This window comes from Aestuarium zhoushanense (assembly GCF_056431045.1).
Genome location: NZ_JBWKMA010000001.1, coordinates 114,924 through 172,594, shown reverse-complemented (window position 1 = coordinate 172,594; position 57,671 = coordinate 114,924). Strand labels below are relative to the sequence as shown.

Here is a 57,671-nt window from a genome sequence, read left to right as displayed (position 1 = left end):
TTGCTCTTTGCGCAGCCCATCGTAGTCGACCGCCTTCAGCGCCTTATCCCATGCGGTGTGATAGTCGCCCGAGTCATATTCCCAGCCGAGAGCCGACTGATACGGGAACTGGTCTTTCTTGATAAAGTTGATGCGACGCAGCTCTGCCGCATCCATGTTCAACTCAATCGCAAGGACTTCGATCATCCGCTCGATGAAATAGACCGCTTCGGTCACACGGAACGAACAACGGTAAGACACGCCACCCGGTGCTTTGTTCGTGTAGACACCATCAACCGCGAGGTAAGCGGTCGGGATGTCATAGGACCCCGTGCAGATGTTCATAAAGCCGGCGGGGAACTTGGTCGGGTCCGCACAAGCGTCGAACGCGCCGTGGTCAGCGGTCACGTGGCAATGAAGGCCAGTGATTTTGCCGTCCTTGGTTGCAGCGATTTTACCCGTCATCCAGTAATCGCGAGCAAACGCGGTGGACATGAGGTTTTCCATACGGTCCTCGATCCACTTCACGGGCTTACCCGTGACGATGGATGCAACGATCGAACAGACGTAGCCCGGATAAACGCCCACTTTGTTACCAAAGCCGCCGCCGATGTCGGGGGAAATCACACGGATGTTGTGCTCTTCGATACCCGACAGAAGGGACGCCACGGTCCGCACGACGTGCGGTGCTTGGAACGTGCCCCAAACGGTGAGCTTGCCGTTCACCTTGTCCATCGACGCGACCGAGCCACAGGTTTCCAGCGGGCACGGGTGCGTGCGGTGGTAATACATGGTTTCGGTCGCGACGACTTCGGCGTTGTCGATCACGTCGTTGGTTGCAGCCTCTTCGCCAGCTTCCCACGTAAAGATGTGGTTGTGATGCTTACGCGGACCATGCGCGCCTTCCTTCTGGTCGGCGATGTCCTCGCGCAGAACCACATCGGATTGCAGCGCCTCGAACGGGTTCACAATCACGGGCAGTTCTTCGTAATCGACCTCGACCAGTTCGACCGCGTCAGCCGCGATAAAGCGGTCTTTGGCGACGACAAAGGCAACCTCTTGCCCTTGGAACAGAACTTTACCGTCGGCCAGAACCATCTGTTTGTCGCCCGCAAGGGTCGGCATCCAGTGAAGGTTCAGAGGCGCAAGGTCAGCCGCTGTCAGAACAGCAATCACACCGTCTACCGCCATCGCCTTGGACGTATCAATGGATTTGATCCGCGCGTGGGCATAGGGCGAACGGACGAAATCGCCGTGCAGCATGCCGGGCAGTTTCACGTCATCGACGTAGTTGCCTTTGCCTTGGGTAAAACGTGCGTCCTCAACCCGCTTGCGCGAGCAACCCATGCCCTTGAGATTGGCGGAACGCTCTACTTGATCTTCGTTCAGGTCTTTCATTCTGCGGCCTCCTTCGCGGCGTTCAGCTCGCTTGCAGCGGCAAGGATGGATTTCACGATGTTCTGGTAGCCCGTGCAGCGGCAAATGTTCCCTGCCATGCCAAAGCGGACTTCCTCTTCGGTCGGGTTCGGGTTTTCTTCGAGCAGTTTGGACGCCCGTGTGATCATGCCCGGTGTGCAGTATCCGCACTGAAGCCCGTGGTGTTCACGAAAAGCTTCTTGCAGGACGTGCATGTTATCGGGGCCGCCCAGACCTTCGATGGTGGTTATGTCCGCGCCGTCAGCTTGGGCGACGAACATGGTGCAGGCTTTGACCGACTTACCGTTGATGGTGACGGTGCAAGCGCCACAGTGGGACGTTTCGCAGCCGATGTGCGGGCCCGTGATGTTCAGGCGTTCGCGCAGTGTATAGATCAACAGTTCGCGCGGTTCGGCCAGAAACTCGTGGCCCTCGCCGTTCACGTTGAGTTTGATGTGCATCTTGTTTGACATGGGTCTCTCCTTACGCGCGGTCCCAAGCGCGGGTGATCGCGCGAGTGAGGATGATGCCGGCCACATGGCGTTTGAACGCAACGGGCCCGCGGTTGTCTTCGGTCGGGTCGATGTCATCGAGCATCGCGTTAACAGCAGCCTTCACCGCGTCAGCATCGCATACCGTTCCGATGATCGCGTTGGCAGCGGCTTCGGACCACACAGGCACGTCGCTGAGGTTCGTCATCGCGATAGACGCGCTCGACACTTTGCCACCTTCGGTTTGGATGGTGACGGCAGCAGCAGCGGTGGCGTAGTCGCCGATTTTGCGCTTCTGCTTTTCGTAGGAATACCCACCCGTCGGCGCATCAAAGCTGATCGCAGTGAGAACTTCGTCCTCCTCGCGCGCGGTGACATATGCCGCCTCGTAGTAGTCACGCGCAGCAACGTCGCGGGTCCCGTCTGGGCCCACCAAATGCAGTGTCGCATCGAGGCACTGCATCAAACCCGGCATGTCGTTGCCTGGGTCGCCGTTCGCAACGTTGCCACCGACAGTGCCCATGTAGCGCACCTGCGGGTCCGCGATCTGCAACGAGGTTTCGCGCATGATCGGCGCGACTTTCGCCAGTTCTGCGTGGTTGATGATATCATGCTGCGTGACCATTGCACCGATGGTGACGCGTGACCCGTTGATGGAAATCCCGCGCAGACTTTCGATCGACTGAAGGTCGATGAGGTGCGGCACCTCTGCCATGCGGAGTTTCATCATCGGAATGAGGCTATGCCCACCGGCCAATACACGAGCGTCGTCTCCGTGCTCTTTCAAGAGCGCGATGACCCCGTCCATATCGGATGGTCGATGGTAATCGAATGAGGCTGGAATCATTAGTGGCCCTCCCTGCCGGCAATGATCAGATGAGAGGAGACTGCATACCAAAGCACACCGCCGTCAGCGGTTCGTCAGCGAAAAACGAGGGAATTTTCACGAAATGCGAATAGGCCCGCACGAAATGCGAAAGCGCTAAACGCCCAAAACGTCGCGCACGGGTTTGAGCTGTGAACGGCTCACGGGAACTTTGGGCAGCTCGGGCAAATTGAAGTAACAGACGCCTGTGTCCTTTAGCCGTTCGAAACCAGTGACCATCGCGGGGTTCACCAGATAGCTACGGTGGGTCTTAATAAAGTTCGATTTCGCGAGGCGTTTTGTAGCATCCGCAATCGACCACGCACAAAAGAACTGGCCGGATTTGGTATAGATGTAAGTGTAGTGCCCTTCGGCCCGGATAGCCGCCACATTCGACGCATCAATGAACTGCGTGCGGCCCTCTTGTTCGTAAGGGATCTGGCGGGTTGCGATCGGTGCGGGCGTTGGCGCTTCTTCAACTTGCGGCGCCTCGACAGGCTCTGCAACCGCCACGTTTTCCGACGGCAAAAACGTCGTCGTCGATAACAAGAACGCTCCACAAAGAGCAAAGCTCGTCAAAACAACGCCAATCGCCAATGTCTCGTTCCCTATCATCGGCCCGACCTGCGATGGCACCAACATCTGAACAAAGTTTGTCCCCGCAATCGCAACGAAGTGCACGCCACAGACTGCAAATCCAAATACTACAGTGCCCAGCAAGATGTTCCGCCGATTGCGCCGACCGTAGGCAATACCAAAGGCGATCACACTCAGCACACAGGACGCCACGATCGAAATCCCGATCCCAAGGGGCGTATAGACCGCACGACACAATTCGAGCGCAGCCATGCCAATGTAATGCATCGCCCCGATCCCGACGCCAACGATCACACCTGAAAGCAACAGCTTCGCCCGTGTGCGCTTCCCAAAATGCAGGATCAAAAGCGCCGTGCCCACCACAAGGATCGCAACCAAGGCCGAGGTCAGCGTAACTGCGGCATCATAGTAAAACACAAACGGCAACTGCAGCCCGAGCATCGCAACAAAGTGCATCGACCAAATACCGCCCCCCAGCGCAATCGACGCAAATGAAATCGCGATTTTGCGCTGTGTGTAGGAATAGGTAGACAACCCGTTGGTCAGGCTCAGGCCCGTAAAGCCCGCCATTAGCGCCACCGCGAACGATGCAACTATCAGCCATAGGTTATGAGAAAACTCTACGAACTCCATACGAACGACAGTCAGCCTCCCTTCCAACTGGTTCTATTGTAGCCCCATGACGGCGGGGTGACCGAACAGGCGTCAACCTAAGGCAATTTTCAGATTTGTCCCGTTATTTATTGAAACTGCAAATTAGCCCTTGTCCCACAGCAGTTTGCGCTTTTCTGCCATACGTTCACGCTGATCACGGTCGTGGCCCAAACGAAACGACGTCTCGACGAAATCAATATGGGCGCGAGCCGCGGCCTCTGCGGCGATGGGATCGCTGCCAAAAATCGCCTCCGCAATGGCCTTGTGTTGTTCGAGCAGCCGATCGCCCGCAGTATCAATCGTACGCAGGAAATTGCGGTTATAGAACACCCCTCTACGGGTCAAATCATAGATCGACGCCATCATATGGATGAGCGTGGAATTGTTGCTCGCATCCGCTACAGCAGAGTGGAAACTGATATCCGCAACCTTTGACGCTTCTAAGTCTTGATCCTCATGCGCTTTCACCATGCGATCCAAGATCGACGCGATAATGTCTTTATCAGTCTGGGTCGCCCGCTGCGCTGCCAACCGGGCGGCAAAGGCTTCCTGTTCGCGGCGATACTCTAGATAATCATAAAACGCCGCAGGGTGCCGCGCATATAGATCGAGGAACGCAGGCGTCATCGCAGTACCCGTGAGCTGCGCGATAAACGACCCTTCGCCATGGCGAACAATCAGCAACCCTTCGTCTTCAAGCTGCTTCAGAGCTTCACGCAATTTAGGCCGCGACACCTCTAGCCGTTCAGCCATTTCGCGTTCAGACGGCAGCCGAGCACCCTCTTTGAGGATGCCATTCACGATCATCGTTTCGATCTGATGGACCACCGCGTCAGCTACCGAATCGTGAGAAATCGGTTCGAATAATGCGCTCTGCTTCACCATTGAACGGCCCCTCCTCAGCTTCAGAGCTAAAGTAGAGAGGTAAGTTAAATTTTCCAGCCTAAAATTCAAGCAGCCTCCGCAGGCACTCCTAACCCGCCGTCCTTTGCCGTTGTAATTTCGTGAGAAATTCAACGCTCGCAGGTCGTCAGACATCCGAACAGAACACACTTTTATGGAATTTTACTGACCTATATTTCCCTCCAATTACCATCAGTGGTAAATTTTATTGTTGACTGTAGGCAGAGGTATATTGTCTTTACCACTCTATCCCATTCGGCGCCAACGGCCCGAGTGTCGACAGTTTAAATGGAGGAGAGACAATGAATAAATTCACCGCACTCGCTGTAACCGCTTTGGTACTCGCAGCGCCCGCCGCAATGGCAGAAGACGATCCAATCCTGCTCAAAACCCCTGTTGCGTTTAACACCGCCCTTCCGGGTCTCGGCTCGCCGATCCCGCGCGTTGCTGAACAGCTGGAACTGATGTCGGGCGGTAGCCTGCGGATGCGCGTTTACGAGCCGGGTGAACTGGTTCCGCCGTTCGAAATCCTCGAAGCTGTCTCGACAGGCAAAATCAACTCTGGCTACACCACTGCTGGTTACTGGGCTGGCTCGATCCCAGCCGCACCGCTGTTCTCGGCTGTTCCGTTCGGCCCCGAAGCTGGCGAATACATGGCGTGGCTCTACTACGGCAACGGCATGACCCTGTACCAGCAGATGTATGATGATGCTGGCTACAACGTGCACGTTCTGCCTTGCGCAATCACCGCGCCTGAAACCTCGGGCTGGTTCGCAAACGAAGTCAATTCCCCCGAAGACCTGCAAGGTCTGAAAATGCGCTTCTTCGGCCTCGGCGGTGAAGTCATGCAGAAACTCGGCGTTGCGACCTCTCTCCTGCCGGGTGGTGAAATCTTCTCGGCTCTGGAAAACGGTGCAATCGACGCAACCGAATTCTCGCTGCCTGCAGTTGATACCCGCCTCGGCTTCTACAAACTGGTGAAGTTCAACTACTTCCCGGGTTGGCACCAGCAGGCGACCGTCTTTGAACTTCTGATCAACGGCGACACCTGGAACGAAGCATCCGACACCCAGCGTGCAATCATCGAAAACGCGTGTAAGGCATCGATGGCTGACTCCTTCGCAGAAGGCGAAGCGATGCAGTTCTCGGTGATGATGGACAACGTTGAAAACAACGGCGTTGAAATCCGTCAGTGGAACCAAGAGATGCTCGACACCTTCAAAGCTGGTTGGGAAGAAGTTGCTGCTGAACAAGCTGCAAACGACGAATTCTTCGCAGCAGTTCTGGCTGACATGAACGAGTTCCGCGAAGGCTACCAGATCTGGAAAGAAAACGCGTTCTTGCCGCGGTAAGTCGCAATCGTGGGAGGGTCGAGGAGGCCCTCCCACACCACATCTCCGAACAATTCTACGGGGTCACTGACCCTTTTCCGCACGTTTCCAAGGAGGAGGAACCATGTCGAATACTATCCATTCGTCCGAAGACCCCGTTGAGGTTTATGAAACCCTTCAAGAGCACCCCGACCGCGACATTCAGCCGATTGCAAACGCGCTAGACAGCGTTGTGAAAAGCGTCGGTTTGGTCGTGATGTGGACCAACGTTCTGCTGGTCCTTGCGATCGTAACGCAGGTTGCCTTCCGCTACGTGCTAAACCAGAACTTCCCACAACTCGATGAAATCCAATGGCATTTCTACGGGTTGGTAACGATGATCGGCATTTCCTTTGCGCTTGTGACCGATAGCCACGTGCGTGTGGACGTTCTGCACATGCAGGTGTCCCGCCGCGGTCAGCGCGTGATCGAAGTCATCGGCATCATCTGCCTTTTGTTCCCGTTCATCTATCTGATGATCGACCAAGGCTACGACTATTTCTACGAGAGCTTCCGCGTTGACGAACGGTCCTCTAGCCCATTGGGTCTGCCGTATCGTTGGGCGTTCAAAGCGATCATCCCGATCAGCTTCTGCCTTCTGGCGCTGGCTGCGGTCGCGCGTTTGATCCACGACGTTCACGCGCTTTGGATGAACTACGCAGACGAACGCGAAGGCGGCAGCCTCCGGACGATCCTCGTCACCCTCGTTATCTTTATCGCGGTCACTGTCGCGCTGACGTTCCTCGTTAAATACACCGAGGAAAAGCTCGTTATCGCGATGTTCCTGACCTTTATCATGCTGTTGTTCACGGGCTTCCCCGTTGCGTGGACGCTGGCGGGTGTCGGCGTGATGTATTGCGGTATCGCTTACCTGTTCGACAACAATTTCATGGCGTGGACAGGGCTCAAGCGGACACTCACGGGCCTCGACTATCTGACCTTGGGCGCGACTGTGAACCGTGTCTATTCCACGATGTCGAACCCGATCCTTGTGGCGCTGCCGATGTTCATCTTCATGGGCCTGATGCTGGACGAAAGCGGCGTGGCTGAAAAACTCATGCGGTCTATGCAGCGTTTGTTCGGCACCGTGCGCGGTGGCCTAGCAATCACTGTGACGCTGATCGGTATCATCCTCGCGGCCTCCACTGGTATCATCGGTGCATCGGTCGTCCTTTTGGGCGTCCTGTCCCTGCCTACGATGATGGAGCAGAAATACAGCCCGCGCTTGGCCGCTGGTGTGGTCTCCGCCTCTGGCACGTTGGGTATTCTGATCCCGCCGTCGATCATGCTGGTGATCATGGCTGACCAAATGGCACTGTCGGTTGGTGATCTCTTTATGGCTGCCGTATTCCCGGGTGTGATCATTGGTGGTCTGTATCTGGTGTACATTTTTGTCGTCGCCTTGATCAATCGCGACCTCGCCCCCGTTCCCGAAGGCGCTGTTCGCCCTGACTGGGCCGCCGTGAAGGATGTTCTGATCGCCGTTATCCCGACGCTTCTACTGATCCTGTCGGTTCTGGGTTCGATCTTTGCGGGCCTCACCACCCCGACCGAAGCCTCTGGCGTTGGTGCATTGGGTGCGACCCTTCTCGCGATGCTCTACCGCAAGCTCACCCTGCGCAAACTGGTCAACGTGCTGAAGTCCACCTTCAACACCACGGCCTATATCTTTGCGATCTTCCTTGGTGCGACGGTGTTCTCTTACGTGCTGCGTGAACTCGGCGGCGACGAACTGATCGAAGGCATTATTCGTGGCGCGGGCTTTGGCCCCGAAGGCACGATCTTTATGATCCTGTTCCTCGTCTTCCTCTTGGGCTTCGTCCTCGACTGGATCGAGATCACGCTGATCGTTCTGCCGCTGATGCGCCCGATCGTGAATGGCCTCGGCCTCGATATTCCGGGCTTTGGGGAAATTGATGAACCCGCGCTTCTGTGGTTCGTGATCATGGTGGCTGTGACCTTGCAGACCAGCTTCCTCACACCTCCCGTTGGCTTTGCGCTCTTCTACCTCAAGGGTGTCTGCCCGCCAGAAATCCGCCTGGTCGACATCTACAAAGGCATCATCCCCTTCGTGTTGCTTCAGCTGACTGGTCTGATGCTGGTCTACCTCTGGCCACAGCTTGCCACGTGGCTGCCCTCTGTCGCTTATTAACGGAGCTTGAAAATGCGTCTGGCCCATTGCCACAATTTCCACGACTTCCGCGAACTTGCCCGCCGTCGTCTGCCCGGTCCGATCTTCAACTATATCGACGGGGCTGCCGATGACGAGGTGACCTATCGCCAAAACACAGCTGCCTTTGATCGCTGTGACCTGCTGCCTTCGGTTCTGACCGGCGTGCAGGACGTGGATATGTCTGTCACGGTGATGGGCCAGAAGCTCGACATGCCGATCTACTGTTCGCCGACCGCGCTCCAGCGTCTGTTCCATCACGACGGGGAACGCGCTGTCGCAGCAGCGGCAGAGAAATACGGCACGATGTTTGGCGTGTCCTCTCTGGGCACCGTCAGCATCGAGGAAATGCGGGCCAAACATAAAAACCCGCAGTGCTATCAGTTCTATTTCCACAAAGATCGTGGGCTGAACCGCGCCATGATGCAAAGCGCCAAGGAAAGCGGAGTGAACGTCATGATGCTGACCGTGGACAGCATCACCGGCGGCAACCGCGAACGAGACTTGCGCACCGGATTTTCCATCCCCTTCCGCCTGACACTTGGCGGGATGATGCAATTCGCAATGAAGCCAATGTGGGGCATCAACTATGTCACCCACGAAAAATTCGCGATGCCGCAGCTGGATAAATTCGTGAACATGGGCGGTGGCGCCTCGTCGATCGGCAACTACTTCTCGAACATGCTTGACCCGTCAATGAACTGGGACGACGTGGCGGAAATGGTGCAAGAATGGGACGGCCAATTCTGCCTCAAGGGCATCATGACTGCCAAGGACGCCCGCCGCGCCGTGGACATCGGTTGCACTGGCATCGTTCTGTCGAACCACGGTGGCCGCCAGCTGGACGGATCGCGCACGCCCTTCGACCAGCTCAAGGAAATCGTGGACGAGGTCGGGGACGAAATCGACGTTATCATGGACAGCGGCATCCAGCGCGGCACCCATGTGCTCAAGGCGTTGTCGCTGGGCGCCAAGGCTGTCGGCGGCGGGCGGTTCTACCTTTACCCTCTGGCCGCAGCTGGACAGGCGGGTGTCGAACGCGCGCTTGGCCTGATGAAGGCTGAAATCGAACGCGGGATGAAACTGATGGGCGTGACCTCGGTCAGCCAACTGTCCCGCGAAAATTTACGGTTCCGCTGACCGGAGTTGAAAATGGACAACCGCGCGCTTCTCGCTGAACTACGTCAGATCGTTGGACGTCGTCATATTTTCACCTCTCCCCGCGCAACCCAGCGGTTTCGCAAAGGGTTTCGGTCGGGTGAAGGCGAGGTTCTAGCCGTTGTCCAACCCGCGACCCTGCTTGAGCAATGGAACATCCTCAAAGCCTGCGTGGCCGCCGATAAGATCGTCATCATGCAGGCCGCGAATACGGGCCTGACCGAAGGGTCCACCCCGAACGGCACCTATGACCGTGACGTGGTTTTGGTGAACACCCGCCGCATGGATGGCCTGCGCCTGATCCGCGACGGCAAACAGGTAATCAGCTTTCCAGGGGCAACTCTCTTTGCGCTCGAGAAACTCCTCGACCCGCTGAACCGCCAACCCCATTCGGTGATTGGCTCGTCCTGCATCGGCGCATCTGTCGTCGGTGGCGTCTGCAACAACTCTGGCGGCTCACTGGTCGAACGCGGTCCGTCTTATACTGAAATGGCGCTCTACGCGCAGATCACGGCGGATGGCACGCTTGAACTTGTGAACCACCTCGGGATCAATCTCGGCGAAACAGCCCAAGAAATCCTGACGCGTTTGGAATCCGGTTCTTTTACAGAGACTGACATCGACGACACGAACCGCAAAGGGTCAGACACCGACTACGTGACCCGCGTTCGTGATGTGACAGCCGACACCCCTGCCCGCTTTAACGCCGACAAACGCCGCCTGTACGAGGCCGCTGGCTGCGCCGGCAAGCTCGCTGTTTTTGCGGTGCGTCTCGATACCTTTGAAAAGAACGCATCAGAGCGCACCTTCTACATCGGCACCAATGATACCGCCGCGCTGACCGATCTGCGCCGCGCGATCCTGTCGGATTTTGCCTCCCTGCCCGTCAGCGCCGAATACATGCACGCCGATGTTTTCGACATCTCGGACCGCTACGGCAAAGACACGATGGTCATGATCGACAAACTGGGCACCGACCGTTTGCCAATGTTCTTTGCGATCAAGGGTTGGGTTGATGCGCGACTGGCCAAGGTCCCGTTCATGGGCCGCTTTACGGATCAGTTCATGCAAACCCTGTCGCGCATTTGGCCCGACATCCTGCCTGCATCGCTCCGCGATATGCGCGCCAAACACGAACATCACTTAATCCTGAAAATGCGCGACGACGGCATTGCCGAGGCCCGCGCGCTCCTCGACAAGATGGCGGGCGATGGCCGCTTGTCGTTCTTTGAATGTAACCCGCGCGAAGCGAAAATGGCGGGCCTCCTCCGCTTTGCCGCTGCGGGCGCTGCGATCCGATACAAGGCAATCCACGCTGCAGAGGTTGAGGACATCATCGCCCTCGATATCGCGCTTCGCCGAAACGACGAGGATTTCCTCGAACGACTCCCGTCTGAGATTTCGCAACACCTGACCTACAGCCTCTACTACGGTCACTTCATATGCCACGTGATGCATCAGGATTATGTTGTCAAAGCAGGCGCAGACGTCAAAGCGATCAAAACCGCGATGCTTAAACTGATTGATGAGCGCGGCGCTGAATACCCAGCAGAGCACAACGTCGGCCACCTCTATGAGGCGAAACCCGACCTCGCCAACTTCTACAAATCCATCGACCCTACCAACAGCCTCAACCCGGGCTTAGGCAAAATGTCGAAACGCAAACATTACGCAGAACAAGATTAATCATCAAATCGCGGAAGATTGACCCGAATAAACTAAAGTTTGCTCTTCTGCGTTTGGCAGTCATTAACAAAGCGCCGTATAAGTTACTGGAGTATACGTACAATCCAGTCGCGGATGCCAATGGCCTATGTCACAGAAACCAACGATGCCGTCGCATCGACACAGACGCCCTATGCGATCTCTGTGGGTGACTATTTTGTCGGCTACCTCGCCCAAAATAACGAAGACTGGATAGAGGTCAATTTAACCGCTGGAACAACCTATACTGCTGCAATGGCGGGTTTGGGCACGCAGTCGGCTGCTGTGTCTGATACCTACTTGACGCTCTATTCCTCGAACGGCACCAATATTACAGTCGACGATGACAGCGGCCCCGGTCTTTACTCCAACCTGACCTACACCCCCACGACCACGGGCACCTATTACCTCGCTGCGGGCAGCTACGATGGTGGCAGCAGCGGCGACTATGCTGTGTCTTTGGCCATCGGAACCAAGGCGGACTACGATCTCGCGATGGGGTCATCCGCGCTGATCCGTTCGGATTCTACATGGTCCAGCGCCCCCGCGACAGGCGCGAATGTCACGTGGGGATTTCGGGACAGTGGCACTGCACTAGACGCAGACGGCAAAGCGGCCCCGTTTTCCCAACTCTCCGCAGCCCAAATGGATGCCGCGACCGAGGTTGTAACCTACGCGGCGAGCCTCACAAACCTGTCGCTGACCCAAGTCGCCGCCGGCGGCGGAACCACGAACAATGCCACGATCCTCTTGGCTGGCTACACGTCATCAACCGACGGCGCAGGGGCCTATGCCTATTTCCCGGGGAGCACCGCTGCCTCAAACGCGGCGGGTGACCTTTGGGTGAATAACCGCTGGGTATCGACCAGTTCGCTCGACGTTGGCAGCTACTCCTACTTCGTCTTCTTGCACGAATTCGGTCACGCCATCGGCCTGTCCCACCCTGGTGACTATGACGTGGTCGCGGGAACGACGATCACCTATTCATCAGCAGCTCAGTTCATCTCGGACAGCCACCAATATTCGCTGATGAGCTATTTCGACGAAGCCAACACCATGCAGAACATGGGTCTCTATCCGCAGACCTACATGCTCTACGACATTTACGCGCTGCAAATGCTTTACGGAGTGAACACGGCAACAAACGGCGGCGACTCTGTCTACGGGTTTAACTCGAACCTCGGCGGAGTGTTCGATTTCTCGACCAACACGTCCCCACTCCTCAGCATTTGGGACGGGAGCGGGTCGGACACCATCGACCTGTCAGGCTTTACGACAAGCCAACTCCTCGACCTTAATGATGGGGCGTTTTCCAACATCGGCGGATTTTCTGGCAACGTCTCAATCGCCTATGGCGCCGTGATCGAAAACGGGATCGGCGGCACGGCGGCGGATACGATCAATGGCAATGAATACGCCAACACGATCCGCGGACTGTCGGGCAATGACACCATCAACGGCGGCGCAGGCGACGACCACCTGTTCGGCAACCTAAACCACGATGTGATCCGCGCAGGCAGTGGCGCTGACGATGTCCGCGCGGGCTGGGGCAACGACACGGTTTACGGCGGCGATGGCGACGACCAGCTTTATGGCTACATCGGTCATGACCGCATCTATGGCGAGGCTGGCAACGACAGCATCTTTGGCGACCGAGGACGCGATATCCTGAACGGCGGTGAAGGGGACGACTACATCCACGGCGGCGCGGATAACGATTTCATTGCGGGCGAAGAAGGCAACGACATCCTCATTGGCGGGTCTGGCGACGACGAGCTCTATGGCTTTACTGGTGATGACTCCCTTCATGGCTGGGACGGGAACGACCTGCTGCGCGGTGGCGAAGGCAATGATTTCCTTGCAGGAAACGAAGGCAACGACACGCTCTACGGGATGGACGGGAACGACCAACTCTATGGCGCGACGGGGAATGACACGCTGTCAGGCGGCGCGGGTGACGACCTCATGCGTGGCGGCCAAGGGTTCGATACATTTGTTTACGATGCAGGCAATGATCGGATCGGGGATTTCCTCAACGACGTGGATCGCCTGTCCTTAGACAGTGCCGCACTCGGTCTAAACGGCCTCTCAGCCCAAGAGATCGCCGATATGGCGACCCAACTCGACACCGCGCTGTTTTGGGATTTTGGCGGAGGGAACACGCTGACCCTCGACGATTGGGAAGATGCCAACGACATCGTCGACGACATCTACCTGTTTTGAAAAAGGCCGGTGTTTCCACCGGCCTCTCGTTCGTTACTTCAGATCGAACCGATCCAGTTCCATCACCTTGGTCCATGCTTTGACAAAGTCGGCAACGAATTTTCCAGCGTTGTCGTCCTGCGCATAAACCTCGGACAGGGCGCGGAGTTGCGAGTTGGAACCAAAGACCAGATCAACGCGGGTCGCAGTCCATTTCGCAGCGCCCGTCTTGCGGTCGCGGCCTTCGAACAGCTGATCGCCGTCCACAGGCACCCACGCGGTATCCATGCTCAGCAGGTTGACGAAGAAATCGTTGGTCAACTGACCTTCGCGCTCAGTCAAAATACCATGCTTGGTCCCGCCGTGGTTTGCGCCCAATGCACGCATACCACCGACCAGAACAGTCATTTCTGGCGCGGTCAGGGTGAGCAACTGAGCCTTATCGACCAGCAGCTCCTCAGCCGATGCGCTGAACTGGCGCTGTTGATAGTTGCGGAACCCATCACTCAGCGGTTCCAGCGGATCAAAGGACTCTGCATCGGTCTGCTCTGCGCTTGCATCCATACGACCTGGGGTGAACGGCACCTCAATCGCGTGACCCGCAGCTTTCGCAGCCTGTTCAACAGCAGCCGAACCTGCCAGCACGATAAGGTCCGCCAGCGATACCTTCTTGCCGCCTGCCTCGAACTCGGCCTTGATCCCTTCGAGAACGCCCAGAACCTTTGCCAATTGGTCAGGCTCGTTCGCATCCCAACCCGATTGCGGCGCCAGACGAACGCGCGCACCGTTGGCACCACCGCGCAGGTCAGACCCACGGAAGGTCGAGGCAGACGCCCAAGCCGTCAGCACCAGTTCACGGGTCGACAGACCAGAGGCCAAGATCTTCGCTTTCAGATCAGCGATCTCTGCCGCGTTAACGACCTCATGATCGCAGGCTGGGATCGGGTCCTGCCAGATCAGATCTTCCGCAGGAACATCAGCACCGTAATAGCAGGCTTTCGGCCCCATATCGCGGTGGGTCAGCTTGAACCACGCACGAGCAAAGGCATCTGCGAACTGGTCAGGGTTCTCGAGGAAACGCTTCGAAATCGGACCATAGATCGGGTCCATTTTCATCGACATATCCGCAGTCGTCATCATCGGACGATGCTTTTTCGACGGGTCATGCGCATCGACGACCATATCCTCGTCTTCGCAATCAATCGGGTGCCACTGGTGCGCACCTGCTGGCGACTTACACAGTTCCCAATCGTATTTGAACAGAACCTTCAGATAGCCCATGTCCCAAGTGGTCGGCTTCGGCTTCCACGCACCCTCGATACCAGAGCTGATCGTATCGGCACCCTTGCCCGAACCAAAGCTCGACGCCCAGCCAAAGCCCATCTGTTCAATCGATGCGGCCTCTGGATCAGCACCAACATGCGCCGCGTCACCCGCACCATGCGATTTACCGAAGGTGTGACCACCGGCAACCAGCGCAACGGTTTCCTCATCATTCATCGCCATACGGCCAAATGTTTCGCGCACGTCGCGGCCAGAGGCGACAGGATCAGGCGTCCCATCTGGACCTTCAGGGTTCACATAGATCAAACCCATCTGAACCGCGGCCAGCGGGTTTTCCAACTCGCGATCACCCGAATAGCGGCTGTTTTCCTTGTCCGACGTGGCAAGGAATTCTGCCTCTGGACCCCAATAGATGTCCTCTTCAGGCTCCCAGATATCCTCACGACCTCCACCGAAACCGAACGGCTTCAGGCCCATCGATTCAATCGCAACGTTGCCCGCGAGGATCATCAAATCCGCCCAGCTCAGCGCGCTGCCGTATTTCTGTTTGATCGGCCATAGCAGACGGCGCGCCTTGTCGAGGTTCACGTTATCCGGCCAAGAGTTCAGCGGCGCAAAACGCTGCGTGCCCGAACGCGACCCACCACGACCGTCAGCCGTGCGGTAGGTGCCCGCAGAGTGCCACGCCATACGGATAAAGAACGGACCGTAGTGCCCGTAGTCCGCAGGCCACCAGTCTTGGCTATCGGTCATCAGCGCGGTCAAGTCCGCCTTTACAGCGTCGAGGTCGAGCGACTTGAACGCCTCAGCATAGTTAAAGTCGGGGTCCATTGGATTGCCCGCAGGCTGGTTCTGATGAAGCACCTTCAGGTTCAGCTGGTTTGGCCACCAATCACGATTCCCACGGCGATCATTGCGCACATTGGGCATCGCGCCATGAATAACAGGGCATTTACCGCCAGTATTTCCGTCCATAACACTCTCCATCATAGGTCTGGGCGCGGGTTCATCCCCGCCGATCTGGTGCAAGCCTAACGAGAGTTTAGAATAAGTAAAAATTAGATATTCTGATTGTTGTGATAATTAATACTTATCACTAATGATCCAACCGCCGCGCCAAAACCGCTGCCGTTTTAGCCGTATCAATCGACTCCTCCAGCCAGTTAAAAACAGGCTCTAATCCAGCAGGATCATCGCAAAACTCCGCGTAATTCGTGACGATCGCTCGCTCTGGATACTGCGCCGCGTAATCCGCAAACCGTGCATCCATGCCTTCGACCAAACGGCGCACGTCTTCGCGATCCCAGTCTTTCCACCACCCAGAACGTGCCACCTCATCCACGTCACGCGTATTGAAAATGAACCGAGCGTTTTTGAAATGATGGTGCATAAAATCGAGGACCATCGGGAAATCATCGCCCAAGGCGTTGTAACGGATTTCCTTAAACCCGAACCAACGTGCATCATTGGGCGGTGTCAGCACGTTTTCGACAAAGGCATCGACCAAGGCCGCCCCGAATTTCACCGGCCGCATCTCATCGGCACCGTGCCACGGATGATCAGGACCGCGCGGTTCTTCCCCCCACGAATAGCGTGTCATCCGCACCCGCCGCGCCGCGCCCCAAATACACTCCATCGCGTTATGATTTTCACCACGGATCGTCGCGCCCTCAATCGTCATCAACAGGTTCTGCAACAACGTCGACCCGCTGCGCCCATAGGTCACAATGAATATGCAGCCCTTGAGTTTGGGGTATGTGGCATCAAAACGATGGCTCATTTGACCCTCTCAATCTCTGGTCGGAACCATAGCCCGCGCCAAAACGCAGCATAAATCGCCCGCCGAAACTGCCAAGGCGTCCCACGCATCTGACGGTTCGCCCGAAGCCAGAACTCTGCCACGCCAGCCCAACCCATCATCCGCAGCCGCGCCGAAGTTTCGTTCCGTGCTCCATACCTGAATTTCCAGAGCGTCTCCCGCATGATCAACCCGTAATTCACCCCTTGGTTAACGGGCAAATCGTGCATGACCACACTTTCGGGCACGAACAACCCCGGATGGGATCGCGCCAAACGCTGCGTATACTCCGCATCGTCATACCAAATGAAATAGTCCACAATCGGCAGCCCATGCGCCTCAATCGCCCAACGCGGGATCAGGCAAGACACGAACGAACAAGACGACACGAGGAACACCGGCGCGTCAGGCGCATAAAACCGCGGCCAATCCCAAACGGGCGTAGGCGTGTTCATCTCGCAATGCCCCCCATCCGTCCATTTTACCCACGAACAGGCAAACGGCGCGCGCCGCCCCACGTTCGTTTCAAACTGGGCTAGAGCCTTTTCTAGCCGCTCAATCGCCGTCGGTTCGGGATATGCATCATCGTCACTGACCCAAACCAGATCAGCGCCATCTGTATAGGCGCGTTTCAGCCCGAGGTTAAAGCCACCCGCCCCGCCGATATTCTCTTTCAAACGCAGATATTCGACGCCCGTTGCGACCTCAGCCGTATGATCCGTCGAGGCATTATCGACCACATAAATCACATCGGGCACACGCGTCTGACCATGCAGCGCGGCCAGAACCTTCGCCAATTTATCCGCCCGATTATGGGTGACGATGACAGCGGCAAGTTTGGTCATTTCACCCCCATCGCCTCGCGATAATATCCCGTAATCACATCCTTCGCAGAAGGCTCTGCAGCAAGCGCTTCAAGGTTTTTCCGCAATGTTAGAGCCTGTTTTTCCAAGAACCCACCGTCTCTCCACAACCGATCCACTTTGCGCACAATCCCACGAACAGTCTGCGCAGGCTCGGGCGGCGTCAACAGGTCTTGCGACAGCAGTTCCCCCATCGCCCCAACATCGGTGGCAATCGGGATCACCCCTTCTTCAATCGCCTCAATCGCCACAAGTGCGAGGCCCTCATTCGCGGATGGGAGGATCAAGATATCCGCGCCCTGCAACACCCCGCGAACATCCGCGCCGCTCGGATGAAATGTAATCCGATCGGACAAACCCTTGGCCTCGGCGATCTGCCGAACAAACCGCAAAAACGGCCCCTCGCCCACCATATCAAACCGCAAATCCACACCGTTCTTTCGTCCCCAGCGCGCCAATCGAACCATCGCCCAAAGCGCTGTCACAGGCCGCTTTTGGTAGGCCATCCGCCCGACAAAGGCGACGCGCAGCGCGGTCTGCCGAGGTTGCATTCGAACGGGCTTAGCCCTTCTCCATTCTATCATCCGCCCAAGATCAACAGGGCGGTCAAACCGATCTCGATAAAAGTTAACCAACTTACCACTGATCACATGCGACCGATCAAGATACCCGCTCCACACCCCAGAAATCCGAACAAACCCGCCGTCCATATGCTCCACGATATGCGTGCTGTCATAGGTCCGAACCCACGGAAATTTACGGCGGATCACAGGCAAAGCGGCGTAAAGGGGGACGCAATGATGGATATGAACCGCAACAATATTCTCTTGCGAAACAATATCTTGAACCAGCCCGCCCCACTCTGAACGAGGACGATCATGCCAATCCAGCACCGTCACGCCCTCGGGCGGCTCACCCCCTGATCGCTCGGCCACGACGAACACCCGCAGCCCCAAATCCTGCGCCCATTCGATGCAATCCCGCGCGAGCGTCTCGGCACCGCCCACGGCAAACCAGTGCATTCCTATGAGGATCGCAGGCGGTTTTGCGTGGTTAGGCCGTGTCCGATCCCCCATTAGAACGCCGTTCAACGGACGCCATTGATGTCGTTCAACCCGACGAGAGAACAGTCGTTCCCGAATATAGAGCAAACGCTCCACAACAAACGGCGCGCCCCAATAGCCAGCGGCCAGCAGGGACTCATAAGGCAATCTTTCTGGCGCTTCCGTCATGGTTAATTCCTACCCGACCACATGCGCCATAAAAAGACAATCAAGGTTAACAGGCCCTTACCAGAGCGGACGCCGCATTAGCCGAACCTTGGGAATTAAACCTTAATGTTGGTGAAAATTTCAGCCCCAGAGGTCCCTATGCCCGATACGTCCGCCACCCTTTCGCTCCCCTATCTGATGCCCGCTCAGGCGCAGAAACACGTCACCCACAACGATGCCCTCGACCGTCTCGACCTCGTTGTGCAGCTCGTCGTCAGCGAATTCGACGCGACCAATCCGCCTGCCAGCCCGACCGAAGGCGACTGCTACGAGATTAGTCAAACTCCAACTGGCGACTGGGTCGGCAACGCGGGACAACTCGCCGTGTTTCAGAACGGCGGCTGGGTCTATGTCACCCCGAAAAACGGGTGGCTAGCGACGACCGAGAGTGGTGATATTAGGCTCTATTCTGGCGGAACTTGGGTGGATGCGCGCAATCAGTCTGCGCTCAACAACCTCCCCGAACTCGGGATCAACGCCTCTGCCGACAGCACCAATCGCCTGTCGATTTCCTCTGACGCGGTGCTCTTGAACCATGCGGGTGCGGGTCATCAGGTGAAGGTGAACAAGGCCACCCCATCCGACACTGCCAGCCTCCTTTTCCAATCGAATTGGTCGGGCCGCGCCGAGATGGGCCTCGCGGGAACGGACAACTTTGCGGTCAAGGTCAGTGCAGATGGCAGCACTTGGACGACTGCCCTTTCAGTAGAGGCGGCCAATGGCAACGTCACCTTATCTCAGGCATTAACCTTAACACCCGCGACGGCCCCAATTTCACCCACCGCTGGCATGCTCTATTTCGACGACACAACAGCAAAGCTCCGATGTTACGACGGCACCCAATGGCATGACCTGTTTTGACGGATTGCCGAGCAGCGCTCGATCAGGCTAGTGATGGGTATGGACCTACTTTTGATACATACTGGCGGCACCATCGGCATGGTGCCCACGGCCAACGGCCTCGCCCCGCAAAAGGGCGTGGTCGAGGACGCAATCGCGGCGCGGCTACCCACTGGCGTGACCTTGCATCAACACGTTTTCGATCCGCTTTTGGACTCGGCCGATGTTGGACCAAATCACTGGAACGAAATTCTATCGGTGTTGACCAATCACCCCGATATGCCCGCGCTCGTAACGCATGGCACCGACACGATGTCCTTTACGGGAGCGGCTCTGTCGCAGGCGCTGGCGGGGCTAAACCGTCGGGTCATTCTGTGCGGATCGATGCAACCCTTGAACACGGGAGGCGATGCCGAAGGGAACCTCGATCTCGCTCTTGATGCCGCGCTGAACCACAGCGACGCGGGCGTGCATTTATCCTTTGCGGGCAAGCTCTTACCCGCTGATGGCCTGACAAAATACGACAGCCACGCGGACGATGCATTCCGCCATATCCCGCAGGCACCGCTGACCGCCCCTACCCACCGTCAGTTCGACGCCAAACGCCTCGCCATCGTGTCGTTGACGCCTGATTTCCCCGTCGCCGCCCTCTCCGCAATGCTCTCTGAATTGGACGGCGCGGTGTTGCGGGTGTTTGGTGCAGGGACCGCAATGAACAATCCCGCGCTCTATGACGTCCTGAAGTCCGCGATCGCAGACGGCAAACGCATCCGCGCTGTCAGCCAGAGCACGACGGGCGGGTTAGAACCGGGCGCTTATGCGGCGGGGTCGGCATTATGGGCCGCGGGCGTTGAAAATGGCGGGTTAGAGACGCCAGAGGCGGCCTTGATCCACCTTTGGCTCAATTAAGCGGCCAAATTTCAAAAATTTCGACCTGCTTTTTCAAAGCAAAGCGCCGCACCCATAGGGTGCGGCGCAACCGCAGTTCCAAATTCGAATGTGGGTTATTTCTTGCGCATCGCCTCAAGGAGCGCAGCCCCCAGACCACCCGTTTCCGCTTGCTTCGGCGGGCTCACCTGTGTCCGCATGCGGGACAGAGCCTGCCCGCGCGGACGATCCTGACCGCGTTCATTACGCGTCTCTTTCGCGCTCGCACCACCATCTTTGCGCATGGTTAATCCGATACGCTTGCGCGGCACATCGACCTCGGTCACTGTGACGCGGACAACGTCCCCTGCTTTGACGATCTCATGCGGGTCTTTGACGAATTTATCGGCCAATTGGCTGACGTGGACCAAGCCATCCTGATGGACGCCGATGTCCACAAAAGCACCGAAAGCAGCCACGTTAGTGACTGTTCCCTCAAGAACCATCCCAGGTTTTAGGTCGGTGATTTCCTCGACCCCATCGGCAAAACTGGCCGTTTTGAATGTCGGGCGCGGGTCGCGTCCGGGCTTTTCCAGCTCGGTCAAGATATCGCGAACGGTGGGCAGACCGAATGTCTCATCGACAAAGTCCTCGGCACGCAGTCCACGCAAGGCCTGCGCATCACCCATCAGAGCCCGCACGTCACGCCCGCAGGCCGCAACGATCTTGCGGGCAACGCCGTAGGCTTCAGGGTGGACAGAGGACGCGTCGAGCGGTTCTTTCCCGCCCGTGATCCGCAAGAAGCCCGCGCATTGTTCGTAGGCTTTCGGCCCCAATCGCGCGACCTTCAGCAGGTCCTTGCGAGATGTAAACGCGCCGTTGCTATCGCGGTGCGCCACGATGCTCTCTGCCAAAACAGGACCAAGGCCCGAAATATGCGCCAACAGCGGCGCAGATGCCGTGTTCAGGTCTACTCCGACCGCGTTCACCGCATCCTCGACCACCGCTTCGAGCGATTTTGCCAGTTTGTGCTGATCCACGTCGTGCTGATATTGACCGACGCCGATGGCCTTGGGTTCGATTTTAACCAATTCGGCGAGCGGGTCTTGCAAACGCCGCGCAATCGACACCGCCCCGCGCAGGGACACGTCGAGGTCGGGGAATTCCCGCGCCGCGAGTTCGGACGCCGAATAGACCGACGCGCCCGCCTCGGACACGACGACCTTGGTCGGGGCTTTGACCGAGGACGGGAGGCGTTTCAGGGTTTCCGCCACCAACCGTTCGGTCTCGCGGCTCGCCGTGCCGTTGCCAATCGCGATCAGATCAACGTTGTGTTTCGCGATCAGCGCGAGGATCACCGCCTGCGACCCCTGCACATCCATGCGCGGCTGGAACGGGTAGATCGTCGCGGTGTCCAGAACTTTGCCCGTCGCATCAACGACCGCAACCTTCACCCCTGTGCGGATCCCTGGATCAAGACCAATCGTCGCCTTCGCGCCCGCAGGTGCAGCCAGCAACAAGTCCTTGAGGTTACGCGCAAAAACGGTGATCGCTTCCTCGTGTGCAGTGCTGCGCATTTCGCCCAAAAGGTCGAGCATCATGGTCATCGACAGCTTCACCCGCCATGTCCAACCCGCAACGCCTGCAAGCCATTTGTCGCCCGCAGTCCCCGCACGAACACCCAGTTCGGAGGCGATCAGCGACACGGCCCGCGCAGCGCCCTCTTCGTCAGGAGCGATGTCGATGGTCAGGAACCCCTCGTTCGCGCCGCGCAGCATCGCCAGCGCACGGTGGGACGGCACTGTCGCCCATTTTTCGCTATGAGCAAAGTAGTCGGCAAATTTCGCGCCGTCCTTTTCCTTGCCCTCAATCACGCGGGCGGAAATCACCGCCTCCCGTTTCATGAACTCGCGCAGATCACGCAACAGACCCGCGTTCTCCGCCAACCCTTCGACCAGAATATCACGGGCACCGTTGAGCGCGTCCTTGGTCGTCGGAACGGCCTCAGTGATAAAGCCACTTGCGTGAACCTCGGGATCAGTCGCTCGATCGGTTAGGATCAGATCAACCAGCGGCTCCAACCCATTTTCGCGGGCGATCATCGCTTTGGTGCGGCGCTTGGGTTTGTAGGGTAGGTAAATATCTTCCAACTCGGCCTTCGTCGCGGCCTTGTGGATCGACAGCGCCAGATCGTCGGTCATCTTACCCTGCGAGGTGATCTCTTTCGCGATAGCCGCGCGCCGCTGTTCCAATTCCCGCAGGTAGGTCAGACGTTCGGCCAAGGTGCGCAATTGCGTATCATCCAGTCCCCCCGTCACCTCTTTGCGGTAGCGCGCGATAAAGGGAACCGTCGCCCCTTCGTCCAACAGCGCCACGGCAGAGGTGACCTGTTTCGGGGTGGCGTTAATGTCCTGCGCGATGGTCGCTGCAATGCGGGTGATGGTGTCCAAAGGGGCCTCCGAATACGAACTGGATATCCTTCTTAGCCCCGCATCCGACCCGCCACAAGCAACCGCAGCCCACTGTTTTACCGATCCGAAAGACAAAGCCGATATCGCTGTCTATAGTCGACCCAAACGAACTAAAGCAGCCCGATGACCGCAACCCTGTCTCGCCCCAGATTCACCACGCTCCGTTCGATCATGGCCTTGATCCTGCGTGAGATGGCATCGACCTATGGTCGGTCACCCGGTGGCTATCTTTGGGCCGTGTTAGAGCCTTTGGGCGCCATCGCAATTATGGCGCTGGGGTTTTCGCTGATGATCCACAAACCGTCCTTGGGCAGCAATTTTATGCTGTTCTACGCGACAGGGTTTTTGCCGATCCACATCTATGGCGAACTCTCGACAAAAGTGATGAATACGCTGCGCTATTCACGGATGCTCTTGGCCTATCCGCGGGTGCTGTGGATCGACGCGATCCTTGCGCGCGTGGCCTTGCACCTGCTGACAGGGATCGTCGTCTCGATCCTCGTGATCGGCGGCATCATCGTGCTGACATCCGCCGAGGCAGACATCGACCCCGTCACAATAGCCCAAGGCATCGGCATGGTCGCCCTCATCGGCACAGGAATAGGCACGCTGAACTGTTACCTCACAGGTCGGTTCGAATTTTGGGGCCGCATCTGGGCCATCGCCTCCCGTCCGATCTTCTTTGCCTCGGGTGTGTTTTTCCTCCTCGATAATGTAACAGAGCCGTTGCGCACATGGCTATGGTGGAACCCGCTGATCCATGGCGTCGGGCTGGTTCGGGCGGGGTTTTATCCAACCTATGAGGCCACCTACGCCTCGCTCACCTACGGCTATAGCTTTGGTCTGATTGGGCTGGTTTTGGGTTTAATCCTGCTCCGCGCCAATCACGACAGGATTTTGTGACAGCCTATCACGTTCGCTGGAGGGGCGTTTACAGATCAGCGCCGCCCGTTACCTATACCGTGACGGAGGACACAAATGCGCAACCTAATCGCCGCCCTATTCACCCTCGCCGCAAGCAATGCAGCGGCCAATCCGATGACCAATTGGACAGAACAGAAATTCGCGCTGTTTTCATCAAACGACTATACCGCGACCGAAACCTCAGTTGATGTGCAAAGCGCTGGAACAGTGTCGATGTTGTGGACCGCGCTCCCACCGTCTGACTGGTCCACTCGACAAGCAAGTTGGGATTGGTCCGTCACCACGAGCGTGCCGCCAACCGACCTCACGCAAAAGGGCGGCGATGATCGGAACCTATCGCTCTATTTCGTGTTCATGCCCGAAGATGTGGCGCGTCAAAATCAATCCGCTTCGATCCGCAGCCTCCTCGCTGTCGAGGAGGCCCGCGTGCTGATGTATGTCTTTGGCGGCAATCATAAGATCGGAGATGTCCTAACCTCTCCTTACCTTGGTCATCGGGGTCGAACGATCATTCGGAGATCGGCGGGCACGGGCAGCTACACGGAATCCGTCGATCTCGCCACCGACTATGCCCGCGCTTTTGGTGGTGAGGCGACAGCTCTTGTTGGTTTGGCTCTTTCCTCAGACAGCGATGATACCGATAGCCAGATTTCCGCACGGTTGGGGAACTTAAAACTCGACTAATCTTTGGATTAAAACCGACCCAAAGGTCGCCATTACGCCTCATTTTTGCCCCTCCCCCTGACCGTCCGCCCACTGACAATTGGTTCGGTGGAACACGGGGGATGAAGATGAACATCGACTATGCTGGCCGCGCAGGGGCGGCGCTTTATACTGATCTGGTGATGATTGACGGCGTGCTGGTCGGCACCTCGCGCTATGGCGGCGCGATTGAAAGCTGGATGACCGCCCTCCGCCAAATCGACAGCCTTTCACATACCCGAACCGATACCGCAGGAGGCGAGGCAGAGTTGACAGTTGTCAACTTTTCCGACGGTCCCGCGCTGATGACAGGAGGCGGCGCAAACGGCAGCCTACAATTGATCAGCTTAACAGATGGCGCTCTGTCCACGGCAATAGACTACGGCGAATTCTCTTGGCCCTCTGACATCACCGCCAGCACAGCCGTCACGTTAGACTCAGGCCGTATCGGATTTTACGGCGGCTTCTGGGGTGAGGACGGTATCGCGCGGCTCCAGTTTTCGGGCAATGGCGCGCTCCTCGGCACAGGCTATACGCCCGACACGGCGCAATCCTACGCCTCTGGCATCACAGCGATGACCACGGCGAACTTTGGCACCACACAGTATATCGTGACCCTGGCCCAAGAGATGAACGGCCTCACCCTGTGGTCGGTGGCAGACAACGGCAACCTCTGGGCCGAAGATACTGTCGACGCCACGGACGGGCTGTGGATCTCGGCCCCCACCGCGATTGAAACCGTGGTGATCGGCGCGAATACCTACATGATCGTCGCCGCAGCGGGTAGCGGATCGCTCTCGGTCGTCACCTTGGATGCAACAGGCGCCATGTCCGTGATCGACCATGTGATCGACGATTTGGACACGCGGTTCGCAGGTGTAACCGCACTGGCCACGATCCAAGTCGACGGCGAAACATGGGTCGCGGCAGGTGGCGCGGATGACGGGGTGAGTGTCTTTTCCCTCCTCCCCAACGGCATGTTGGAACCCGTCGCACACTTAGCCGACACCGTCGCAGCGGGACTCGCCGATGTGTCCACGATTGAACTGGGCAGCACCGATGGGATCATCGACATCTACGTCGGATCGGCGAGCGAGACGGGCATCACCCACCTCACGTTCGACCCCAATGGGGCGACGATATCAGGCACTAATTCGGCGGAAACGCTATGGGGAACCGACGGCGATGACCTGATCTTCGACGGCGGTGGGATCGACATCCTAACAGGTGGCGCGGGCGAAGATGTGTTCATCTTTATCCCCGATGGCACTCCTGACACGATCACCGATTTCACACTCGGCGAGGACCGCATCGACATCAGCAGTTGGGGCCTCATCCGCAACCTATCCCAAATCGGCTACACTGAAACGGAGGATGGCCTCACGCTGACCTACGGCGAGGAAACACTGCATATCCAATCGTCAAACCCGCTGACATGGGATCAACTCGTCCTACACGACCTCGTGCCCATCGCCCGCTATTCAAACCTCACGATGATCGACGAAAACAACGATGCCATCGACCCGTCCCTGCAAGACGTGCTTTGGCGGTTCTGCGGAACGGTCGACATCCCCGATGACACCTTAAAACAGATGGTTAACGGGGACATGGATTGGGGGTTTTAGGCTCGCTTACTCGCGGAACGCCCTATCGCGGACCTTGATCACGGGGTTCCAGAAATATTCGAGCACGGTACGTTCACCGCGCACAATATCGACCTGCGCAATCATACCAGGCAGGACACGGACAGGGTCGCCGTTCGCCTCGGTAATTTCGCCCTCGATAGAGGTCTCGACGACGAACATCCGTGCCTGAACCTCTTCGCGCATATTGGCGTCTGCAGACACCCGCAGCACCGTGCCATCCAACGTCCCGTACTTGGCCGCGTCATACGCCGTCAAAGCGATACGCACGCGCTGACCCGGTTCGACATTGGCGATGTCTTGGGGTGCGATGAGAACTTCGACCTCAAGGCTTGCGGTTTCGGGGACGATTTCGGCGATGACATCCCCTTCGGACACAACCGCGCCTTCTTGGTCAAAGAACACCTGATTGATCACACCCGTGATCGGCGCTTTGACTTCGGTTTCATTCACGCGCAGCCGCAGGGACGGCATCCGTTCAGTCAGCTCTGCGATCTGAGACAGTACCGTGACGCGTTCCTCTAGGATCGCGCTCTGAAACGCAGCCCGCGCGGCGGTGATCTGGGCGTCGATTTCCGCGATGGCGAATTCCGTGGCCGACAAGTTTTCTGTCAGGACGGAGATTTCGGTCGAAGCGATGCTTGCGTCGCGTTCCAGCCGGAACCGTTCGTCCATGCCCAAAACGCCAGCGTCAACCAAGGGTAGGATCTGGCTCGCCTCTTGTTCGACCAACGCAAGCTGCGCCTGACGGCCAGACAATTCAGCCTGCAACGCCTCACGTTCGCGTTCCTTTTGCGACCGCGCCTGCAAAAGTGCCGTTTCACGGGCGACTAGGTCAGCGCGGCGGGCAACAGACGATGACGCTTCGGCGGCCAGCAGCGTCGCCTCTATTTCGTCGGTGGTGGCAATGTCGCCAACCTCAAAGGCCTGTCCGTTCATCTCAGCCTCAAGCCGGGCGAGACGATGCGTCAACGACCGCAACCGTTTTTCCGATTCAGCGAGCGCACCGGCGGCCTCGGTCGGGTTAATCTCTGCGATCACTTCGCCCGCTTCGACACGATCGCCACGGGCGACATGGAAGCTAACGATGGTCCCGCGATGAGGCACCTGCACCGTCCTGTTTTGCCCCAGAGGCACAACTCGACCTTCGCCATGGGTCACGAGGTCCAGCGCGGTAAAATGCGCCCAAGCCAGAAAGATCACCAAAAGCGCGGCGCTCGCCCCGATTAGGGTCTTTTGCGGGCGGTTGTGGGAATAGATGGCGCTGCTCATGACGCGCCTCCCGCTTGCACGCGCTGGGTCCGCGCTTCACGCGCGGCAAAGTAGTCGCGTGCAGGCATGTCGCCCACAATCCGACCGCGATCCACCACAACAACACGGTCGCATAGGTCGAGGATTTTCGCCTTATGAGTCACGATAACAAAGGTCTTATCCGCAAGGTCCGATTTGATCTGTCGCACAAGATGCGCCTCTAGCTGCGCATCCATCGCGGAACTGGGTTCATCCATCAGCAGAATGTCGGGATCAGGGGCCAGCGCCCGCGCGATATTGATCGCCTGACGCTGACCTCCCGAAAGGTTCGCGCCCTGCTCTGGCACAGGCATATCGAGCGACATAAGACGCGCTTGGCTCGGGTCGTCCCCCAAGCCTGTCAGCCGAAGCGCCGTGATCAGACGATCATCGTCGAGGTCCATGTGACCAAGGCCGACGTTGTCGCGCAGCGTTCCTGCAAACATCCAGGGCGTCTGGAACACCGTTCCAATGCGGCGATTGAGGTCCGCGCGAGGATACGCGCCGACAGGCACGCCGTCGCACAATACGGCCCCAGATTCTGGCACGACCAGCCCGCACATCAACCGTAGTAGTGACGTTTTGCCAGAACCCGTCCGACCAACCAGCGCGATCTTCTCGCCCTTTTGGACCTTAAGATTGACCTGATCCAGAACCGCCTCGCCCTCTTTGCTTAGTCGCAAAGTGACGTTCGATAGCTCAATAGCGGGGCGTTCGCCGTGGGCGCTGACCACGGGGACGCCCGCGTCTGTGCGACGATCCATAGCGAGGAAATCGCGGACCATGCGGTAAGATGTTAACGCTTGGTTCGCGCGACCGATGGTCTGACCCACACGCGACAATGGCGCCATCACGCGGCCGAAGAGGATCACCGCGCCGATGATCGCGCCCATCGTTATGGTTCCGCTCACAAAGAGGTGGAAACCAACCACGATCATCGCGACTTGGAACACTTGCTGAACCAAACCGATCACCGTTCCGACCCATTGAGAGGCGTTCTTGGATTGCGCACCCGCCTCGTTCAAAATGCCCGCTTGGACGAGGAACTTGCGCTTCAAAATAGCATATGCGCCCGTCACCCGCAGATGGTCGAGGCCCGAGAGGATTTCGACCAACAGGGCCTGACGGCTTTGCGCAAAACCAGCATAGCGATTGGACGATTTCACCATAATCGGCTGGACGAGTGCCACGAGGATCAGCACAGTCGGCACGGCCAAGGCGGGCACGATCCAGATCAAACCTGCGATCTTCCCGATCACAAAAATGAACAGGAACACAAAGGGCAAATCGACCAAGGTCAGCAGCATCGCCGAGGTCATGAATTCGCGATAAACTTCAAAATTGCGAATGACCGAAGACAATTGCCCCACGGATTTTTCGCCATTTTTGGGACGTGCTTCAACAAACTGATCAAAGAGGTCCTCAGTCACCTTGCGATCAGCGGAATGGGCTGCCGTTTCCACAATCGTGCTGCGCGCATTTTTTAAAACAACATCAAACAGCACCGCAATCGCAACGCCCGCGGCGAGGGCATAGAGGCTCTCGGTCGCTTGATACGGCAGCACGCGGTCGTAAACGACCATCACAAAGAGCGAGGTCGCGAGGCCCAGAATGTTGGAAATAAAACCCGCCAACAGCACCCAGCCCAGCCGCGAGGTGCCCAGGGTTTTGATCGGATTGATGGCTTTTAGTCGCGCCTCAGCCGAACGATCTTCGGTATCGGAGGGCGTGAACGTCCAGACCCGTGGGCGTGTTCCCATCGGCAAATCAACCGCACCCGACCCATCGAGTGCAATCCCATTTGGTCCGTCGAAAAAGGCAGCACCCGCCTCCAGTTCAACGACGATCGGCCCTGCGTGGCCGTCTTGAACTTGGTCCAGTCGGGCAGGAATAGGGTCTAATCCGAGCCTCTGCGCCGCATCCATGAAGCGAACGATCGGGTCGTTTGTACCCGTTGCTTCCCATGCTTCCTTGATCGACGCCTCAGAAATCCTGATGTCGTATCGTGCCGCCAAAGCCCTCAGGCCAGCGACCGCTGGGTTGCCCACCATTGAAATCGGCTCTTCTGTCGTCTCGGATTTCCGCCAAAACATTATTGCGTACCTCCGGGGGTCGTCAGCGTGAGAGCATCGCATACGTTCAACAATGCACAGCCGCCGCCATATGTGTTCGCCAAGGACACCAACGCCAATTTCGATCGTTGATCCGCCTCAACCAGCGCCACTTCGGTCAGGGCAAGCGACAGCAGTTCGCGAGTTAAACCTTCGATATCGGCACGACCGGCGGCCAGTAGCTGTTCCAACTCCGCCACGCGATCATTCGCGATTTCCAACCGTTGCTGAAGCAGCGCCTTTTGCGCGCGAGCATTGCGTGTCTGCAAATCATAGGCCTGCTGCGCAAGCACCATCTGATCGCGCAGCGCCTGAAGCTGCGCATCTGTCGAACGACCCGCCAGAGCCGCCGAGCGGGCCTGCGCATCCCGCGCTCCCCCATCGGAAATAGGTAGGTCAATTCGCAGCCCAAGACGCAGGTCATAATCGCCTTGATCCGCTGATGGCGTCGCGACAGCGCCGGTCAACGATGTGACGGGTCCGCGGGATAGCAGTATCGATCGCAGCCTTGCGTCAGACTGCTTTATCGCCAACTCGAGCCCAGCTTCACGCCAATGGGGCATTGAACGTGTGATATCCGCCGACAGACGCCGCACGGTAGCCGAGGCTGTATTTGCCGTTCCTTCTGGCCCATACATCACCAACATGGCCAGTTCGGACGCGGCACTATCACGTTCTAACCGAGCCGAAAGACGACGGGACTCGACATCGTTCAGGGTCTGCTGGATCGTCAAAAGGTTCGACGTGGTCAACACCCCAACCGAGGCCGCCTGATCCAGCATCGGTTTACGGTCGTTATAATCGGCCAATCGTCGGTCGATGATCGCAATGACTTGCTGGGCCGCATCACGCCGCAGAACCGCCTGAACAATCCCGACGGACCAGTCATTTACTGCAAGGGCATATGCGGTCTGCGCAGACTCTGCCTGCAATCGTGCCTCGTTTTCTGCCGCAGCGGTCTGCCCATTGTCGCTGAGCACGCGAGACAGCCGAACGTCTGCTTGGCCGCCTGTCTGCGTCCCATCAACGTCATTTCGGTTCGCCCCCGCGGTCACAGACCCGTTCACCTGACTGCGCCGACGGGAAGACACTTCATCCACCGCAGCCAAACGAGACAGATAGTCAAACCGAAGCGCGGCAATGTCGGGCGACTGCCACATAGCCAGTTGCAACGGGCCGGCATCTGCAGAAACGGGCACGTCGCCCACTACAGGGGGCGGTGCTGAGATCGGTGCGCAGGACGTCAGTCCGGCAGCAAATAGAACAATGATCGATCTCAGAATTATTTTAGTCACTGCAGTCTTCTTTAAAATTGCTTCTCAATCCCGATGGAACCGAGGATGAGGCCTCCCGTACCGATTACTTCGCCGTAGACTTGGACACCGGAGTTGTAACGGGTCAGGACTGGAGCAGTCACGCGCACATATTGGAAAGGTTCAAAGGGATAGCGCTCCTCTTTGGGGCGGAGCGTGGTGCTAAAGATGATCTCGTCAGTAGAATGCCATTTTGTGGCACCTACACCGACGTCATAGATAAGGTGATCCTGCCAAAGATTGCCGCGGACAAAACCCCTCAGTTCCGCCCCGATGGCCGAGGATTTTACGTCAACTGGCGTCACAAAAACAGAAATCCCGTCAGGGAAACGCAGCTCAGCCTTACCCATGTAAAGACCGCCGCTGATGCCAAACCGATGCCCTGCCCAGAAGGGTTCAAATTCACGTTCGGCGCGGACAGAGAGTGCGATACTGTAGCCCAGCTCAACATCATCGCCAAACCCGAAACCACCGCCCGACGATGTACCAGTGCTATAACGCGCATAATGCTCTGCGATCTGCGCAATACGGTGGTCGAGACTGAGGCCTGCGATCACCTTCCAGTCGGACTCGGCCTTGGCCTCTGTCACAACGCAAATGTTGGCCACCCACAGGGCAGCCAACATCATAACCTTAAAAAGTCTCAGTGACTTACACAGCATCAGGCTGCAGCAAACTCGTAGCCAAGAACAGACAAGGTTCCGTTGTCCATAAACCCAAACAAGGCTTCGGCATCAATGCCATCACCAACGATCAGGAACAACTCATCGTCGTCGAGCATGTAGCTGTTGCCATCGCCGACGCCGTTATCTGCGTTACCATCACCGAGATAGACAGTGTCCAGACCGAGTTCGTCATTGGCCATCGCCTGAGCAACAGTTGCAAAATCATTGACCTGGAACATGAACAGCGTTTCGTCTGCAGCCAAAAGCTCGAGCGTCAAATCACCCGTGATACCGACGTCGGCAAGGCCGTTGGCTTCTTCCGTACCGTTGATCAATGCGTCGAATTCAGCTTCATCGATTGTTTCATCCATCATGATGTCATCGATTAGATCGATAAGACCAATTGGTTTGTCTGTATCGGACAAGTTCAAACCAGTGAGCCGAGCAACATCACCTGCATCATCAGGCATATCGCCACGCAGTTGCAGGCGATAATCACCGATTTGAAGTGCGATCTCGTCAGTGCCTGCCGGATCGAAGGTCGTGGTGATCTGGAACTCTGGTGAGGTAGCATCCGCATATTGGACATAGAGACCAGACGGGGTTTGATCGGCCAACAATTGCAGATCGAAGGCATTGTAACGCGCATCGATGTCAGCGATAAACGCGTCCCAAGCGGACTGTGTCGTCAGGTTGGGCGCTTCAGTCTCGAACAAGTTGTCAATCTCAGCATCCAAGGCGGTCGATGCACCAATTGCGCTCGCCAGCCAAGAGAGATCCAGACCGACAAAATCACCCGTGATACCCACCTGATCAATTACATGGTCAGTATCTGCAATACCATCCTGCAGCACGATCCGAAGTCCATCGGTTCCGGCTTCCAATTTGAACAGGGAGCCATTCGAACCGCTAAACGCGATCTCGGTCAAGGTGCCCGAAATGTCCCAAGTTGTATCGTCGGTCGGATCGAACGAGTCGATCGCCGTGACGAACTCTTCGACCGTGGCATAAGTCATCCCTGCAAACTTCAGCGCAACGGACGCAGTCGCGTCACCGATGGATATCGTCACATCACCACCGCTTGCTGCAAACTCAAGAGTATCGGCAAGTGTGAGATCTTGGTTGAAGAGGTTCGTATCCAACGTTTCAAGCGCGGCGTCCCAAGTCATCATCGCGGTGTCCAACGACATCGCGAAGGTATCGAGATCAGCGACCAATGCGTCAGCTTGGGCCGTGATATCAAAGTCGAGCAATCCAGCCGCAACTTCAACATAGAGCGGCACTTCGGTAGAAGCAGGAATAGAGAAGGCCTCGATAGTGCCGTAGTCCGCTTCGAAGAGGAAATCGTTGTCGAGTTGATCGGTTACAGTGATCTGCAGCGTCAACTGTTGTCCCTGCATGTCCGAGCTTACGAACAGTTCCCACCCTTCGGTCATCAACGGATCTTCGAGATCCAAATTCAAATCAACAGATTGAATAGTCTCAGTTCCGACCACCCAAGCAATATTTGCAGCCTTGAAGTCTTCTGGTCCGAAGTTATCCTTGATGTTGTCGACGTCATGGAAATGGCCAAGTTCGATCTCTGGCCCCATCGTTTCGCCGATAAATGGATTATAACCAACACTGATGTCCCAAGTCGGGAAATCGTTGTCGTTTTTGACTGTAACGTCGAAGGTCTTCTCAAAAGTCTTATCGCCCGCGTCAGTCACTTCTACTGTGAGCGAAACAGTGGTCGTAGGCTCAAAGAGATCGTCGAACTGCCAAACACCATCAACAAGAACGTAAGCGCCCGCCTCATAGTCGAGTTCAGCATCTGCCTTCAGATAAACGTTGCCTTCGGCATCGATCTCGAACAGATCCGCATTGTCACCAATAAGCGTATATTTTTTAGGTGCGCCGCCGAGGTTATCATCAACAACGCCGAGCTGACCTACCAAGCGATCAGTGTTCTCATGGGTCAACTTCTCAGTGGATTTGTCGTTCCAAACGATGTCTTGATCAGGAATGTTCTCGAACACAGCCAGATCGCCAGTCAACGTGATGTCAGTCGGCGCTTCGTTCGTTGGGATGGTTTCGGCATAAGTGAACGTCAGGGTCGATACGTTGTCGGATTGGTCAGTAAAGGTCGCCTCAACCGAGATCACCTTACCAACATAATCGCCAACTACGTCAAATGCAGCACCAGGCGTGTCGCCAGGAGCATCTAGAGCCAAATTCAGCGCAATCGGATCACCGACGTTCGTGCCGTCAACTTTCCACTGGATCGAGATCGCTTTGAAATCTTCGGTATCGATGCCACCGTTCAGGTTGTCATCGTCGTAGACATTGACGTCAGGCATGATCGAATCGCCGACAGACGGCGCGATTGGGTCAAAGCCATCTGCAGTGGTCGGATCGTCAGCGTTTTCCACGGCAACAGTGAAGGACTTTGTAAAGTCCTTTCGGTCGACGTCGGTCACGGTCACATCGAACGACAGCTCTGGGGTTTCCAGTGCCTCATAGTCAACCGCAGCATCAGCCTTGAGGTAAACACCGCCGTCTTTGATCTCGAACAGCGCAGCGTTTGTGCCCGACAGCTCGAATGTGAAATCACCCTCAGTGCCAGTGTCGGTCACCGAAAGCTCACCGACCAAGAGGTTGGCGTTATCGGCACCGTCAACGTTTTCATCGACCGAAAGGGTCTCACCCAGAGAAATATCCGTCGGCGCGGTGCTGGCGACGACACCATAAGATACCTCGTCAAAGATGTGTTCATTGCCCGCCTGATCGACCACCGTAACCGTCACCGACACGGCCTTATCAACCATCGCGTCGGTCAGATCAAAGGTAGCCTCTGTCGCACCCTCAAAGTTTTCACCGTCAAGTTTCCACTGGTAAGATACCGTTTTGAAATCAGATTCATCACCACCATCAATGGTATTATCTTCATCAGCTGCATCAACTGTTGCGGTCAACGTCGAACCAGAGCCCAAGTCGCCGTCAACAGTCACTTCACCAGTGGTATCTTCGTCAACGTTCTTAATCGCGACATCGAAGAATTTCGTAGCCGATTTACCGCCAGAGTCGGTGACCTTAATACCAACCTTGAGTGTCGCTACACCATCAACGGCAAGCTCTTCAAAGTTCACCTCTGCGTCTGCGTTCAGATAAACGGAGGTGCCCTCGATCACGAACAACTCTTTATTGTCGCCAACGAGTGTATAGGTCAGCGGCGAATACGGCACGGCTGCCAGTGCCTCTGCACCGCCAGCGATCGCTTCACTCACCACAGTATCTTCATCGGTGACTTCAATCGAACCGACAAAGAGGTCGCCGTCGTCGGTAGAGGCCGTATTCTCGTCGACACTCAGTTCAGACTCTTTGGCAGACAAGCCAAGGATAACAGGCGCTTTATTGGTAACGATCGCAGTCACGTCACCGACAGCGTTATTAATTGCATTCTCAATAGCGTTGTCGTCGCCTGCCGCCTCGCTGACAGCCTGTTCAACCTTTTCCGCAACAACCGACGCCGCCGAGAACGCGCTCTTTAGGGCATCGTTGTTGTTAAGAAGAGTGTCTTTGTCAGCAGTATCGCCCGCTTCTACTGCAGCCTGAACTGCGGTATCAATTTCCGCACCAATCGCACCACCAAGGTCAGTGATTTTGGTGATCAGGGTCGCTTTGGCATTCGCGCCCAAACCGTCCAGCGAGTTCACGAACTGCGCTACAAAACCGCCTTCCGATGCATCACCGAAATCGATTGTCTCACCCTCATAGGCAATCGCTTGCTCTGCCATTGCCTGCAATGCGTCGGTGAATGCATCCGTCGCAGTGTAATCTTCAGAGGTGTTCGCACCGTTCAGCGCAGAGGCCACAATCTGGAGCGTCGCGGTCAACTGCTGCGAAACGCCTTCGCCCTTAAGCGCGTCAACAGCACCAACGCCGTCATCGTAAGGGTTGAAGGTGAGCAGATCGACGCCTTCCAAACCGAGCTTGGTCGCGAGGATGGATGTGTCGAGGCCAGTATTTTCGCTATCAAGCGCGGTGAACGGCGTAATCACGCCCGAGCTCGCCGACGCTTTCATAGTGATACCAGCCAGCACCGCACCAGAAGAGGTATCGACCGTCTGTTCGTCGGTGATCACAACGATCGTGTTACCGTTCGGGTTCGCGAGAGAGTAAGAACCGTCTGCCCCAGTACGTGCAGAGGTTTCTCCCGCGTCCAGTTTGCCGTTGTTGTTGGCATCCACAAATACCAGCGCGTTTTCGAGCGGGCCTTTGATCGCAAAGCCGGCAGATGTTCCACCAGACGAAGATAGCGTCGTGCCACCTTTACAGGCAGCCAGCCCGAACAATGCCAAAGGGCTAAGCAAACGGATTCGTTGATTCATAATGACCCCCACAGTCGAAAACTCTCATTCTGGAACTCGCCCAGACAAATTGAGCGGACTCCAGCAATAACAAACGCGTTATTGTTGAGGGCATTTTCCTACAAAAACAACCCAAAAAAACAACTCTGAGGAGAAGTCGTATGGAATACCTTACTTTACGTCAAAAGCTGTTCGAAATGCCCAGTGCGGAACCGATCAGACCCAGCACGCTGCGGGCGGAATTGATCGGGCTTTCGGTGGCATAAACGAGGTCGCCAGCCATGATCTCAAAGTTGCGGGCGGCAAAGAGGCCGTCGGCGGTTGTGAGGTCCACGGTGAACACGACCTGCTCTTTCGCGGGGCCAGTGCCGTCAGTGCGCAGGGCGGATGCGGGGTATTCCCGCAGAACCAGAACGCCTTTGGGGTTCGCACGGCCAGCATCCACGCCGCCGATCAGCGAAAGCGCCTGCAGTGCGGTCACGCGATCATCGGGAAAAACGAATTCGGATTGTGTGCCCGCAGCGCCGAGCGCGAGGAAGGTGCGGTCGTCTTCTTCGATGAGGATACGGTCGCCGCCCTGCACTTCAGCATCCAGCGAGGGGTTATCAAACAGACGATCAAGCGAGATGCCATAAACCGACGAACCACGGATCAGCTTTACCTGCGGGTTCGCCATACCGCCGCGCGCGCCGCCACCTTGGGCGATCAGCGACAGAACAGTCACGTTCCGACCATCAAGCGGATACACACCCGGCGCGCCAACGCCAGACACGAGGTTTGCGGTATTCGCACGGCCTGGGGTCACAGCAATCTGCACCTGCGCAGACGGGATCGTTTCGAGGTATTTTTCCTCAATCCGCTGACGCGCCGTTTCAGGCGACATGCCCGAGATTTTTAGGTCCCCAACGAAGGGCAAGAACACTTCACCGTTCGAGGACACCACAACGTCTTGGAGCTGCGCCGCACTTCCCCCCGCGCCAGCAAGCAGCGCGTTTTCGCCCGTTTCCCAAACAGTCACTGTGACAACATCGCCGGTGTTAATGATTAACGACGACGGCTGGCCCGCATTACGGATCCACGACCGCGACGTGTCACCAACCACGGGCCACGCGGCCAGACCAGATTGGGTATCACGGGTGACGGCGACCACTTCGAACGTAGCTTCTTCACCAGATTGGGAGGGTCGCGCGGCAGCGATCACCTCTGACTGGAAACCAGCACCACGCGGCGTGTTACACGCGGCAAGGGTGACACAAAGGCCAGCGGCCATCAGATGACGATATGAAAACCCCATGTCCCCCCCGGGAGTGGCTATGATAAGCAGTCTTTGCACCATACTACCCAAATGGATATGGTCAATAACTTGTAGGCCCCTTCGCGGCTTTACCCACAATATTTGGTAGTTTCGTCTGGTAAATCGTGCGGCCACCACGTTACCTAGCGGTGAGTAAGCAGAGGGCGTCCATGGCTAAAGGCATCGTTGTTGTAGGGGCGGGATTCTCGGGCGCTGTCATTGCCCGCCAATTGGCCGATGCTGGATTGACCGTGACTGTGACCGAGAGCCGTGATCACGTCGGCGGAAACTGCCACACCTCTCGCGACGCGCAGACTGGAATCCTGCTCCACCACCACGGACCGCATATTTTCCACACGGGGGATCGGGACGTTTGGGATTACGTGAACCGCTTTGCCGTGTTTCACCCCTATCGCCACGCAGTGCGGACAACAGTGGCAGAGAACGTCTATTCTCTGCCCATTAACCTCCAAACGATTAACCAGTTTTTCGGCACAGCGATGCGGTCGGACGAGGCACGCGCGTTTATCGCCGCGCAATGCGTCGACATCCCGAACCCCGCCAACTTTGAAGAAGCCGCGCTCGCCTCCATCGGGCCCGCACTCTACGAGGCGTTCTTTCGCGGTTATACGGTGAAACAATGGGGCTGCCCGCCGACGGATATCCCTGCCGCCGTGTTTCGCAGGTTACCGCTGCGGTTTAACTACGACGACAGTTACTTTGACCATCCCTACATCGGGATGCCAACGGATGGGTTTACGGCCTTAATAGAGACTATTTTGGATCATCCTTTGATCACTGTGCTACTGGGTCAATCAATGACACAGACCGATTTGGCCGCATACAGTCACGCGTTCTGGACAGGCCCCCTCGATGGGTTTTTTGACCACCAATTCGGTCGGCTCGGGTATCGGAGCCTTCGGTTTGACGAGTTCCGCGAACGGGGCGATTGGCTGGGCTGTGCGGTGATGAATTTCGGGGATGAAACCGTCCCTTACACGCGGATCACCGAACAAAAACACCTCGCCCCGTGGGAAGGTCACGATGCATCGGTGCTCTATGCGGAAACCGCGATCGACTGCGGGCCGAACGATGTGCCCTATTACCCGACGCGGCGTTTGGATCAGCGGGAGCTGCTGGCCCGCTATGTTGAGGCGGCAGAGGCGACCACGAACACCACCTTCGTGGGCCGCTTGGGCACCTACCGCTACATCGACATGGATGTGACCATCCGCGAGGCTATGGACACAGCAGCCGCTTACCTCTCGGCCAAATCAAACGGCACCCGCCCGCCAGTGTTCTCGGTGCGACCACTATGACTGGCATCGCAGCAGTGATCGTAACCTACAATCGGGCGGATCGCTTGCGGTGGACGCTGGATCGCAGCTTAGCGGAGCCGTTCGATAAGGTGTTTGTAGTGAACAACGCCTCGACGGACGGCACATCCGAGGTTTTAGCGCAGTTCGATGACCCACGATTGACCATTATCAACCTCCCCGAAAACCTCGGCGGCGCGGGAGGCTTTGCCGCTGGGATTGAGTCCGCAGAAGATGCCGATTGGCTGGTTCTTTTCGACGATGATGCTTGGCCCGCTGGTGGCGCGTTAACCAACTTTCGGGCAGAGTTAGAGACTGTTTCGCCCGACATTGCCGTTCTTGCCGCCGATGTTCGGCTGCCTGATGGGACGGCCTCTGACATGAACCGCCCGATCATCAATCCGTTCTGGAACCTGAAGGATCGCGCACTGACCACCCTTCGCCATGGACGTGGCGGATTTACAGTGCCCGCAGATACTGCCCGCGACATCGATGCGGCGACCTTTGTCGGCTTCGCCCTGCGTGGGTCTGTCGCGCGGAAAATGCCGAAACCAGAGGCTGGGTTGTTCCTCTATTCCGACGACATTCTCTATAGCCTCGCCCTGCGTAAGGCAGGTTGGCGTATTCGCACCCTGCCCCAGATGCAGTTCATACATGATTGCGAGACGCTCGCGGCGGGCGATGTTTACCGTCCGTTATGGAAAAACCACTACACCATCCGCAATGGGGTCGAAGTCGCCCGTGTTGCCGCAGGATGGATGTTCCCCGCCGCGCTTGCCTACCTCGTCCTGGTCTGGACCAAACGGGGGCTGAGGCTGCATGGCGGGGAACAGCGCGCCTATTTTGCGATCTTTGCCCGTGCGTTCTGGCATGGGCTGCGGCGAAAACGCGGGCGGTATGATCCGCTACATCTGGCGCGGCCACGGTCAAAGGATTAGGCTCTGACCAAAGGAGAAACGATGACGCAATCGCCTCTGCCACCAGCCCATGCGGCCACCCTGCGCCCCCGCCATCGCGGGCTCCTCTGGTCGTTTGTGCTGATCGTCATCTTGCCTGCCGCGATTGCCGCCGCTTATCTCTATCTGATTGCCAAAGACCAATTCGCCTCAACGCTCGGCTTCACGGTCCGCAAAGAGGACACCTCGATCAACACGGACCTCTTTAGCGGATTGGGTCGAACCCTCGGCGCGTCCTCGTCATCAGAGAGCGACATCCTCTACGCTTTCATCCGCAGCCAAGACATCGTCGCGAAAATCGACGCGGAATTGGACCTGCGTCGACTCTATTCCATGCACTATTCCAGCGATCCGCTGATGGGATTTAACCCTGACGGCACGATCGAGGATCTGACCGATTATTGGCAACGGATGCTCAAAATCTCCTACGATACGGGCACGGGCATGATGGAGGTTTCGGCGATTGCCTTCACCGCCGAGGACGCCAAGGCGATTGCGACCGCAATCTATGACCAGAGCACGGTGATGATTAACGCGCTCTCGGATCAGGCACGTCTCGACGCCACCCGCTATGCCGCCGAAGACCTCACCCGCGCTGAGGACCGTCTACGTGACATCCGCGAGGCGCTGACAGAGTTCCGGACCCGCAACCAGATCGTAGATCCAGAGGCGGACGTTGCGGGGCAAATGGGGCTGCTCACCACGCTTCAGGCGCAATTGGCCGAGGCGTTGATCGATTTCGACCTGCTGTCAGGCACTGTTCGCGATGGGGACCCGAGGCTCGACCAGATCACGCGCAGGATCGAGGTGATCCGCGCCCGTATCGACGAGGAACGTGGCAAATTTGGTGCGGGCGAAAACGGTGATCCTGCCTATGCAACGACCATCGCGGACTACGAACGCCTCGCCGCGGATCGCGAATTTGCGGAGCTCGCCTACGGGGCCGCGCGGCAGGCTTATGACGCCGCTATTGCCGAAGCGCAGCGCCAATCGCTCTACCTTGCGTCCTATATCCAACCGACTTTAGCAGAACGACCGAGCTATCCCCGACGCGAGGTGATCTTAGGCCTGATCCTACTATTCACCACATTGGGCTGGGCGGTGATGGCGCTGATTTATTATTCCCTAAGGGATAGGCCATAACCTTTGGGGATAATGATATACCCGAAAGAATTACACACTTCTCGCGCACGCTTTGCGATAGTTAACCATATCCACCTAAACGCAAGGTTTGTGTGAGCCATGCGAAGGGTGCCGAATGTAGTGGTGTAACGATGACCTTTCAGTTTCGACCAGACCAGCCAAGCCCGCCTCGCAATCATGCGCCGATTGTCCAGATCAATGGCGTGACCAAAGCCTTTCGTGGCCAAGGACGCGACATCGTGGTGGCGGACAATATCTCTATGACCGTTCCAGCGGGCACCGCAGTTGCGCTTCTTGGGGAAAACGGTGCGGGGAAATCGACGCTCCTTAGCATGATCAGTGGCAGTTTGCGCCCCGATGCTGGCCGCATTCTTCGTAACGGCACGGTCAGTTGGCCCGTTGGCTTTGCGGGATCGTTCCACGGTGATCTGACGGGCGCGCAAAACACACGCTTTGTCGCGCGGGCCTATGGGGTCGACACCGAAGCCTTGTTGGACTTCGTCACTGATTTTGCGGACCTCGGCGATCAGATCAACGATCCGGTGCGGGGGTATTCGTCAGGCATGCGGGCGCGTTTGGCTTTTGCGCTGTCGATGGGGCTGCCGTTCGACCTCTACCTCGTGGACGAAGTGACTGCCGTGGGCGATGCCAAATTCCGTGCGAAAAGCGCGATGGCCTTTAAGTCGCGCATGGAAAACGCGGGCGCGATCATGGTCAGCCACAACATGGACCAGTTACGGAACTTATGCAGCGCGGGGATGGTGCTCCGCGACGGGCACCTGATGTGGTTCGACAATGTGAACGACGCGATCTGGGCCTATCAGTGCTAGATTTCTAGGTCGGTATTTAAATCCTGAATAAGACGTTTGTGCTTGCGTCCTTCGGCAATGACATCGCCAAACGTCGCAATCCCACGCGCCTCACACATCGCGGTCATCTTGATAAAGGCGTGGGCCGTGGCAATCGTATCACCCATAGCCGTATGCCTTTGTTCGGGCGGGATCACGATCCCCAACCGCTGACAAATCGCATCGAGCGTATGTTCAGCGTCTTGACCAAACACGATCGCAGAGAGCAAAACAGTGTCTAACACAGGGTTAGTAAAGGCTTTGCCGATGCCAGCCTCATGGCGCCGTAGGAATTCGAGGTCGAACGGCGCGTTATGCGCAACCAAGATCGACCCACGGGCAAAGCTGTGGAACTGAGCGCCAACAACTTCGATAGTCGGCGCGTTCTCTACCATTTCGTCGGTGATCCCATGCACCTCGGTTGACCGCGCAGGGATCGGACGTTCAGGGTTCACGAGCCGATTGATCTGTTCGCCCTCAACGATGCGGCCATTCACGACGCGCAGCGCGGCGATCTGGCAAATCTCATCGCCTTGCGACGGCAACAGACCCGTGGTTTCGGTGTCGAACACGACAAAGGTCAGGTCAGACAGCTTTGCCTTTGTCAGCTTGGCGGGTGGCGTTTTCTGCATAAGGTCAAAGTCATATTCGACCCCCCGCTGCATAGACGGCAGCTTGCGACCCGCCAGATGTGGCAGCGGGATTTTCAGGACCGACCGTCCAAAGCGCCCGAACTCTGGCCAGCAATCAGTCGCGTGAATGCGCAGAACCGACCGCCCCGTCACGCCAGGCACGCCAAAATCGAGAGGCTCATCCAGCCACCGAGACATAGTATCAAAGGGCAGCGCATCACCGCTCCAACCCACGGCGATCATCGGGCAATCATCCTCGTCCGCGACGATCAGTGACGGCACCCGCCCGCCGTGTTGATTGACCACTCGATCACACAGATGCGCGAGCAGCACGATAATCGGCAGTGCGCCGACATGCAGACGGGTTGCGTCTGGACCTTCGACAGTCAGATCATTGATATCAAGCCGCGATTTCACCGCGTTGACGATCTGACGGGCCGAGACGTCCTCCATCGGCCAAAGCGACCCGCGACTGCTGTCGTATTCCGCAAAATGTTCACCAATGCTGTGCAGCATCGCATCTAGCCCGTCGATCAACCCTTCGGTCATTTCTGGATCAGCGGCGAGGGCGGCATCCCGTTTGCGGAACTCAATCGCCGTGCGAAGCGACGCCATATGCGGGCGCAAGTCCGCAAACACACGCGTGAGAAGCGCCGTCGATTGTCCGACCACCGCCAAATCATGGGTCACATCGTCGATCGACATCACGTAACCGGGCGTCGCATCGCTTTCGTCGGCGGCGTGGGTCAACCGCATCCGCGCAGAGAGCGTCCGATGCCCCAACACGGTCGTAACCAAGGTCGGGATAACCATATCGGGCCCCTGCCCGTATGCGCAAAGACGGTTATAGGCATCCAAAATCGGTTCAGGTTCGAGGAAGTCGAATAGCGAATGGTTAAGGCCCGGATGATGGTGATCCTCGTCCAGCATCTCTGCCGCAACAGAGTTGTAGAACGCTATTTTATGCGTCCCCGAACAGAGCACCACGCCGAACGGCACATCCGCCGCCATCGCCACAAGCTGCTGTTTTTCATTAATCAATCGCGTGGTTTCCTGCGCGACCGTCTCGGCCAAGGCGTTGCGGGTCTGCGCGAGGTGGCGTGTCACCTCACGTGCGGCTGGGGCAAGATCGCCAAGGTAACGCGCGGTTTTCGGGTCCAGTTCCTCTTCGATGTCCGTATGCGCCCGCGCGGTCAAAGCACCCGCCAGCCATTGCATCGGTTTGGCGAGGTTTTCGTCAAACAGATACCAAATCCACGTCATCAGCCCCAAGAAGCCGAAACCACCAATAATCTCTGCAAAGAGGAAACCGTCCTGTTCGCGCTGACTGCCCAGCCACAGGCCCGCGCCAAAAATCCCTAACCCGCCGAGGGTCATGAACACAAAGAACAGCAGGATGCGAAGACGCAGATGTAGGCGGTCTAGCTTCATCATAGGCTCTCCAACTGCACAAACGGCGCGAGAGTCGTGCGCAACTCTGCTGGGCCAAAAGGTTTGGTCAGGGTCGCGGTCGCGCCAACGGCCTTGGCCTTGCGGACCTCAATATCGGTGCTGCGAATGGTCATCAGGATGATCGGCAGCGCGTCGAAATCTTCGCGCAGGCGTAACGTCTGACATAGGGCAAAGCCCGACTGATCTGGCAGGCTCGCATCAATGACCACGAGGTCGTAACCGTTCGAGGCAATCTGGGTGAGAGCCATTTCAGCCGTTGAGGCAACATCAACCACCAAACCGTTCGCGCCCAACATCGTCGCGATTGCCTTGGTTATCGGTCGTTCGTCTTCGACCAAGAGGACTTTCTTCTCACCCATTTTACTCTCCACACTTTTACGAGCGGGAACACACCGCCTGCATCATTGGGTCTTGGGGGTCGAGCGGCGCAAAGGGTTCAGCACCGCCATCCGTCAAAACCCGCGCAATTTCTGAGGTTTCACATTTGAACCGAACAGCAATCACCTGCTCGGGTTGCCAACGCATCATGCGATAGAGGACTGCCTCGCGTTCGCCTGTCGTCGCCGTGTCAGTGACGTCCGCAACGGCCAAAAAGCCTTCGACCTGCGGCCAAGCGTAGGTCCACGGTTTGTAAAACGCTTTGACCTCTGCGGTGTCGATGACTTCTGCGCCCTCAGGCAGGCCGCCCGAGGTTACTTCAAACCACGAGTATTCGTTGTAGACGCTCAGCCCCAACATCCCGAGGCCAGCCATCACAGGCACGATCCATTGTGGTGCACGGTTACGAGTGATTTTCCGTATGCCGAAGGCAATCCCTGCCATCCCCACGCCCGCGATCACGACCGCGACTAATTCATATAACATGCGTCCTCCCTTAACGCGCTGCCGAGGATGACAGGGCGCTTTGCATGGTTCTTACGATGACGAACGCGTCGCGAAGGTGCGACCGCTCGAAAGCTGGTAACGATGATGGCGTCAGGTAGTTGTCGGGCTTTTGCCCCGCACGAACCTGCGCCGCTTGATGGTTTAGGCGCACAGTGGCGATGGTGTCATACGCGGCCAAGAGGTCGGCGCCCCCTGCCTCGGACACGATGCCAGCCTCAATCGCGCTATCAATCCGCGCGCGTGTGTTCACTGCAGCGATCTGCGCCTTCAGCGCATAAATACGCCCAAGGTCGACAATCGGCACAACGCCGTTGTGTTTCATATCAAGCGTATTGCGGTGTTCACCTGATTTGATCGTCGCGAACCCACGGAACAGCGACAGCGGCGGCACGTGTTTGAGCGAATTCGACGCCATATGCGCGACAAAGATGGAATCCTTTGCCGCCATCGCCAGCGTATCGCCCTGAAGTTCGGCAAAGAGCATTTCATCCCCTGCGATGGGCCGAAGGTCGAACATAACGGAGGCCAACATCTGCGCTTCTTCGTTCGGTTTGGCGATCCACATGCGGAAATAGCTCTGCCAGACCGACAGGCGCTGCCGCCAACGATCAGCGGTCGCCATCATATCACCGGGGCAATAGACGTAGCCGCAGGCGTTCAGCCCGTCACAAACAAAGGTCGCGAGCTGCGCGAAATACTTCATATCATCATCGGTCGCGCTGTCGTGGATGATCAGACAGTTGTCCTGATCCGACACACCCGTTTGTTCGCGGCGACCTTGGCTCCCGCAAGCGGCCCAGCAATAGGGCACGGGCGCGGGGCCGAATTTAACCTCAGCCATTTTGAGCAATCGTCGGGTCACGATGTCAGCCACGTCAGTGACTTTGCGAGTTACAACGTCGTGGGCAAGGTGGCTACCGACCAACTGCATCAGGAAATCGGGCAGACGTTTCGTCACCTCGGACATTTCCTCAACGCTGGTCGCGCGGCCCAAGTCCGCGATCATATGCGCCTGCGAGGTGGCGAGGAACCGCGTAAGGTCGGTCTGGGTGATCATCCCGCGGAATTTGCCATTCTCAACAATCGGCAAGTGACCGATGCGGTGGTCGATCATCATGTGCATCACGTCCGACCCCAAAGCTGACGGGTCCAGCGTCACGGGGTTGCGGGTCATGATGGTGTAGACGGGCAGGTCAGGATTTAGACCCTCTGCCAGAACTTTGTTGTTCATATCGCGTACGGTGAGGATGCCGACCAGCTTGTCGTTTTCCTCGACCCCGAGCGATGAAATCCGTTCGTCCCGCATAAGTCGCGCCGCGTCCTTGATCGCCAGATCGGGCGCGCAGGTGATCGGTTCATGCGCCAGCATGTCCTCGACATGCAGCGTTAAAATACCGCCTTGGGTGATGCCACGGGCACCGCCACGGGTGAAATATCGGTTAAATGTGGCGAAATGTTTGACCGCATTCAGAAACGCGTCAGCGGGAAATAGGTGGAGCACACAATCGCTCGCAGCGCGGGCGTTGGTTGCGGCCTTCCCGTCCCGCAAAAGACCCCGTTCGCCGAAATGGTTTCGTGCGCCCAAGATCGACACCAAAGCCCCAGACGCATCCGTGACCTCAACCGTGCCGTCCTCAATCAGGTAAACCCCGTCGAGCAGATCATCATGGCTGTAGATCGTTTCGCCCGTCACAACATCACGGCGGATCAGCCCCGCACCAACCGTTTTAAGGTCGTGCCGCTCTAGTCCGTCATAAGGGTGAGTGGTTGCGAGAAACCGTATAATATCTGCGTGTTCCAAAGGAGCCTCGTGATCAAAAAAGGGCGCGGGATATACTCCCGCGCCCGATCATATTGTCACGGGTCAGGTTTTGCACTGACCTACGTCAACCTTAGTGGTCAACAGCCGAACCTGCACCGCGCGGAATGCGGATGCTTTCAACCAGCTCTTGAACGTCAGCCGGAACTTCTTCGGTCGCGTTGGACACGAGGTAAGCTACGATGAAGTTGATCAGAGCGCCTACAGCACCGAACGAGGTCGATTTGATCGACAGAAGCAGCGGGTCAGCATCCGAGAAGGACGCAGTCGATGCGACGAAGAACCAACCTTTGTGCAGGAAGATGTAGACGATGGTTGTGATCAGACCAGCGAGCATACCAGCCACTGCACCCTTGTTGTTGATGCGCTTCGAGAAGATGCCCATCAGGATCGCAGGGAAGATCGACGCAGCAGCCAGACCGAATGCGAGAGCAACGGTTTGTGCAGCGAAGCCCGGAGGGTTAAGGCCGAGCCAGGTTGCAACTGCAATAGCAACAGCCATTGCGATACGTGCAGCCATAAGTTCGCCTTTTTCCGAGATGTTCGGGTTGATCTGAGATTTGATCAGGTCGTGCGAAACAGCCGATGCGATAGCCATCAGAAGGCCCGCAGCGGTCGAAAGCGCAGCAGCAAGACCACCAGCAGCAACCAGTGCGATCACCCAGCCCGGAAGCTGTGCGATTTCAGGGTTAGCCAGAACCATGATGTCACGGTTAACGGTCAGCTCGTTTGCGTCACCGTTTGCATAGGTGATTGCGCCGTCGCCGTTTTTGTCGTCGAACGACAGCAGACCGGTTTTAGCCCAGTTGTTCACCCAGTTCACGTCGTTGCCCTGTGCGTCTACACCAGCTTCGATTTCAGCCAGCGAAAGCGCAGCTTCCGAGGTGCCGTTCGGGTAGAAGGTGTTGATCAGGTTCAGACGAGCCATTGCACCAACAGCCGGAGCGGTCAGGTACAGAAGCGCGATGAACACCAGAGCCCAACCAGCCGACGAACGTGCGTCCTTAACGGTCGGAACCGTGAAGAAGCGAACGATAACGTGCGGAAGACCTGCGGTACCGATCATCAGCGATACGGTGAACAGGAACATGTTCAGGGTGGTGTCAGACTGTTCGAGGTACGACTTGAAGCCGAGATCGTTCAGAAGACCTTCGAGGTCCTGAAGGATCGGTTGGCCGGTCGCAACAGAGTCAGAGAACAGACCCAGACCCGGGATCGGGTTGCCAGTCAGCTGGAGCGAGATGAACACAGCCGGAATGGTGTATGCGATGATCAGAACAACGTACTGAGCAACCTGAGTATAGGTGATGCCTTTCATACCGCCGAGAACAGCGTACATGAATACGATTGCAGCACCGATGAACAGGCCGGTCGAGTTCGACACTTCGAGGAAGCGCGAGAACGCAACACCAACGCCGGTCATCTGACCGATAACGTAGGTAACAGATGCGATGATCAGACAGATAACCGCAACTGTACGTGCAGTTTGGCTGTAGAAACGGTCGCCGATGAATTCCGGCACAGTGAATTTACCGAACTTACGCAGGTAAGGTGCCAGAAGCATTGCGAGCAGAACGTAACCACCGGTCCAACCCATGAGGTAGGCCGAGGTGTCGTAGCCGCCGAATGCGATAATACCAGCCATCGAGATGAACGATGCTGCCGACATCCAGTCAGCGCCGGTTGCCATGCCGTTGAGAACCGGGTGAACACCACGGCCTGCAGCATAGAATTCAGAAGTAGATCCAGCGCGAGCCCAGATCGCGATGCCGATGTAGAGCGCGAAAGTCGCACCAACAACCAGCAGGTTAAGCGTAAACTGATCCATTGGTTGTGCTCCTTACTCGTCCACGCCGTGCTCTTTGTCGAGCTTGTTCATCTTTGCAGCGTAGACAAAGATAAGAACAAGAAAGACAAGGATCGAACCTTGTTGTGCGAACCAGAAGCCCAGATCGGTGCCACCGATTGCGATGCCCGAAAGCACCGGACGCAGCAGGATGCCAAAACCGAACGAAACAACAAACCAGATCACGAGGCTAATGCCGATGATCCGCTTGTTGGCTGCCCAGTAGGCGTTGTTGTCGCCATTGTTAGCCATTGAATTTCCTCCAAGTTACCCCACCTTCGGTCCCTCAACCGAAGGGTAATATAACAGGGCGCGTACGCCCTGCTCCCTCCCCCCTTTCGGGGTTTTAGTAGAACGCGGGTGAAGTTCCCGCGTTCGTACGGTTCAGCCCTTATTGTGGACCGAATTCTTAATAAGATCGTCTACAACGGACGGATCGGCAAGCGTAGATGTGTCGCCGAGGCTTCCAGTGTCATTTTCTGCGATCTTGCGCAGGATGCGGCGCATGATTTTGCCCGAACGTGTCTTTGGCAGACCAGGTGCCCACTGGATCACGTCTGGCTTAGCAATCGGACCGATCTCTGTGCGGACCCAAACTTCGAGCTCTTTCTGAAGTTCAGCAGTCGGCTCAACACCGTTCATCAAGGTGACGTAGCAGTAGATGCCCTGACCTTTAATGTCGTGCGGGTAACCAACAACCGCGGCCTCAGCGACAGCAGCATGAGCCACCAGCGCGGATTCCACTTCGGCGGTGCCCATACGGTGACCCGATACGTTGATCACGTCATCAACGCGACCAGTGATCCAGTAGTAACCGTCTGCGTCACGGCGGCAACCGTCACCAGTGAAGTAGTAGCCTTTGAAGTCAGAGAAGTAGGTCTGCATAAAGCGCTCGTGGTCACCGTAAACGGTGCGCATCTGACCCGGCCACGAGTCTTTGATGCAGAGAACGCCTTCAGCTTCGGTCTCTTCGATCTCTTTACCAGTGGTCGCGTCGAGCAGAACTGGCTGCACACCAAAGAACGGCGTGGTTGCCGAACCCGGCTTCGTCGGGGTTGCACCCGGAAGCGGTGTCAGCATGTGACCACCAGTTTCGGTCTGCCACCATGTGTCAACGATCGGACGTGTGCCTTTGCCGACAACATCGTTGTACCAGTTCCAAGCTTCTGGGTTGATCGGCTCACCCACGGTGCCGAGGATGCGGAGCGACGACAGGTCGTATTTCTCAACAAACTCTTTGCCCATGCCCATCAGCGAACGGATCGCAGTCGGTGCGGTGTAGAACTGAGTAACCTTGTGCTTTTCACAAACAGCCCAGAAACGGCCAGCGTCTGGGTAGGTCGGAACGCCTTCGAACATCAGGGTGGTGCCGCCGTTAGCGAGCGGACCGTAGACGATGTAAGAGTGGCCAGTCACCCAACCCACGTCAGCGGTACACCAGTATACGTCGCCTTCATGGTAGTCGAAGGTGTATTCGTGGGTCATCGCTGCGTAGACCAGATAACCACCGGTCGAGTGCACAACGCCTTTCGGCTTACCAGTCGAACCCGAGGTGTAGAGAATGAACAGCGGGTCTTCTGCGTTCATCGGACGTGCAGGGCACTCTGGCGAAGCGTGGGACATGAGGTATTTCACGTCAACGTCACGGCCATCAACCCAAGTGGTCTGATCACCAGTGTGTTTCACAACAAGGCAACGCACCTTGTCCGAGCAGTGCAGAAGAGCTGCGTCACAGTTGGATTTCAGTGCAGTGCGACGACCACCACGCGGAGCGGTGTCAGCAGTGATAACAACCTTCGCACCAGAGTCGTTGATGCGGTTTGCCAGTGCGTCAGGCGAGAAGCCCGCGAACACGATCGAGTGGATCGCACCGATACGCGCACAAGCGAGCATCGCATAAGCAGCTTCCGGGATCATCGGGAGATAGATAACAACGCGGTCTCCGCGCATCACGCCTTGGCTCAGCAGGACGTTCGCGAAACGGTTCACCTTCTCGGACAGCTCATTATAGGTGATGTGCTGTGCAGGCTCGTCTGGCGAGTCAGGCTCGAAAATGATTGCAGTCTGGTCGCCGCGGGTCGCGAGGTGACGGTCTACACAGTTATATGCTGCGTTGATCACACCGTCTTCGAACCACTTGATGTCGACGTTGCCGTGTTCGAACGATGTGTTCTTTACCTGCGAGTAAGGCTGCATCCAGTCCAGACGCTTACCGTGCTCACCCCAGAATGCCACGGGATCGTTCACCGAAGCCGCATACATCTCTTTGTATTTCGCCGCGTCGATATGAGCGCGTTTTACCACCTCTTCGGACGGCGGATAAATCTTGTCAGTCATGAAATTCCTCCCGAGCATTTTGTAAATCTCGGCTCGGGGCTCCTCTCCCCAAGCTTACTTGACTGTGGTCATACACCATTTTCCTGTCAACGGTCGCACAAACATAAGCGCTAACAGTATTTTTTTGTAAAATCTTTTACCAACAGGATTGAAAATCAGTAAACCGTTTTGCAGATTCGCAAAATTTCCTTTGTTTTTCTGCAGTTTGACGCAACGGCACTTTCTGACCTTTGACAGAAGCCAGCAGACAACCGATATACGCACATACGACCAAAGAATGGGAAAAACGGGCCGGTGGCTTTTCAACGCGACATAGACGGGTTCAAGACGGCCATCGAAAGCGTCTACGCTGACCTGCGCGACTCCCTTCTCACGGGGGCCATCGCGCCGTCCGCTAAAATGCGAGTCGAAGAACTGCGTGCGCGCTATGGCGTCGGTTCCTCTACCGTGCGCGAGGCGCTGTCGCGTCTGCTCGTTGAGAACCTCGTCACGACCGAAGGCCAGCGCGGGTTCAAGGCAGCGCCTGTGTCCCTGTCCGACTTCCGCGAATTGGTCGATATGCGCTGCATGATCGAAGTGCAGGGCGTCCGCCTGGCCATCGAACGCGGCGATGAGAATTGGGAAAGCGGTGTCGTCGTCGCCCACCACCGCCTCGCCCGCGTCGAAGAGTCGATCCCCGCTGAACGTGCTAAACACTGGGAACAAGCTAACCGCGATTTCCACGATGCCACCGTCGCCGCTCACGGCAACCGCTGGCTCGCCGATATGCGCGATCTGCATCAGACGCATTGGATGCGCTACATCCAGATCGCGGCCCCGTGGCGCAAGATGCCCATCGACAGCCGCGCCGAACACCAAGACATCTTTGACGCCGTCATCGCCCGCAAAGCTGACGACGCCGCCCACCTCATCGACCGCCACTTCCGCAAACACGCCAGCGCGGTCGAGGCAGGACTTGGTCGGAAGTAGAGGTTGAACTCAAGGCCCTGAGCCGTCACCCTGTTCGGGGATGAGGAAATGGGCACTGATATGACACCTGCTGACGTTCACCGAATGAACACGCTGATCGCGGACCTGCGCCCAACGGAACGCCTGCGTGTTTTGGATATCGGCGCAAACCCCCTGATCGAAGGGGATGTGTCCTACAAACCGCTCCTCGACCACGGACACGCCGAGGTGTTTGGTTTTGAACCCCAAGAGGACGCCCTCGCCGCGCTAAATGACCGCAAATCGGCCAATGAAACCTACCTACCCCACGCGTTAGGGGATGGGACATCAAAAACATTACACCTCTACCAGCAGGGCGGATTTACCTCGATTTTCCCCGCCGATGAGGACAGTGCCCGCTACCTTGGGTTCGTGAAGGGCATGACTGAAAAAGGCACGATCAAAATCAAGACACGCAAGCTGGACAGTCTCAAAGAGGTGCCCACCGTCGATTTCCTCAAAATCGATGTGCAGGGCAGTGAAAAAGCGATCCTCGAACACGGGAAACAGAAACTCTCCAACGCCATCGCACTCCAAACCGAAGTCCGCATGTTCCCGCTCTATCGTGGTGAACCCAGATACGGAGAGCTAGAGGCCGAGATCGTCGCGCAGGGGTTCGAATTCCTGCGGTTCGCCTCCATGAAACATGTCAGCCTCGCCCGTCGGCACCGTGGCCGCATCCGTCGTCACGACTTTGCCCAAGCGGTCGATGGCGACGCGTTCTTTGTCCGTGATTTGCGGAACGTGGACAGCTACACCGATGAGCACCTCAAAAAGCTCGCCATCATCGGCGATGCGATCATGGGCCTGTTCGATGTGACGCTCTATGCGCTCGATATTCTGGTGGAGCGGTCGGTGATCACTGAGGATGTGATCAACCGCTACTTCGATAACATTCCCAAAAAACGCCTGCGCAGCTGATTCAGGATTAGACCGGAAATAACACCCTAGGTTGAATGGCAGGCTTTTTTCCTTAAGCTACCCCCCATTCAACAGTGGAGGTTTCCGACGTGAAAGTTTTAACCCTTATTCCTATCGTCGCTCTGATAGCTGCCTGCCAAACAACCACGGGCCCGAGCACAACTTCGTCATCATCAGTCGGGTCATTGATGACGTCATTCTTGCAATCAAACTACAACCAAAACGGCGGATGGAGCGACGCGGATCGCGCCCGCCACAAATGCCCCGAAGAGCCTTGGTTCTATGAAGGCATCGCAAATGCAAAGAGCGTTGCTGAACTGGATGCCTTTGCGCAAGCAAACGGGTTCCAGACCTCGCGCACTGTGGCAACAGCCCGAATGGTGTTGAACGGAGAAGCCGTCCCAGAGAGCCTCTTGGACAAGGCGCGCTGCATCACGCCAGCATCAATCGCCCAAGTTAGATAAACAAACGGCCACGCCCTCTGGGAGGAGGGGCGTGGCCGTTGATAATTAGGGACTGCGGACCCCAGCTAAGGGTCCGCAGCTGGAGGAAGCAAGGCTTAGAAGAAGCCCAGCTTGTTCGGGTTGTAGCTCATCAGGATGTTCTTGGTTTGCTGGTAGTGGTCCAGCATCATCTTGTGAGTTTCACGACCAATACCCGACTGCTTGTAGCCGCCAAATGCAGCGTGTGCAGGGTATGCGTGGTAGTTGTTTACCCAGACGCGGCCAGCCTCGATTGCGCGGCCAAAGCGGTAGCAACGGGTTGCATCGCGGGTCCATACACCAGCGCCGAGGCCGTACATGGTGTCGTTTGCGATCTGCAGCGCTTCTGCTTCGTCTTTAAAGGTGGTGACAGAGACGACCGGTCCAAAGATCTCTTCTTGGAACACGCGCATCTTGTTGTGGCCTTTCAGAACGGTCGGCTGAACGTAGAAACCGTTCGCGATGTCGCCGTTGAAACGAGCAGCATCACCACCAACCAGAACTTCCGCACCTTCGTCACGGCCGATTTGCAGGTAGGACATGATTTTGTCCTGCTGCTCTTGGGAGGCCTGAGCACCAACCATGGTGTTCATGTCGCGCGGGTCGCCTTGTTTGATCGCTTTCACGCGCTCGATGCACTTCTCGATGAAGCGATCGTAGATGTCTTCTTGGATCAGAGCGCGCGACGGGCAGGTGCAAACTTCGCCTTGGTTGAAGGCAAAGAGAACGAAACCTTCGACCGCTTTGTCGAGGAACGCATCGTCTTCGGCCATAACGTCCGAGAAGAAGATGTTCGGGGACTTGCCGCCGAGTTCCAGAGTGACAGGGATCAGGTTTTCGGTCGCAGCCTGCATGATTTTGCGGCCAGTTTCGGTCGAGCCGGTGAACGCGATTTTCGCGATGCGCGGCGAACGTGCCAGCGGTGCACCAACTTCTGCGCCCATGCCGTTTACGATGTTCAGAACGCCAGCCGGCAGAAGGTCTGCAATGATGTCGATCAGAACCATGATCGCGGCAGGGGTTTGCTCTGCTGGTTTCAGAACGATGCAGTTACCCGCAGCCAGCGCAGGCGCCAGTTTCCACGCCGCCATCAGAACCGAGAAGTTCCACGGAATGATCTGACCAACAACGCCAAGAGGCTCGTGGAAGTGATACGCAACGGTGTCGTGGTCGATTTCCGACATGTTGCCTTCTTGGGCGCGCAGAACGCCAGCAAAGTAACGGAAATGGTCAACCGACAGTGGAATGTCGGCGTTTACGGTTTCGCGGATCGGCTTACCGTTGTCCCAGGTTTCAGCGGATGCCAGCTGGTGCAGGTTTTCTTCGAGACGATCAGCAATTTTCAGCAGGATGTTCGAACGTTCGGCGGGCGAAGTTTTGCCCCATGCGTCTTTTGCAGCATGTGCTGCGTCGAGTGCGAGCTCAATGTCTGCTGCGTCAGAACGGGCAACCTGACATACCACTTCACCGGTGATCGGGGTGATGTTGTCAAAGTATTTGCCGGAAACTGGGGCAACCCATTTGCCGCCGATAAAGTTGTCGTAGCGATCTTTGAATGGGTTAACGAAATAGTCGACGACTTGGGTCATCTGGTTCATGTGATTTCTCCTCCTAAGAACCGCGTGTGCCGCGGTATGCAGAAGAGATGAATGGAATCACGGGGCCTTGTGCAGGGGGGTGTCTCAGCCGCCCTGCCCCACCTGTCTCACTACTGAGACAGGTCAGCGCCACTTTCGCTTAGGCCGAGGCGTTTCATACGGCGGTACATCGTGGCGCGACCAATGCCCAAGGCACGCGCCGCAGCCGACACGTTACCCTCTGCACGAACAAGCGCACGTTTCACCGCCGCCTTTTCCCCACGATCAAAGCCCGTTTCCTGCCCATCACGCCCCAAAAGGTCCACGGCAGGACGCGGCGCGAGGTGCCCCATCGCGTTTAGACCAAACGCCTTACGTGCCGCGCGGGTCGCACCGACAACAATATCATCCCCATCCACCGCCAATAGCGCCGCACCCGTCGCGTCGCCTTCGGCCACGAGAATGCGTTTGCCCGCGAACGACGACCGAAACACCTCCGCTTCGATCTGTTGAGCGGTTTGCACAACCATCGCGCCGATCAAACGGTTATATCCTTCGGTCTGATCCGCCCGCGCCGACGACACATCGAGCGCCGCTATCAATGCCCCATCAGGCCCAAAAATTGGCGCGTCCATACAGCTCATCGCGATATTTTTCGCCATGAAATGGTCGGTGCGGTGAATGGTGATCTGTCGTTGTTCTGCCAAACAGGTGCCGATGCCGTTCGTGCCCTCGGCAGCCTCGCTCCAGTCGTGACCAGGCCAGAGGCCCCATTCCTTGAACACTTCCGAGTCCCCGTCGGAACAGCGTTTTTCCAGAACGATCCCATCCGCGTCCGTTAATAGAACGCCGCAACCAGAATGCCCAATCAGCCCAAAAAGGTTGTCCAATTTTGGCGAAGCAACGTGCAACACCCGCTCCATCGCGGCCATGCGGCCCTTCAATGAAGAAGAATCGAGCGAGTCGCGCATTTCGCGCATCGCGGGATCCAAACCGTAGTTCTTAGCCGACCGTAGCCACGACGCTGCCAAACGCGATCGCGCCGCCGCCGATCCGGACGAAAGGGACTGCATCACGCGGTCGATATGAGAGCTACGAGTCATGTCGCAAAAGCCTTAACATATAGTCTTATCGAGCAACGTCGCGACTTTGGTCTCAACTCACGCGGAAGTGCAACCACACAACCTAAAAAGAAGTTTGCACAAAATCTGTGGAAAACTCTTGCCAGAATCCAAATCCTGTCGCAGTAATATACGCAAAATACGAAAATAACGGCAAAAACCGTAACAAACGGTGGCCACAGAGGCGAGAAGAGAGGGTCAGATGGGTCAAGAACCCAAGACAAACCTAGGTATTGATACCATCGTTGGTCAACACGCCGCGATGCTGTCAGAGCGGTTGCAAGCACACCGTGCCCAGCTTTTTCCGCCGAACGCGACCAAAGAGCTGCGCAAGTTCACCAGTGGTGAAGTCGCTGAACTGCTTGGCGTCAAAGATGCCTATTTGCGCAAGCTTAGTCTCGATTCCAAAGGCCCCGATCCTGAAATCCGTGGCAACGGACGCCGCTATTATTCGCCTGACGATATCGTAGCTCTTCGCGAATACCTCGAAAAAGGCGCGAAGGTTCCTGGGACCTATATGCCCGGTCGTCGCGATGGTGATCACCTACAGGTGATTTCGGTCATCAACTTCAAAGGTGGCTCTGGTAAAACGACGACCTCTGCGCACCTCGCACAGAAGATGGCTCTCGACGGATACCGCGTTTTGGCGATCGACATCGACCCTCAGGCGTCTTTCTCGGCGTTGCACGGGTTCCAGCCAGAGTTTGACCTCTTGGACGGTGGAACGCTTTATGACGCGATCCGTTATGATAACCCCGTTCCAATTCGTGACGTGATTCAAAAGACTTACTTCCGAAATCTGGACATTATTCCGGGCAACCTCGACCTTATGGAGTTCGAGCACGATACCCCCCGCGCGCTGGCCCAACGGGATGGTAACCTTTTTTTCACTAGAGTGGGCGACGCGCTCGCTGATGTGGAAGAGGATTATGACGTGGTTATCGTAGACTGCCCGCCCCAGTTGGGGTTCTTAACAATGTCGGCCCTTTCGGCCGCGACCGCCGTGTTAGTGACGGTTCACCCGCAGATGCTCGACGTGATGTCGATGTGTCAGTTCCTGTTAATGACATCAAACCTCCTCGGCGTTGTGGCCGAAGCAGGCGGTGACATGTCGTACGACTGGCTGCGTTACGTGGTGACCCGCTACGAACCCGGTGATGGCCCGCAAAACCAGATGGTGTCTTTCATGCGCTCCATGTTCGGAGAGCATGTTTTGAACCACACGATGCTGAAATCCACTGCGATCTCAGACGCTGGCCTGACAAAACAAACCTTGTGGGAGATCGAAAAGTCCCAATTCACGCGGTCCACCTATGACCGCGCGATTGAAAGTATTTCAGCCGTTTGCGGTGAAATAGAGACACTTGTTCAACAGGCATGGGGGCGGACCAATGGCGCGTAAAGGTATTCTGACCGGCTTGATGGACAACACCGCTGCGCCCGCAACCGAAACGCGCGTCGATCCGTCCAAGCCCCGTTACGGCAAGGGCGCCATCGGTGCCGTGAGCCAATCGATCGCCGAACTCAAGTCCCGTTCGATCATTCAGGTCGATCCGCGGATGATCGACGATGCGGGTATGCAGGACCGTCTGGAAACGGATGACATCCCTGCCCTTGCTGAAAGTATCAAGCTTTACGGACAGCAAGTCCCCGTTCTGCTTCGCCCCAATCCGAATGACCCCGAACGCTATCAAGTGGTCTACGGTCGGCGGCGTGTTGCGGCTCTAAAACTGCTGAAACAGCCCATTGCGGCCATGGTTAGGGTCTTAAATGACCGCGAATTGGTGATTGCCCAGGGTCAGGAAAACTCTGCCCGTCGCGATCTGTCGTTCATCGAACGCGCCAACTTTGCCCGCCAAATGCGGGACGCTGGTTACGAACGCAAGGTGATCTGTGACGCGCTCAACGTCGATAAAACCGTCATTTCGCGGATGTTATCGATCGTCGACTCGATCCCCCTACCCCTGATCGAAGCCATCGGCGCGGCCCCCTCCATCGGCCGCGATCGGTGGAGCAAACTTGCCGATCGGCTCAACGGTCGGGATCTCACCGCGAACGCCGTCGGTGAAGGATCGGATCAGCGGTTCGAGGCCGTGTTTAAGTCTCTAACCTTTCCCAGAACGCCCGCAGCCAAACCGAACCGGATCACCGCCAA

The 57,671-nt window shown here is 57.0% G+C and carries 44 protein-coding genes (2 of these 44 cut by a window edge); 19 read left to right on the top strand and 25 right to left on the bottom strand.

Going from position 1 to position 57,671, the window contains the following annotated elements:
- The 5 genes from AC07ED_RS00775 to AC07ED_RS00755 all read right to left on the bottom strand — a co-directional run.
- Window positions 1-1,377, bottom strand: partial view of an aerobic carbon-monoxide dehydrogenase large subunit gene (locus AC07ED_RS00775; RefSeq protein WP_105236665.1) — the 5' portion only. 1,041 nt of this gene lie to the left of the window's left edge; 1,377 of the gene's 2,418 nt are visible here — the first part of the coding sequence; the start codon lies at window positions 1,375-1,377; the stop codon falls past the left edge of the window.
- A complete protein-coding gene (locus tag AC07ED_RS00770; RefSeq protein ID WP_074039080.1) occupies window positions 1,374-1,868 on the bottom strand; it encodes a (2Fe-2S)-binding protein in 495 nt (164 codons plus the stop codon). Before AC07ED_RS00770 ends, AC07ED_RS00775 begins: the two co-directional genes overlap by 4 nt.
- Before the next feature lie 10 nt (window positions 1,869-1,878).
- Window positions 1,879-2,733 carry an FAD binding domain-containing protein gene (locus tag AC07ED_RS00765; protein ID WP_105236664.1) on the bottom strand — a complete coding sequence of 285 codons (855 nt, stop codon included), beginning with the start codon at window positions 2,731-2,733 and terminating at the stop codon, window positions 1,879-1,881.
- Window positions 2,734-2,868: 135 nt separating this feature from the next.
- A complete protein-coding gene (locus AC07ED_RS00760) occupies window positions 2,869-3,981 on the bottom strand; it encodes an MHYT domain-containing protein (RefSeq protein ID WP_105236663.1) in 1,113 nt (370 codons plus the stop codon).
- A gap of 123 nt (window positions 3,982-4,104) precedes the next feature.
- On the bottom strand, window positions 4,105-4,887 hold the full coding sequence (locus tag AC07ED_RS00755) for a FadR/GntR family transcriptional regulator (protein WP_105236662.1): 783 nt from the start codon (window positions 4,885-4,887) through the stop codon (window positions 4,105-4,107).
- 320 nt (window positions 4,888-5,207) lie between these two features.
- Between AC07ED_RS00755 and AC07ED_RS00750 the strand changes: the two genes are divergently transcribed.
- The 5 genes from AC07ED_RS00750 (at window position 5,208) to AC07ED_RS00730 (ending at window position 13,530) form a co-directional block, all read left to right on the top strand.
- Window positions 5,208-6,257, top strand: coding sequence for a TRAP transporter substrate-binding protein (locus AC07ED_RS00750; RefSeq protein ID WP_105236661.1), 1,050 nt, complete (start codon window positions 5,208-5,210; stop codon window positions 6,255-6,257).
- 103 nt (window positions 6,258-6,360) lie between these two features.
- Window positions 6,361-8,427 carry a TRAP transporter large permease subunit gene (locus tag AC07ED_RS00745; RefSeq protein WP_105236660.1) on the top strand — a complete coding sequence of 689 codons (2,067 nt, stop codon included), beginning with the start codon at window positions 6,361-6,363 and terminating at the stop codon, window positions 8,425-8,427.
- Between the two features lie 12 nt (window positions 8,428-8,439).
- Window positions 8,440-9,585 carry an alpha-hydroxy acid oxidase gene (locus AC07ED_RS00740; RefSeq protein ID WP_105236659.1) on the top strand — a complete coding sequence of 382 codons (1,146 nt, stop codon included), beginning with the start codon at window positions 8,440-8,442 and terminating at the stop codon, window positions 9,583-9,585.
- Window positions 9,586-9,597: 12 nt separating this feature from the next.
- The gene (dld, locus tag AC07ED_RS00735) at window positions 9,598-11,289 is read left to right on the top strand and encodes a D-lactate dehydrogenase (RefSeq protein ID WP_105236658.1); all 1,692 of its coding nucleotides are present in this window, start codon (window positions 9,598-9,600) and stop codon (window positions 11,287-11,289) included.
- Between the two features lie 120 nt (window positions 11,290-11,409).
- A complete protein-coding gene (locus AC07ED_RS00730; RefSeq protein WP_158664604.1) occupies window positions 11,410-13,530 on the top strand; it encodes a M10 family metallopeptidase in 2,121 nt (706 codons plus the stop codon).
- A gap of 33 nt (window positions 13,531-13,563) precedes the next feature.
- Here AC07ED_RS00730 and katG read toward each other — a convergent pair whose 3' ends face one another.
- The 4 genes from katG to AC07ED_RS00710 all read right to left on the bottom strand — a co-directional run bounded on the left by katG (window position 13,564) and on the right by AC07ED_RS00710 (window position 18,686).
- On the bottom strand, window positions 13,564-15,768 hold the full coding sequence (gene katG, locus AC07ED_RS00725) for a catalase/peroxidase HPI (RefSeq protein WP_105236656.1): 2,205 nt from the start codon (window positions 15,766-15,768) through the stop codon (window positions 13,564-13,566).
- Window positions 15,769-15,889: 121 nt separating this feature from the next.
- Window positions 15,890-16,573, bottom strand: a complete 684-nt coding sequence (locus AC07ED_RS00720) for a sulfotransferase (RefSeq protein ID WP_105236655.1) — start codon at window positions 16,571-16,573, stop codon at window positions 15,890-15,892.
- Window positions 16,570-17,436 carry a glycosyltransferase family 2 protein gene (locus AC07ED_RS00715; protein ID WP_105236654.1) on the bottom strand — a complete coding sequence of 289 codons (867 nt, stop codon included), beginning with the start codon at window positions 17,434-17,436 and terminating at the stop codon, window positions 16,570-16,572. Before AC07ED_RS00715 ends, AC07ED_RS00720 begins: the two co-directional genes overlap by 4 nt.
- The gene (locus tag AC07ED_RS00710) at window positions 17,433-18,686 is read right to left on the bottom strand and encodes a glycosyltransferase family 4 protein (RefSeq protein ID WP_105236653.1); all 1,254 of its coding nucleotides are present in this window, start codon (window positions 18,684-18,686) and stop codon (window positions 17,433-17,435) included. Before AC07ED_RS00710 ends, AC07ED_RS00715 begins: the two co-directional genes overlap by 4 nt.
- 138 nt (window positions 18,687-18,824) lie before the next feature.
- Between AC07ED_RS00710 and AC07ED_RS00705 the strand changes: the two genes are divergently transcribed.
- Together AC07ED_RS00705 and AC07ED_RS00700 are read left to right on the top strand one after the other, a co-directional pair.
- The gene (locus tag AC07ED_RS00705) at window positions 18,825-19,586 is read left to right on the top strand and encodes a DUF2793 domain-containing protein (protein ID WP_105236652.1); all 762 of its coding nucleotides are present in this window, start codon (window positions 18,825-18,827) and stop codon (window positions 19,584-19,586) included.
- A 39-nt stretch (window positions 19,587-19,625) separates the two neighbouring features.
- Window positions 19,626-20,474, top strand: coding sequence for an asparaginase domain-containing protein (locus AC07ED_RS00700; RefSeq protein ID WP_105236763.1), 849 nt, complete (start codon window positions 19,626-19,628; stop codon window positions 20,472-20,474).
- Window positions 20,475-20,569: 95 nt separating this feature from the next.
- Here AC07ED_RS00700 and AC07ED_RS00695 read toward each other — a convergent pair whose 3' ends face one another.
- Window positions 20,570-22,882: a Tex family protein gene (locus tag AC07ED_RS00695; RefSeq protein ID WP_105236651.1), complete on the bottom strand. Its 2,313-nt coding sequence runs from the start codon at window positions 22,880-22,882 to the stop codon at window positions 20,570-20,572.
- Between the two features lie 144 nt (window positions 22,883-23,026).
- On the opposite strand from AC07ED_RS00695, the gene AC07ED_RS00690 reads away from it, so the two are divergent.
- The 3 genes from AC07ED_RS00690 to AC07ED_RS00680 all read left to right on the top strand — a co-directional run bounded on the left by AC07ED_RS00690 (window position 23,027) and on the right by AC07ED_RS00680 (window position 26,154).
- A complete protein-coding gene (locus AC07ED_RS00690) occupies window positions 23,027-23,806 on the top strand; it encodes an ABC transporter permease (RefSeq protein WP_105236650.1) in 780 nt (259 codons plus the stop codon).
- A 75-nt stretch (window positions 23,807-23,881) separates the two neighbouring features.
- A complete protein-coding gene (locus AC07ED_RS00685; protein ID WP_105236649.1) occupies window positions 23,882-24,511 on the top strand; it encodes a DUF3047 domain-containing protein in 630 nt (209 codons plus the stop codon).
- A 107-nt stretch (window positions 24,512-24,618) separates the two neighbouring features.
- Complete coding sequence (locus tag AC07ED_RS00680; protein ID WP_105236648.1) at window positions 24,619-26,154, top strand: M10 family metallopeptidase C-terminal domain-containing protein; 1,536 nt, start codon at window positions 24,619-24,621, stop codon at window positions 26,152-26,154.
- Window positions 26,155-26,160: 6 nt separating this feature from the next.
- Here AC07ED_RS00680 and AC07ED_RS00675 read toward each other — a convergent pair whose 3' ends face one another.
- The 6 genes from AC07ED_RS00675 to AC07ED_RS00650 form a co-directional block, all read right to left on the bottom strand.
- A complete protein-coding gene (locus AC07ED_RS00675) occupies window positions 26,161-27,444 on the bottom strand; it encodes an HlyD family type I secretion periplasmic adaptor subunit (protein WP_105236647.1) in 1,284 nt (427 codons plus the stop codon).
- Window positions 27,441-29,555 carry an ATP-binding cassette domain-containing protein gene (locus AC07ED_RS00670; protein ID WP_158664603.1) on the bottom strand — a complete coding sequence of 705 codons (2,115 nt, stop codon included), beginning with the start codon at window positions 29,553-29,555 and terminating at the stop codon, window positions 27,441-27,443. Before AC07ED_RS00670 ends, AC07ED_RS00675 begins: the two co-directional genes overlap by 4 nt.
- On the bottom strand, window positions 29,555-30,868 hold the full coding sequence (locus AC07ED_RS00665) for a TolC family protein (protein ID WP_158664602.1): 1,314 nt from the start codon (window positions 30,866-30,868) through the stop codon (window positions 29,555-29,557). Before AC07ED_RS00665 ends, AC07ED_RS00670 begins: the two co-directional genes overlap by 1 nt.
- An 11-nt stretch (window positions 30,869-30,879) precedes the next feature.
- Complete coding sequence (locus tag AC07ED_RS00660) at window positions 30,880-31,512, bottom strand: hypothetical protein (protein WP_105236644.1); 633 nt, start codon at window positions 31,510-31,512, stop codon at window positions 30,880-30,882.
- A 35-nt stretch (window positions 31,513-31,547) separates the two neighbouring features.
- Window positions 31,548-35,921, bottom strand: coding sequence for a cadherin repeat domain-containing protein (locus tag AC07ED_RS00655; protein WP_105236643.1), 4,374 nt, complete (start codon window positions 35,919-35,921; stop codon window positions 31,548-31,550).
- Between the two features lie 160 nt (window positions 35,922-36,081).
- Window positions 36,082-37,194: a polysaccharide biosynthesis/export family protein gene (locus tag AC07ED_RS00650; protein WP_105236642.1), complete on the bottom strand. Its 1,113-nt coding sequence runs from the start codon at window positions 37,192-37,194 to the stop codon at window positions 36,082-36,084.
- Between the two features lie 170 nt (window positions 37,195-37,364).
- On the opposite strand from AC07ED_RS00650, the gene AC07ED_RS00645 reads away from it, so the two are divergent.
- The 4 genes from AC07ED_RS00645 (at window position 37,365) to AC07ED_RS00630 (ending at window position 41,439) form a co-directional block, all read left to right on the top strand.
- Window positions 37,365-38,513, top strand: coding sequence for a UDP-galactopyranose/dTDP-fucopyranose mutase family protein (locus AC07ED_RS00645; RefSeq protein ID WP_105236641.1), 1,149 nt, complete (start codon window positions 37,365-37,367; stop codon window positions 38,511-38,513).
- Entirely contained in the window at window positions 38,510-39,448 is a 939-nt protein-coding gene (locus AC07ED_RS00640) for a glycosyltransferase (RefSeq protein ID WP_105236640.1), read from the top strand. The genes AC07ED_RS00645 and AC07ED_RS00640 overlap by 4 nt, the downstream gene beginning before the upstream one ends.
- A 21-nt stretch (window positions 39,449-39,469) precedes the next feature.
- Entirely contained in the window at window positions 39,470-40,609 is a 1,140-nt protein-coding gene (locus AC07ED_RS00635; protein ID WP_105236639.1) for a KpsE/RkpR family capsule polysaccharide export protein, read from the top strand.
- 131 nt (window positions 40,610-40,740) lie between these two features.
- Window positions 40,741-41,439, top strand: a complete 699-nt coding sequence (locus AC07ED_RS00630; protein ID WP_478241647.1) for an ABC transporter ATP-binding protein — start codon at window positions 40,741-40,743, stop codon at window positions 41,437-41,439.
- Here AC07ED_RS00630 and AC07ED_RS00625 read toward each other — a convergent pair.
- The 7 genes from AC07ED_RS00625 to acs form a co-directional block, all read right to left on the bottom strand.
- Entirely contained in the window at window positions 41,436-43,520 is a 2,085-nt protein-coding gene (locus AC07ED_RS00625) for a 3'-5' exonuclease (RefSeq protein WP_478241645.1), read from the bottom strand. The genes AC07ED_RS00630 and AC07ED_RS00625 overlap by 4 nt on opposite strands.
- Entirely contained in the window at window positions 43,520-43,900 is a 381-nt protein-coding gene (locus AC07ED_RS00620; protein ID WP_105236637.1) for a response regulator transcription factor, read from the bottom strand. Before AC07ED_RS00620 ends, AC07ED_RS00625 begins: the two co-directional genes overlap by 1 nt.
- A 16-nt stretch (window positions 43,901-43,916) precedes the next feature.
- On the bottom strand, window positions 43,917-44,405 hold the full coding sequence (locus tag AC07ED_RS00615) for a hypothetical protein (RefSeq protein ID WP_105236636.1): 489 nt from the start codon (window positions 44,403-44,405) through the stop codon (window positions 43,917-43,919).
- A gap of 10 nt (window positions 44,406-44,415) precedes the next feature.
- Window positions 44,416-46,227 (bottom strand): putative nucleotidyltransferase substrate binding domain-containing protein, encoded by a 1,812-nt coding sequence (locus AC07ED_RS00610; RefSeq protein ID WP_105236635.1) that lies wholly within the window; start codon window positions 46,225-46,227, stop codon window positions 44,416-44,418.
- Between the two features lie 91 nt (window positions 46,228-46,318).
- On the bottom strand, window positions 46,319-48,073 hold the full coding sequence (locus AC07ED_RS00605; RefSeq protein WP_105236634.1) for a sodium:solute symporter family protein: 1,755 nt from the start codon (window positions 48,071-48,073) through the stop codon (window positions 46,319-46,321).
- A gap of 12 nt (window positions 48,074-48,085) precedes the next feature.
- On the bottom strand, window positions 48,086-48,343 hold the full coding sequence (locus tag AC07ED_RS00600; RefSeq protein ID WP_067546907.1) for a DUF4212 domain-containing protein: 258 nt from the start codon (window positions 48,341-48,343) through the stop codon (window positions 48,086-48,088).
- 132 nt (window positions 48,344-48,475) lie between these two features.
- Window positions 48,476-50,428: an acetate--CoA ligase gene (gene acs / locus AC07ED_RS00595; protein ID WP_105236633.1), complete on the bottom strand. Its 1,953-nt coding sequence runs from the start codon at window positions 50,426-50,428 to the stop codon at window positions 48,476-48,478.
- Between the two features lie 294 nt (window positions 50,429-50,722).
- Between acs and AC07ED_RS00590 the strand changes: the two genes are divergently transcribed.
- The 3 genes from AC07ED_RS00590 to AC07ED_RS00580 all read left to right on the top strand — a co-directional run bounded on the left by AC07ED_RS00590 (window position 50,723) and on the right by AC07ED_RS00580 (window position 52,800).
- Entirely contained in the window at window positions 50,723-51,397 is a 675-nt protein-coding gene (locus AC07ED_RS00590) for a GntR family transcriptional regulator (protein WP_105236632.1), read from the top strand.
- 48 nt (window positions 51,398-51,445) lie between these two features.
- Window positions 51,446-52,336, top strand: coding sequence for an FkbM family methyltransferase (locus tag AC07ED_RS00585; RefSeq protein WP_105236631.1), 891 nt, complete (start codon window positions 51,446-51,448; stop codon window positions 52,334-52,336).
- Between the two features lie 188 nt (window positions 52,337-52,524).
- Window positions 52,525-52,800: a hypothetical protein gene (locus AC07ED_RS00580; RefSeq protein ID WP_105236630.1), complete on the top strand. Its 276-nt coding sequence runs from the start codon at window positions 52,525-52,527 to the stop codon at window positions 52,798-52,800.
- 95 nt (window positions 52,801-52,895) lie between these two features.
- Here AC07ED_RS00580 and adh read toward each other — a convergent pair whose 3' ends face one another.
- Both adh and AC07ED_RS00570 read right to left on the bottom strand, forming a co-directional pair.
- The gene (gene adh / locus AC07ED_RS00575) at window positions 52,896-54,416 is read right to left on the bottom strand and encodes an aldehyde dehydrogenase (RefSeq protein WP_105236629.1); all 1,521 of its coding nucleotides are present in this window, start codon (window positions 54,414-54,416) and stop codon (window positions 52,896-52,898) included.
- A gap of 110 nt (window positions 54,417-54,526) precedes the next feature.
- Window positions 54,527-55,498 (bottom strand): GAF domain-containing protein, encoded by a 972-nt coding sequence (locus tag AC07ED_RS00570; protein WP_105236628.1) that lies wholly within the window; start codon window positions 55,496-55,498, stop codon window positions 54,527-54,529.
- Window positions 55,499-55,718: 220 nt separating this feature from the next.
- On the opposite strand from AC07ED_RS00570, the gene repA reads away from it, so the two are divergent.
- Both repA and repB read left to right on the top strand, forming a co-directional pair.
- On the top strand, window positions 55,719-56,918 hold the full coding sequence (gene repA, locus AC07ED_RS00565) for a plasmid partitioning protein RepA (RefSeq protein WP_105236627.1): 1,200 nt from the start codon (window positions 55,719-55,721) through the stop codon (window positions 56,916-56,918).
- A protein-coding gene (repB, locus tag AC07ED_RS00560) for a plasmid partitioning protein RepB (protein ID WP_105236626.1) crosses the window boundary here: on the top strand, window positions 56,908-57,671 show its 5' portion. Its footprint extends 133 nt past the window's final position; only the first 764 of its 897 coding nucleotides appear in the window; its start codon is at window positions 56,908-56,910; its stop codon lies off the right edge, out of view. The genes repA and repB overlap by 11 nt, the downstream gene beginning before the upstream one ends.

Excerpts from the sequence above, each read along its gene's own strand:
- AC07ED_RS00615 (WP_105236636.1), bottom strand. The coding sequence starts at position 44,405 with ATGTTATATGAATTAGTCGCGGTCGTGATCGCGGGCGTGGGGATGGCA.
- AC07ED_RS00755 (WP_105236662.1), bottom strand. The coding sequence starts at position 4,887 with ATGGTGAAGCAGAGCGCATTATTCGAACCGATTTCTCACGATTCGGTA.
- AC07ED_RS00580 (WP_105236630.1), top strand. The coding sequence starts at position 52,525 with ATGACGTCATTCTTGCAATCAAACTACAACCAAAACGGCGGATGGAGC.
- AC07ED_RS00680 (WP_105236648.1), top strand. The coding sequence starts at position 24,619 with ATGAACATCGACTATGCTGGCCGCGCAGGGGCGGCGCTTTATACTGAT.
- AC07ED_RS00765 (WP_105236664.1), bottom strand. The coding sequence starts at position 2,733 with ATGATTCCAGCCTCATTCGATTACCATCGACCATCCGATATGGACGGG.
- AC07ED_RS00760 (WP_105236663.1), bottom strand. The coding sequence starts at position 3,981 with ATGGAGTTCGTAGAGTTTTCTCATAACCTATGGCTGATAGTTGCATCG.
- AC07ED_RS00630 (WP_478241647.1), top strand. The coding sequence starts at position 40,741 with ATGACCTTTCAGTTTCGACCAGACCAGCCAAGCCCGCCTCGCAATCAT.
- AC07ED_RS00770 (WP_074039080.1), bottom strand. The coding sequence starts at position 1,868 with ATGTCAAACAAGATGCACATCAAACTCAACGTGAACGGCGAGGGCCAC.
- AC07ED_RS00690 (WP_105236650.1), top strand. The coding sequence starts at position 23,027 with ATGACCGCAACCCTGTCTCGCCCCAGATTCACCACGCTCCGTTCGATC.
- AC07ED_RS00710 (WP_105236653.1), bottom strand. The coding sequence starts at position 18,686 with ATGACGGAAGCGCCAGAAAGATTGCCTTATGAGTCCCTGCTGGCCGCT.
- AC07ED_RS00705 (WP_105236652.1), top strand. The coding sequence starts at position 18,825 with ATGCCCGATACGTCCGCCACCCTTTCGCTCCCCTATCTGATGCCCGCT.
- AC07ED_RS00675 (WP_105236647.1), bottom strand. The coding sequence starts at position 27,444 with ATGAGCAGCGCCATCTATTCCCACAACCGCCCGCAAAAGACCCTAATC.
- AC07ED_RS00645 (WP_105236641.1), top strand. The coding sequence starts at position 37,365 with ATGGCTAAAGGCATCGTTGTTGTAGGGGCGGGATTCTCGGGCGCTGTC.
- AC07ED_RS00660 (WP_105236644.1), bottom strand. The coding sequence starts at position 31,512 with ATGTTGGCTGCCCTGTGGGTGGCCAACATTTGCGTTGTGACAGAGGCC.
- AC07ED_RS00700 (WP_105236763.1), top strand. The coding sequence starts at position 19,626 with ATGGACCTACTTTTGATACATACTGGCGGCACCATCGGCATGGTGCCC.
- AC07ED_RS00655 (WP_105236643.1), bottom strand. The coding sequence starts at position 35,921 with ATGAATCAACGAATCCGTTTGCTTAGCCCTTTGGCATTGTTCGGGCTG.
- AC07ED_RS00670 (WP_158664603.1), bottom strand. The coding sequence starts at position 29,555 with ATGTTTTGGCGGAAATCCGAGACGACAGAAGAGCCGATTTCAATGGTG.
- AC07ED_RS00635 (WP_105236639.1), top strand. The coding sequence starts at position 39,470 with ATGACGCAATCGCCTCTGCCACCAGCCCATGCGGCCACCCTGCGCCCC.
- katG (WP_105236656.1), bottom strand. The coding sequence starts at position 15,768 with ATGGACGGAAATACTGGCGGTAAATGCCCTGTTATTCATGGCGCGATG.
- dld (WP_105236658.1), top strand. The coding sequence starts at position 9,598 with ATGGACAACCGCGCGCTTCTCGCTGAACTACGTCAGATCGTTGGACGT.
- AC07ED_RS00570 (WP_105236628.1), bottom strand. The coding sequence starts at position 55,498 with ATGACTCGTAGCTCTCATATCGACCGCGTGATGCAGTCCCTTTCGTCC.
- adh (WP_105236629.1), bottom strand. The coding sequence starts at position 54,416 with ATGAACCAGATGACCCAAGTCGTCGACTATTTCGTTAACCCATTCAAA.
- AC07ED_RS00585 (WP_105236631.1), top strand. The coding sequence starts at position 51,446 with ATGGGCACTGATATGACACCTGCTGACGTTCACCGAATGAACACGCTG.
- AC07ED_RS00730 (WP_158664604.1), top strand. The coding sequence starts at position 11,410 with ATGGCCTATGTCACAGAAACCAACGATGCCGTCGCATCGACACAGACG.
- AC07ED_RS00620 (WP_105236637.1), bottom strand. The coding sequence starts at position 43,900 with ATGGGTGAGAAGAAAGTCCTCTTGGTCGAAGACGAACGACCGATAACC.
- AC07ED_RS00650 (WP_105236642.1), bottom strand. The coding sequence starts at position 37,194 with ATGGGGTTTTCATATCGTCATCTGATGGCCGCTGGCCTTTGTGTCACC.
- acs (WP_105236633.1), bottom strand. The coding sequence starts at position 50,428 with ATGACTGACAAGATTTATCCGCCGTCCGAAGAGGTGGTAAAACGCGCT.
- repA (WP_105236627.1), top strand. The coding sequence starts at position 55,719 with ATGGGTCAAGAACCCAAGACAAACCTAGGTATTGATACCATCGTTGGT.
- AC07ED_RS00600 (WP_067546907.1), bottom strand. The coding sequence starts at position 48,343 with ATGGCTAACAATGGCGACAACAACGCCTACTGGGCAGCCAACAAGCGG.
- AC07ED_RS00745 (WP_105236660.1), top strand. The coding sequence starts at position 6,361 with ATGTCGAATACTATCCATTCGTCCGAAGACCCCGTTGAGGTTTATGAA.
- AC07ED_RS00750 (WP_105236661.1), top strand. The coding sequence starts at position 5,208 with ATGAATAAATTCACCGCACTCGCTGTAACCGCTTTGGTACTCGCAGCG.
- AC07ED_RS00715 (WP_105236654.1), bottom strand. The coding sequence starts at position 17,436 with ATGACCAAACTTGCCGCTGTCATCGTCACCCATAATCGGGCGGATAAA.
- AC07ED_RS00640 (WP_105236640.1), top strand. The coding sequence starts at position 38,510 with ATGACTGGCATCGCAGCAGTGATCGTAACCTACAATCGGGCGGATCGC.
- AC07ED_RS00740 (WP_105236659.1), top strand. The coding sequence starts at position 8,440 with ATGCGTCTGGCCCATTGCCACAATTTCCACGACTTCCGCGAACTTGCC.
- AC07ED_RS00685 (WP_105236649.1), top strand. The coding sequence starts at position 23,882 with ATGCGCAACCTAATCGCCGCCCTATTCACCCTCGCCGCAAGCAATGCA.
- AC07ED_RS00605 (WP_105236634.1), bottom strand. The coding sequence starts at position 48,073 with ATGGATCAGTTTACGCTTAACCTGCTGGTTGTTGGTGCGACTTTCGCG.
- AC07ED_RS00625 (WP_478241645.1), bottom strand. The coding sequence starts at position 43,520 with ATGAAGCTAGACCGCCTACATCTGCGTCTTCGCATCCTGCTGTTCTTT.
- AC07ED_RS00720 (WP_105236655.1), bottom strand. The coding sequence starts at position 16,573 with ATGAGCCATCGTTTTGATGCCACATACCCCAAACTCAAGGGCTGCATA.